Genomic DNA, 54,946 nt, shown 5'->3' with positions numbered 1-54,946 from the left:
GGTACAGCCGGGCCGCGCCGACGCCGCCCTGCTGGACGCGCAGCTTCTCGTACAGCTTCAGGAGGTCCGCCGGGACGGTGCCCGCGACGAGCTCGCGCTCCTTCTCCACGGACGCCTCCTCGGCGTCGAACTCGCCCTCGGCGGCGTCGCGGCGGGCGGTCGCGTCGTCCGTCTTGGCCTGGACGGCGGAGACCCGCTCGGTCAGCTCGGCGAGGCGCTCCTGCGCGGACTCGCGGCGCTCCATGACCTCGAGGACGATCTCCTCCAGGTCGCCCTGGCGCTTGGCGAGCGAGACGATCTCGCGCTGCAGGTTCTCCAGGTCCTTCGGGGAGGACACGGCGCCCGAGTCGAGGCGCTGCTGGTCGCGCGCGGCCCGCTGACGGACCTGGTCGACGTCCTGCTCGGCCTTGGTCTGCTCACGGCCGCAGTCGCTCTCCTCGGTCTGCGCGGCGACGAGCAGGTCACGCAGCTGGGTGAGGTCCTTGGTCAGCGACTCGATCTCGGCGTGCTCGGGGAGCGACCGGCGCTTGTGCGCGAGCTGCTGGAGGCGGACGTCGAGGGCCTGGACGTCGAGGAGGCGGATCTGGTCGGCGGGCGCGGCGTTCAGTTGGGGGCTCCAGGGGAGGTGTGGTGGGAGGACCAGGGGTCGGTGACCGTCTTCGAGACGTGGACGCGGAGGTCCCAGCCGTGACGGTCGGAAATCTCGTCGAGCTGGGCGGCCGCCTGCTCGCACCAGGGCCATTCGGTGGCCCAGTGGGCGGCGTCGACCAGGCCCAGAGGCGACTGCTGGGTCGCCTCCGAGACGGGGTGGTGGCGCAGGTCGGCGGTGAGGAAGGCGTCCACTCCGGCGGCCCGTACGGCGTCGAAGAGGCTGTCGCCGGAGCCGCCGCTGACGGCGACGCGGCGCACGGTCATGCCGGGATCGCCCGCGACCCGGATGCCCTGCGCGGTGGCGGGCAGCCGCTTCGCCGCGCGGGCGGCGAACTCGGCGAGGGTCTCGGGGTGGTCGAGCTCGCAGATCCGGCCGAGGTTGTTCTCGGGCACGAGGGGGCCGGTGACACGGAGGTCGAGTGCGCCGGCGAGGGCGTCGGAGACGCCGGGGTCGGCGGTGTCGGCATTGGTGTGCGCGACGTGGAGGGCGATGTCGTGCTTGATGAGGCCGTGCACGACGCGGCCCTTGAAGTGACCGGCCGCGACGGTCGTCGTCCCGCGCAGATAGAGCGGGTGGTGGGTGACGATCAGGTCGGCGCCGAGGGCGATCGCCTCGTCGGCGATCTCCTGGACGGGGTCGACGGCGAAGAGCACACGGGTGACCTCGGCGTCGGGGTCACCGCAGACGGTGCCGACGGCGTCCCACGACTCGGCCCGCTCTGGTGGCCAGAGGGCGTCGAGCGCGGCGATGACTTCAGACAGGCGGGGCACGAGGAAAGGCTACCTGTCCTCGGTGCCCCGCAGTCCGGCCCGGTGTCCGGGTGGGTGGAAGTCCGCTTGCGCTACTTCTTCACGAGGTAGCCGCGCAGGTCGTCGAGGACGCTGTTCGCCGCCGTCACGCCGAGGCCGAGGTACCAGGTCTCGTCCGGGACGTCCTTGGCCTGGCCGGCCTTGACGGCCTTGAGGTTCTTCCAGAGCGGGTTGGCCTGGGCGGTGTCCTTCTTGGTGGCCTTGGCCTCGCCGTACACGCCGGTGAAGATCCAGTCGCCGTCGGCCTCGTCGATCTTCTCCGGGCTGATCTCGGCCGCGAGGTCGTCGATCTGCTGGTTCTCGGGCCGCGGCAGGCCGGTGTCCTCCAGGATCGTGCCGATGAAGGACGCCTTCGCGTACAGGCGGATCTTGCCGGGGAGGTAGCGGACCATCGAGACGGTCGGCTTGTTCGTGCCGAGGTCCGTGCCGAGCTGCTTCGCCTTGGTCTCGTACGCGGCGAGCTTCTCCTTCGCCTCGGACGTCTTGTCGAGCGCGGCGGCGTTGAGGAGGTAGTTCTCCTTCCAGGTGAAGCCCGGACGGATGGAGAACACGGTCGGCGCGATCTTCGACAGCTCGTCGTACTTGTCCGCGGCGCGCAGCTGGCTGCCGAGGATCAGGTCGGGCTGGAGGTTGGCGATGGCCTCGAGGTTGAGGTTGTTGATCGTGCCGACGGACTTCGGGGTGCCGGCGTCCTTCTCGAGGTAGCCGGGGATGCCGTCGTCGCCTTCGGCGGGGGCGTAGCCGACGGGCTGGATGCCGAGGGAGACGACGTTGTCGAACTCGCCGACGTCGAGGACGACGACCCGCTTGGGGGCGGCCTTCAGCTCGGTCTTGCCGAGGGCGTGGGTGAGGGTGCGCGGGAACTGGCCGGCCTTGGCGTCCGTACCCATGGCCGCGGTCTTCGCGGCGGCGTCGCCGAAGTCCTTGCCGCCGGTGGCGACGTCCTTCTTCTTGGTCGTGTCCTCCTTCGCGGAGGCGTCGGATCCGTCGCCTCCTCCGCAGGCCGCGAGCGAGAGCGCGGCGGCGAGGGCGACGGCGGCGGCGGTGCCGCGACGGCGGAGGGACATGAGAAGGCTCCTGTACGTGTCCTGGCGGGGATACGGGCGCGACCGGCCGGAGCGTACGTCCGTCCGGGTGAACGGGCGGAGCCACAGGCTCCGTTTAGGTTCGCCTTACCTTACTCACCACCGGCAACTCCAGCACAACCGCCCCCCACCCCTCAGTCGAATCGCCGCACAGCCACCCTTATGTGTGAAGTGACCCTGCTCGTGTTGTTCGGCTGGAAGTGCGAAAACTAGCTTCGTGGCCGGAGGTGACGAGTCGATGACAGCGTGTGCCATCGAGACCACGGCCGAGGACGACGACCGCGACGGGGAGCGCCCCGGGGGCGCCGCCTGGCCGACGGGTTTCACGATCACGGCGAACGGCGCGTACGCGGCCAGGCTCGCGGGCGACGGGGACGCCCTGTACGTGGAGCGGTGGACCCTCGACGGCCCGGAGCCGTACGCCGTCCCGCTCCCCCTCGACCAGCCGGAGGAGCCCGGCACCCAGCTGCTGCCCCTCGCCGACGGCCGGGTCCTGGTGGCCCGCCGGGTGGACGGGCGGCGGAACACGTTCTCGCTGCTCTACCCCACGGGCCCGGCCACCGGGGAGCTGCGGCTCGGAGCCGTGGAGGCACCGGGCTCCGAGCACCTGGTGCTGCTGCCGCCCTCGCCGGACGGCATCTGCGCGTACGCGATGTGCGTGGGTCCCGACACGACCTCCCTGTGGCTGGTCGCGGGCGGCGCCTTCGGTCCCGAGCAGGTGGCGGAGGTCAAGGGCCGCTGTTCGGGCGGGGTGTGGCTCGACCGTACGGGCCGGATGCTCGCGCTCGACCGGCGGCTCGACGACCGGCCGGTGAAGGCGGTCGCCGTCGACCTGGAACGGGGCGGGGAGGTGACGCCGCTGCTGCAGATCACCGAGGACAGCAACGACCGGCTGCTCCTGGCGGATCCGGACAGCGGGCTGCTGCTGATCCGTTCCGACGCGCCGTCACCGGGGCACGACCGGCTGGGCTGGGGTGTGCTCGGGAGTCTGCTGCCGGTGCGGTTCCCGGAGTGTCTGCGGCTGGACGACGCGGCGGTGACGCCGTTCGCCGTGCAGCCGGGGCAGGTGCTGATGCCGGAGAGCTGCGCGGTGGCGCTGCGGATCGACGCGGCGGGCGGCAGTTGGGTGGGGACCTGGCAGCCTTCGGCCCGCCGGATGGGCCACTTGGCCGCACCCGTGGGGTGGCAGGCGGGGGCGGGCCTGTGGACGGCCGGGGGCGTGCTCCGGCTGCCGTACGCGACGGCCGGGGCGCCGTGCGGACTCGCGGACGTGGAGCTGCCGCCGGAGCCCGAACCGGGGCCCGGGGCGGCCCCCGGGACGATGGCGGCGGAGGACGTCGAGGAGCCCCGGGTGTGCCGTCCGGTGCCGTTGCAGCAGGCTCCGCTCACCGACGGGAAACCCGCTGGTTAGACTCTCGGGCTGCACAGCAGGACCGATGTCAACGGGGTGAGTTCGACCATGTCGGAAACCAGCACGACCGGGCAGGAGCCGAACGGCTCCGGCAAGCACCGCGGTGAGGCCGCGCCGACGGAGGACTCCGCGTCCTCCCCGCACGGCCGCCACCGCCGCGAGCCCGACGCGCACGGCCGCTGAGGCCGCTTCAGGTAGCGGTACGAGGTGAGGCGAAGGGCCCCGGGTCACCCCGGGGCCCTTCGCCTTCCCCACCATCCCCCTTCCGACCGGGCCGCACCCCGGCCGGTGGGCATGCGCCCGCCGAAGCCTCGTCGGGCCCGGTCTCAGCCCTTCTTCAGGCCGAGCACCTCCGACGCCGCGAACGTCTCGCCCGCCGGGCGGGCCGCGTAGTGCGGGGTCAGCAGGCCGTCGAGTTCCTCGTACGTGAACGCCTCCTTGGCCGTGTCGAACTTCGCCGCGACCTTGGGCCGGTCCACGATCGCGACCATCCCGCCGTGGACGACGAGCAGTTGGCCGTTGACCCCGGCCGCCGCCGGGGAGGCGAGGTAGCCGACGAGCGGCGCCACGTGCTCGGGGGACAGCGGGTCGAGGTCGCCCTCGGCCGTCGGCTCGGCGAAGCCGGCGAAGACGTCCTCCGTCATCCGGGTGCGCGCCCGCGGGCAGATGGCGTTGGCCGTCACCCCGTAGCGGGCGAGCGCGAGTGCCGACGAGGTGGTCAGGCCCACGATGCCGCCCTTGGCCGCCGCGTAGTTGGGCTGGCCGGCCGAACCCGCGAGGAAGGCCTCGGACGAGGTGTTGACGATCCGGCCGTACACGCCGGACTCCCCCGCCTTCGCGCGGGTCCTCCAGTGCACCGCCGCGAAGTGGGTGCTGTTGAAGTGGCCCTTGAGGTGGACCCGTATGACCGAGTCCCACTCCTCCTCGCTCATCGAGAAGACCATCCGGTCGCGCAGGATGCCCGCGTTGTTGACCAGGATGTCCAGCTTGCCGAACTCGGCGACGGCCAGGTCGATCAGGGACCGCGCCGTCTCGAAGTCGGCGATGTCGCCGAGGTGTGCGATCGCTGTGCCGCCCGTCGCCCTGATCTCGGCGGCGACCTCCTCGGCGGGTGCGGCGGAGGCCGCTCCCGAGCCGTCGCGGCCGGGCTGGCCGTAGTCGTTGACGACGACGGCCGCGCCGAGCCGGGCCAGTTCCAGGGCCTCGGCGCGGCCGAGCCCCCGGCCCGCGCCGGTGACGATCGCGCTCAGTCCCTCAAGAGGGAGTGACATGGGTCGGGGTCCTCTCAGATCTCGATGCAGGTACGGAGCGCGGCACCCGTCCGCATCTGTTCCAGGGCCTCGTTGATGCCGGCGAGCGGGACCCGGTGGGTGATGAGCGACTCCAGGTCGATGCGGCCGGCCCGCCAGAGCGCGATGGCCCGCTCGTAGGAGCGGAGGACGTCGCCGCCGCCGTACATGGAGGGCAGGATCCGCTTCTCGTCGAAGAACAGCTCGAACATGCTGATCTGGAGGTAGTCGTCGAGGGCGCCCGCGCCGACGACGCAGAGGGTGCCGCCGCGCCGGGTGTTCTCGTACGCGGTGCGGGCGGTGGCGGACTTGCCGACGACCTCGAAGACGTAGTCGAAGCCTTCGCCGGCGGTGATCCGCTGTTTGGCGTCGGCGAGCGCGTCCGGGGCGACGGCCTCGGTGGCGCCGAAGCGCAGCGCGGCCTCGCGGCGGGACTCGACGGGGTCGACGGCGATGATCTGGGCGGCGCCCTGGAGTTTGGCTCCCTGGATCGCGGAGATGCCGACGCCTCCGCAGCCGATGACGGCAACCGAGGAACCGGCCTCCACCTTGGCGGTGTTGATGGCCGCGCCGAGTCCGGTGGTGACGCCGCAGCCGATGAGGGCGGCGATGTCGAAGGGCACGTCGTCGGGGATGGGGACGGCGCAGCCCGCGTCGACGACGACCTCCTCGGTGAAGGTGCCGGTGCCGGCGAAGCCGAAGACGTCCCCGCCGGGGCGCTTGAAGTTGGGCGTTCCGGCGTTCATGAAGCCGGCCAGGCACAGCTGGGTCTGGCCGCGCTTGCAGGCGGGACAGCTGCCGCAGGCGGGCAGCCAGCAGAGCAGGACGCGCTGGCCCTGGGTGAGTCCGGTGACGCCGTCGCCGACGTCGAGGATCTCGCCCGCACCCTCGTGGCCGGGGATGAAGGGGGCGGGCTGCGGGAGGACGCCGCTCATCGCGGAGACGTCGGAGTGGCAGAGGCCGGTGGCCCGGACCCGGATCTTCACCTTGCCGGGGCCGAAGCCCACCGCCTCGACGTCGTCGACGACTTCGAGCTTGTCCTGGCCGATCTCGTGCAGTACGGCTGCGCGCATGGTGCGGCTCCCTCCGGGATGGGTCTACGAGTGCCGGGATGGGTCTAGGAGTGTTCGACGAGGGTGTCGGCGAGCACGGGCGCGTCGGCGCGCTCCACGGCCGTCACGGTCACCTGGACGCGGCCCTCGTCGGCCCACATCCGGATGCGCAGCGTCTCGCCGGGGAAGACGACCCCGGCGAATCGGGTGCGGTACGAGCGGACGCGGGCGACGTCTCCGCCGAGCATCGTGTCCACCACCGCCTTGAGGGTCATGCCGTACGTGCAGAGTCCGTGCAGGATCGGCCGGTCGAAGCCGGCGAGCGCGGCGAACTCGGGGTCGGCGTGGAGCGGGTTCCAGTCGCCGGAGAGCCGGTAGAGCAGCGCCTGGTCCTCGCGTACGGGCCGTTCGACGGTCTTGTCGGGGTCGCGGCCGGGGAGTTCGAGGCGCTCGGAGGGTCCGCGGTCGCCGCCCCAGCCGCCCTCTCCCCGTACGAAGATCTGCGCGTCGCTGGTCCACAGCGGGCCGTCGGCGTCGGCGACCTCGGAGCGCAGGACGAGGACGGCGGCCTTGCCCTTGTCGTACACGGCGGCGACCCGGGAGGTGGTGACGGCCCGGCCGGCCACGGGGACGGGGCGGTGGAGGGTGATCGACTGGCCGCCGTGCAGGACGGCGGCGAGGTCGATGTCGACGCCGGGGGCGGAGAGCCCGCCGACGACGCCCATTCCGGCGCCCGCGACGGTGGCGAAACTGGGCAGGACGTGGAGCCTGGATTCGAGGGTGTAGCGGAGCTCGTCGGGGTCGGTCGCCGGGGTGCCGGCGCCCAGTCCCAGGTGGTAGAGCTGGACGTCCTTGTGGTCCCAGGAGATCTCGGCGCTGCGGGGTTCGGCGGCGACGGCCTTGGCGGGGTCGATGGGCATCGGGCTGCTGCTCCTCGTGGCGGGGAAGACCTCGGCACGGCCGTCCGCACCGTCGGCCGCACCGAGGCCGTGCGGGGACCTTCCCGTACGCGGCCGTTCTAGAACGCGTTCTAGGTCGGTGATCCCCATGTATAGCCGAGGCGGGGAGAGTTGGGAACCCTCCCGACAGCCGTCACCTGACGGTACGTCAGAAGTGCCTCTCAGTACATTTGTCACGGCCAGGTCCGTACGTACGCGCCTGCCGGTGGGGCCGGCGGATTCGTAACGTCGTCCTCATGACAAAGGACCCCATGACAAGGGACACGGACGAACCGGCGGTCGCCTTTCACGACGTGACCAAGACCTTCGGCGCCGTCCGCGCCGCCGACGGGATCGACCTCACCGTCCGGCGCGGCGAGACGGTGGCCCTGCTCGGCCGCAACGGCGCCGGCAAGTCGACCGCCGTCAGCCTGCTCCTCGGCCTCGACGAGCCCGACAGCGGCCGGGTCGAGCTCTTCGGCGGCACACCGGACCGCGCGGTGGCCGCCGGCCGGATCGGCGCGATGCTTCAGGAGGGTCGAGCGGTCCCCCGCGTCACGGTCCACGAGCTGGTCTCCTTCGTCGCCCGGACCTACCCGGCGCCGATGCCGGTCGCGGAGGCGCTGGCGCTCGCCGGGCTCGGCGAGCTCGCGGGCCGCCGGGTCGACGGGCTCTCGGGCGGCCAGACACAGCGGGTCCGGTTCGCCGTCGCCTTGGTCGGGAACCCGGAGCTGATCGTCCTGGACGAACCGACGGCCGCGCTCGACGTCGAAGCGCGCCAGGAGTTCTGGCACTCGATGCGGGGCTACGCACGCCGGGGCAACACCGTGCTCTTCTCCACCCACTACCTGGAGGAGGCCGACGCGTACGCCGACCGGATCGTCGTCCTCGACTCCGGCCGGATCGTCGCCGCCGGTACGAGCGAGGAGCTCAAGCGGGCCGCCGGCGGAAACCTGGTCTCCTTCGACCTGGCGGGCGGCCCGACGGAGTGGCTCGGCCTGCTGCCCGGCGTCACCTCGTACGAGGTGAAGGGCGACCGTGCCCGGCTGCGTACCGGGGACTCCGACGGGACCGTACGGGCGCTGGCGGAGCGGGACGCGATCAGGCACCTCGAAGTCACCCCGGTCTCCCTGGACGACGCCTTCCTCGCCCTGACACAGAGCCCCCTCACCACCCTGGAGACGGTCCGATGATCACCGCGTACGTACGCCTGGAAGTGCGCAGGACCCTGCGCGACGCCGGATTCGTCATCTCGACGATCGGTGTGCCGGTGATGATGTACCTCCTCTTCACCAACCTCGGCGACGGGGACGACGGCGCGTACAAGAAGGCCGCGATGGTCGGGATGGCGGCGTACGGGGCGCTCGGCGCCGCACTCTCCCTCGGTACGGGCGTCGCCGAGGACAAGTCCACGGGCTGGCTGCGGCAGATGCGGATCACGCCCATGACGCCCCGACAGGTGGTGGTGGGGCGCGCCCTGACCGGTTCGGTCGTCGTACTGCCGGCCATCGCGGGGGTTCTGGTGGCGGGCGGTCTGGCCAACGGCGTGCGCATGGCCGCCTGGCAGTGGGGCGCCGTCGCCGTCACGCTCTGGCTGGGCTCGCTCCCCTTCAGCCTGCTCGGCCTCGGTAACGGCTACCGGCTCACGGCGCAGACGACGGGGGTCGTGAACGTCGCCTGCAGCCTGGGGCTCACGGTGGTGGGCGGACTGTGGTTCCCTGTCGTGCTCTTCCCCGACTGGCTCCGCACGGTCTCGGAGTTCACGCCGACGAACCGTTTCGCCGAGCTGGGCGTGGCGGTGACGGAGGGGACGGCGCCGGGGGCGGCGCCCCTGGCCGTACTGCTCGGGTGGGCGGCGCTCTTCGGCACATACGCGGCGGTCTCGTACCGTCGTTCGGCAAGGACGGTATGAGGGGGCGGCTGTGAGGAACATCCGGCGATTCTTCAAGGTGGTGCGCGATCAGCAGCAATGGGAGCGGGGCCCGAACGGGCTCAGCCTCCTCCCCTGGCTGCTGATGGGCCTGGGCGCGCTCTCCCACCTGCTCGGCGGCCAGGCCCCGAACCCGTGGATCGGCAGCCTCGGGCTGATCACCTTCAACACCCTCTACATCGCGATCGTCTTCCGCGCCTGCCACCCGCCCAGCCGGGAGACGCCGCTGACCTGGGGACTCCTCGCCGCACTCGGGGTGCTGACCTTCGCGCTCGCCATCGGTTACGGGAGGGAGTGGCTGCTGCTCTTCCCGCTCCTTGGCCTCGCGGTCGGGGCGGTGGTGCGGCACGGGAGGCTGCTTCGATGGGTCAGTCCCCCGCTGGTCGTGGCGGTGGGGGCGGTGACGTTCTGGCGGGACAGCTGGGACTCCATCGGCGTCGTGTACGGCACGTTCATGTCCGTGATGGTGACGGCGGCGATCCTCGCGCTCGACGAATCGGTCCGGCAACTCCGGGCGACCCGGGAGGAACTGGCCAGGGCGGCCGTCGAGAAGGAGCGGTTGCGGTTCTCCCGCGACCTGCACGACCTGCTCGGTCACACGCTCTCGGTGATCGTGGTGAAGTCGGAGGTCGTACGCCGGCTGGCACCGCGCGACCTCGACGCGGCCCTCGCCCAGGTGGCGGACATCGAGGCGGTGGGCCGGCAGGCGCTCACCGAGATCAGGGAGGCCGTCACCGGCTACCGCGAGGGCAGCCTCGCCACCGAGCTGGACCGGGCGCGCGACGCACTGTCCTCGGCCGGCATCGAGCCGGTCGTGCGCCGCTCGGGCCCGCTCCTCGAACCACAGACGGAGGCCCTGCTCAGCTGGGTGGTCCGGGAGTCCACGACGAACGCGGTACGGCACAGCGGCGCGTCCCGCTGCGTGATCGCCCTGGACGGCACCGCCGACCGGGTCCGCCTCACGGTCACCGACGACGGCGGGGGCCCGGTCGTCGTCCCGGACGCCACCCCGGGAAGCGGCCTGCGCGGCCTCCGTGAGCGGGTCGCGGCGGCGGGCGGCACCCTCGACTCGGGACCGGCTCCGCGGGGCGGGTTCCACGTCACCGCGGAGCTCCCCGCGGAGACCCCCGGCCCGCACGCCTGCGAGGACGACCGAGCGCACTGACCCGGCGTCCTGATGCCCATCGACATCGGGCCCGTGGGAAGCGGCGTGTTGCTCATGCGGTCACTCCGGGCGCGCGTACCACCGGGGGGAAGACGCGTGAAGACGGGCTCCGTTGTGGTGGGGTGGGATGCCGTGAGTCCTTCCGCGGCGCCGGCCCTTCGCGCGAGGCGGCGTGAAGGAATCGATCCGCTCTCGCCCGAACGGCGCACGACCCCTGTCCTGCGAGCCGTCCGTCCTACCCTTTGATGGTGACCGAGATGCCGCAGGACCACCGCCCGGGAAAGTCCGTGAGAGTCCTCCTCGCCGAGGACCAGGGGATGATGCGCGGGGCGCTGGCTCTGCTGCTCGGCATGGAGCACGACATGGAGGTCGTCGCGCAGGTCGGGCGGGGTGACGAGATCGTGGACGCGGCGCTGCTCGCGCGGCCCGACGTGGCGCTGCTCGACATCGAGCTGCCGGGCCGCTCGGGCCTGGACGCGGCGGCGGACCTGCGTACGGAGGCCCCGGACTGCCGGGTGCTCATCCTCACGACCTTCGGGCGGCCGGGCTATCTCCGTCGGGCGATGGAGGCGGGCGCGGCGGGCTTCCTGGTGAAGGACGGCCCCGTGGAGGAGCTGGCCGAGTCGATCCGTCGGGTCCTGCGCGGGGAGACGGTGATCGACCCGGCCCTCGCGGCGGCGGCGCTCGGCGCGGGACCGAACCCGCTGACGGCCCGCGAACGGGACGCCCTGGCGGCGGCGGTGGACGGTGCGACGATCGCCGACATCGCCGCGACCCTCCACCTGTCGGAGTCGACGGTCCGGAACTACCTGTCGTCGGCGATCGGCAAGACGGGCACGCGCAACCGCATGGAGGCGGTCAGGGCGGCCCGTCGGCAGGGGTGGCTGTAGCTCCCGGCGTCTAAAGGCCCGCGATCGCCGCCGCCCGCTGGGCCTCGAAGTTCTTCACGTACGCGTCGAAGACCGTGGCGTCCTCGTACTTGAGCAGCGTCTCGTCGTTGTACTTGAGCGCCGTCGTCGTGTAGGTGTGGCTGCCGGTGAAGACGATCTTCTTGTTCACGCCGCCGTAGTACGTGCCCTCGACCAGCAGGTACTTGGTGTGGGAGTCGGAGCCGCCGCGCTTGTCGTTGTCGAGCTGGTGCAGGGTGATGCGGCCCTTGCCCGTCACGGGCCTGGTCAGCCAGTTGGCCACCTGCCCCATGGGGGTGTCGTCGGCCGTCCAGTTGTCGAGCGACCGGTAGACGATCTCGATGTCGCACCCGGCTTCGGCGAGTTCCCACAGCTTCCTGGCCACCTCGGTGCGGGTGATGTGGCCCTGGGCGATGCGGATCTTCGTACGGCCGTCCGCGGTGCCGACGCCCGGGGAGTTCCCCGTGCAGGAGTCCGGGGTGCCGACCGGCGCCACCGTCGCGAGGATGTTGACGACCGTGTCGGTGCTCGACCGCGGGAAGAAGTAGATCTTCGCCTTGCCCGCCTGGGTGTCGTGCGCGTAGTCCGCGACCTGAGGCGTCTGCCCGACGGCGGCCGCCGCCAGGTCGTCGGAGTACCGGGTGTACGCGGCGAACAGCTCCGTGTTGCCGACGACCGTCAGCGCGTCGTTCCACCAGTCGTCGGTGTCCTGGCTCGTGAGGTTCCCGGAGCCCTGCACGACCACGTCGTCGACGAAGACGTCGCCCTTGCCCTTGGTACGGGAGAACAGGAAGAACTTGTTGTGGTTGACGTTGTCGTACGTGCCGTTCGGGTCCGCCGCCGTGGTGCCCGGGTCCAGCGCCAGGCAGGCCTCCTCCGGCTTGCAGGTCCGCACCCAGGAGTCGGGGCTGCCCGTGGGGTCCGCCAGCCGGGTCTTCAGGGTTTCGAGCCCGGTGGACTTGCTGTCCGCGTCGACGACGACCTGGACGGTGACGCCCCGCTTGTGGGCGTCGCCCAGCTTGTTGGCCAGGTACACGGACTGGAACAGGTACAGGGAGATCCGGATGGACGACCCCGCCTCCGCGCCGTCGACGAGCCCCGCCAGGTGGGAGAGGATCCGCCCCCTGGCGGAGGCGTCGGTGCTGTTCGGGTCGTTGAACACGGCGCCGGTGGTCACGGCCAGGACCGGTTCCGCCGAGGCCGACGGTGCGACGAGGAGGGACGCGCCGACGGCCAGCGCGGTCACGGAGGTTCTGAGTCTGTTCTTGATCGATATCACCCGGGCATTGTCACCCGCGGCCGGCCGCCGTCTTCGCCTGTTTGGGCAGCCACAGGAACATCAGCACCGCCGCCCCGATGAGGATCGCCGTCGCCGTGCGGAAGGCCGTCGCGTAGCCCGGGACCAGGGACGAGGGGTCCGCCGCGCCCGAGGTGACGGCGGGGGTGGCCGCCGCGGCGATCGTCGAGAGGACCGCGAGGCCCAGCGCGCCGCCCATCGTGCGGGAGGTGTTGACCAGGCCCGAGACGAGGCCCGCGTCGGACGGGGCGGCGCTGGAGGTGGCGAGGGCGGCCAGGGGTGTGGTGGCCAGGCCGAGGCCGGCCATCATCAGGATGCCGGGGCCCAGGATCGTCCCGAGGAAGGTGCCGTCGGCCGTGAGGGTCGACTGCCAGGCGAAGCCCGCCGCCCCGACGAGGGCGCCGAGGACGGCGAGGTTCCGGGCGCCGACCCTCGGCATCAGGTGCGGGGCCGCCTTGGAGCCGACGACGACGCTGAGGGAGCTGGGGACCAGGGCGAGGCCGGCCTGGAGCGGGGTGTACCCGAGGACGCTCTGCGCGTAGGTGGTCATGAAGAACCACATGCTGAAGGAGCTCGAACCGCAGAGCAGGATGGCCACGTTGGCCGCAGTCACCGTGCGCGTACGGAAGATCTTCAGCCGCATCAGCGGCTCCGCCGTGCGCGCCTCCACCGCGACGAAGACGCCGAGGAGCGCCAGCCCGCCGAAGAGTGTCATGAGGGTGGCCGGGGCCGTCCAGCCCGCCTCCTCGGTCTGGACGATGCCGTACGCGAGGGTGGCGAGCCCGGCGGTGACGAGGACGGCGCCGGGCAGGTCGAGGCGGCGGCCCGCGCCGGTGCGGAACTCCCGGAGCCAGAGCAGCCCGCCCGCGAGGACGAGGGCGCCGACGGGGACGTTGATGAGCAGGACCCAGCGCCAGGACAGCAGGTCGACGAGGAGGCCGCCGACGAAGCCGCCCGCCGCGCCGCCGGCCGCGCCGACCGCCGTCCAGGTGCCGATGGCCCGGGTGCGGGCGGCTCCGGCCGGGACGGCGCTGGTGACCAGGGTCAGCGTGGCGGGCGAGAGGACGGCCGCGCCGAGGCCCTGCACGGCGCGGGCGGTGACGAGTTGCCAGCCCTCCTGGGCGAGGCCGCCCGCGACGGAGGCGGCGGTGAAGAGCCCGAGACCGAGCAGGAACATCGCCTTCCGCCCGTAGAGGTCGCAGGCGCGTCCGCCGAGCAGCATGAAGCCGGCGAAGGCGATCGCGTAGGCGTTGAGCACCCATTGCAGACCGAGCGCCGAGAGTCCGAGGTCGGTCCGCATCGAGGGCAGCGCCACGTTGACGACGGAGACGTCGAGGACGACGAGGAACTGCCCGGCGCAGGCGGTCAGGACGACCGCCCAGGGGCGGGGCGGCGTACGGAGGGGGTCGGCGGCGGGTGTCGTCCGTACGGAGTCGGTCTGCGGCATGGATGTCATGGTCGCAGACCGCCCGCGACCCGTACATACGCCGAAGGTCCCGCCATCGGACTAGGGCCTCCGACCTACGGCTTGCGCAGCAGCGTCACCACCGCGGCCCCGCCGAGTCCGATGTTGTGCGCGAGCCCGACCCGCGCCCCCGTCACCTGGCGCGCCCCCGCCTCGCCCCGGAGCTGCCACACGAGTTCGGCGGTCTGCGCGAGGCCCGTGGCGCCCAGGGGGTGGCCCTTGGAGATGAGACCGCCGGAGGGGTTCACGACCCAGCGGCCGCCGTACGTGGTGGCGCCGGACTCGACGAGTTTGCCGGAGGCGCCCTCCTCGCACATGCCGAGCGCCTCGTAGGTGAGGAGTTCGTTGATGGAGAAGCAGTCGTGGAGTTCGATCACGTCGACGTCCTCGATGCCGAGCCCGGAACGCTCGTACACCTGCCGGGCGGCGGCCCGGGACATCGGGCGGCCGACGGCGTCGATGCAGGAGCCGGAGGCGAAGGACTCCTCGGTGTCGGTGGTCATCGCCTGCGCGGCGATCTCCACCGCCCGCCCCCGCAGTCCGTGTTCGTCGACGAAGCGCTCGGAGACGACGAGGGCGGCCGCCGCGCCGTCCGAGGTGGGCGAGCACTGGAGCTTGGTGAGCGGCCGGTGGACGGTCTTCGCGGCGAGGATCTCGTCGACGGTGTAGACGTCCTGGAACTGGGCGTTGGGGTTGTTCGCCGAGTGCTGGTGGTTCTTGGCGCCGACGGCCGCGAGCTGCACCTCGGTCGTCCCGTACCGCTCCATGTGCTCGCGGGCCGCGTTGCCGAAGATCTGGGCGGTGGGCGGGCTCGCCTCGAAGCCGTGGCCGGCGGCCATGATCCCGTAGTGCCGGGCGACGGGCGAGGTCGTGAAGTCCCCGGCGCCGGACCCGCCGCCGAGCGCGCCCCGGCTCATCTTCTCGAAGCCGAGGGCGAGGACGCAGTCGGCGATGCCGCCCTCGACGAACTGGCGGGCCGTCATGAGGGCGGTGGAGCCGGTGGCGCAGTTGTTGTTGAGGTTGTAGACGGGGATGCCGGAGAGCCCGAGTTCGTAGACGGCGCGCTGTCCGGCGGTGGAGGCCTGGAAGCAGTAGCCGACGGCGGCCTGCTCCACGCGCGCGTAGGGGACGCCCGCGTCGGCGAGGGCCGCGGTGCCGGCCTCCCGGACCATGTCCCAGTACTGCCAGTCGCGGGTCTCGGGCTTCTCGAACTTGGTCATCCCCACACCGACGACGTACGCCTTGGTGGTCATCTCGGTTCCCCCTCAGTCTCGCGGCAGGCCGAGCAGCCGCTCGGCGACGACATTGAGCTGTACCTGGGTGGTGCCGCCCGCGATGGTGAGGCAGCGGGACATGAGCAGTCCGTGGACGGCCCGTTCGCCGGGGCCCTCGCGCACGGCCCCTGCGGGGCCGAGGAGTTCGAGGGTGAGTTCGGCGAGCTTCTGCTGGTGGAGGGTCTGGACGAGCTTGCGGACGCTGGCGCCCGCGCCGGGTTCGAGCCCGGACACCTGGAGCAGGGTGGTGCGCAGACCGATGCACGCGAGCGCGTGCGCCTCGGCGAGCAGGGCCCCGATCCGTACGCGTACGGAGCTGTCGGCCCGGTCCGCCCGGGCGATGACGGCTTCGAGGCCGGTGTCGAAGGCGACCTGGTCGGCCATGTGGACGCGTTCGTTGCCGAGGGTGTTGCGGGCGACCCGCCAGCCGTCGTCGACCTCGCCGACGACGGCGTCGGCGGGGAGGATCGCGTCGTCGAACCAGACCTCGTTGAAGAGGGAGTCCCCGGTGATCTCCTTGAGCGGCCGTACGTCGATCCCGGGAGTGTTCCGCATGTCGACGAGGAAGTAGGTGAGGCCCTTGTGCTTGGGGGCGGTGGGGTTCGTCCGGGCGAGCAGGATGCCGTGGTGGGCCCACTGGGCGGCACTCGTCCACACCTTCTGGCCGTTGATCCGCCAGCGCCCGTCCTCGGTGCGTTCGGCGCGGGTCCGGAGGGAGGCGAGGTCGGAGCCGGCGCCGGGCTCGGAGAAGAGCTGGCACCAGAGGCGTTCGCCGCGCAGGGTCGGGCCGAGGTGTTCGGCCTGCTGGGCGGGGGTGCCGTGGGCGAGGAGGGACGGTACGACCCAGGTGGCGATGCCGAGTCCGGCGACGGTGATCCCGGCCTCGTCCAGTTCCCGCTGGACGGCGAGCTGCTGGAGGGGGCCGGCGCCGAGTCCGTACGGCTCCGGGAGGTGCGGGGCGGCGTAGCCGGTGGTGGCGAGGGCGCGCCGGGCGGCGGCGGGGTCGAGTCCGGTGGCGGCGGCGACGGCCTCCCGGGCGGCCGCGCGGTACGGATCGGCCTCGGGCGGCAGGTCGAGCCGGAGGCCGCGCCGGACGCCCGCGGCGGCGTGCCGGAGGGCGGCGAGCCGGTGCCGGTCGCCGGTGCCGAGGAGCTGGCGGGCGACGAGGGCCCGGCGGAGGAGCAGGTGGGCGTCGTGCTCCCAGGTGAAGCCGGTGCCGCCGAGGATCTGGATGCAGTCCTTGGCGCAGGTGTACGCGGTGTCGAGGGCGGTGGCGGCGGCGAGCGCGGCGGTGAGGGGCCGGGCGTCGTCGTCCCCCGCCCGGGCGGCGTCCCAGGTGAGGGCGCGGGCCTGTTCGAGCCGGACGAGCATGTCGGCGCAGAGGTGTTTGACGCCCTGGAACTGTCCGATGGGACGGCCGAACTGTTCCCGGGTACGGGCGTGTTCGGCGGCGGTCTCGACGGCGCGGGCGGCGGTGCCGCAGGCGTCGGCGGCGAAGAGGACGGCGGCGAGGTCGTGGACGAGCGGGGTGTCGAGGGCGAGTTCACGGGCGGCGGGGACGTGACTGGCCCGGGCGGTGATCTCGGCGGTGGGCCGGGTCGGGTCGGCGCTCTCGTGGGCGCGCACGGCGAGGCCGTCGGTGTCGACGGCGAGCCAGACGCTGCCGTCGGCGGTGGCGGCCCGCAGGAGCACGAGGTCGGCCTGTGCGCCGCCGAGGACGGGGGGTGCGGCGCCGTCGAGGAGATAGCCGCTCGCGGTGCGGACGGCGGTGAGGGTGCCGGTGTCACCGCTGCTGCCGGTGTCGGCATCGGGGCTGGTCGCGTCGAGGCCGCTGCCGGCAAGGGCGACGGCCCCGATGCGTTCCCCGCGCGCGAGGGCGGCGGCCAGCTCCCCCTGCCCGGCCCGGTGCAGGAGCTCGGCGGCGAGTACGGAGGGCAGGTGGGGCCCGGGCAGCAGGGCCCTGGCGGCCTCCTCCACGACGACGACGAGGTCCCCTAGGTCGCCGCCCCCTCCCCCGTACTCCTCGGGAAGGTGGAGCCCGAGGAGCCCCTGCTCGGCGGCGGCGTCCCAGTACGCCGGACGGACGGTGGCGGTGTCGGGGACGTCCAGGTGCTTGCGGACCTCCTCGGGAGGTACGGCGCGGGTGAGCCAGCCCCGGACGGATCGGGCGAGCTCCCGCTGTTCGTGCGTGATGGCGATGCCCATGCGCGGCAGACTAGAACACGTTCCATTCTGACGGAAGGTCAGATACGGGGTCGTGTGGTCCCGGGGCACGGCAGACCCCTCGGATTCCGGGGCTCCCGACGGGAAGCCCCTTGGTCAGGCAGCTGGTGGCGGCGCCTGGGCTCACCCGGCTCGGCGGAGCCCTGGTCGAGGTCCAGGACCACCTCCCGACCATCCGGGTCGAGGGAGGGCACCGCGCCGATCCGCATCCGCATCCGCCCGGGAGCACCACGCGCGCCGCGCGCGTCGTCCGTCGTCATGCCCGGGATCCCAGCACTCCGCACCGGCACCGGACGGGCGTTGTCAGTGGTGCCTGCCACGCTGTCGGCACAGCTGAGCGACCGAGCACGGAGAGAGCGAGCACGCCATGGGCACCTGGGACATCGGCCCCTTCGACAACGACACCGCAGCCGACTTCTCGTACCGGGTGGACGAGGCCCCGGCGGAGAAGAAGGCGGACGTGCTGCGCACGGCCTTCCGCGAGGTGATCGAGACCGGTGGCGACTACCTGGACTCGGACGTGGCAGTCGAGGCGATCGCCTCGGCGGCCCTGGTCGCGGCCCAGTGCCCGGCCGGTGACCCGGTCACCACCGCGTACGGCCCGAAGGACCCCCTGCCGCCCCTCCCGGACGGACTCCGCCCGCAGGCCGCGGCCTCCCTGGACCGGATCCTCACCGAGCCCTCCGAACTCCTCGAACTCTGGGAGGAGTCGGACGGCGAGGAGTGGAAGGAAGGGGTACGGAAACTGCGGGCGGTACTGGCGGGGGCGGATGCGGATGCGGACACCCTTACGGACGCCTGACGCCGGTCCGGGGCCCGACGCGGGCATCGACCTGTCCGCCCGTCAGGTCGGTGCTCGCGTCCACGCTCCGCTCGGGCCGCTCAGCTCATCGCTCACCCCATCGCGCGAGAGCACGTCAGGCGCCCGCGGCGCGACTACCCCTTGCGGGCCCTGTCCTTCTCGTCCTGCTTCAGCTGCTCCTCGATCCTCTTGCGGATCGCCTTCTTCTTGTTCGGCCCCAGTACGGTGCTGCTTTCGAGCGCATCACGACTGCTCTGATGCAGCGGGTGGGACGAGTGCCGGAACTCCTCATCCGTCGCCCTGGGTTCGGCCGTGGTGCTCTGGGAGCCGAAATAGAATCCCATGGCGTCGCGGATCATTCCCTGATCCTGCCCCCCGAAGGGGCCTCCCCACGTGGGATCGTTGACGGCCCCTTCGTTCTCGCGGGCCTGACCGAGAAATGCGCGTCCGTAGTTCGGACCGAAGACCGCCTCCAGCTTGCCGCCACGCTCCCAGCCCTTGGACGGGTACTCCTCCACCTTCGCATTGTGGTCGATCACACCCTCCGCGGCCATGGACCGGGACGGGGATATGTCGATGGACAGGGTCTTGATTCCCGCGAACGCGAACTGATCGGTGACTCCACTGCGCATTCCCACCGCGCCGAGGATGTTGAACTTCTTCTTGAGGAACCTCAGCAGTGCGAGCTGGGCGCGGCGGTCCCTCGCCTCGGGCCATTTCCAGTACTCGAGCAGGTGCGGCCCGTCGATGCCGCCCGGAGCCGGAAACCCGCCGATGGGGATCGGCTTCACCCCGGCGCCGAGCGCGGCATGCGTCTCGACCATGCTCTGGATCTGAGCCAGGCCCTCCCGGCCGGTGTCGAGCGCGGGGGCGTTGCCCTCCCCCGTATGACCACTGTCCCGGAAGTTCACGATGACGTACGGGACACCCTCCCGGAACCTGCTCAGTACGTGAGTGGGATTCCCGCACGCCGCCTCGAACGCCTGCTCGGTAACGGTGTCCGGGGCCGCGTACTGGTCGTAGAACCGTTCAAGCCTCTCCGCGCCGCCGTCGGCTCCGGCCCACGTTCCCTCGGTGAGCATGCCCTGCTTGAACTGCTCGGTGGCGAGATTCTCCCCACCGCCGTGATCGAGCCCGAGCCCTTCCCCCGAAGTCTTCTTGGTGTAGAAGATCCGACCGGGCCCCAGATCCGCGTTGAGCTGGAACATGCCCAACGCCTTCCGGTCGAGAGCCGCCTTCCTTCGGGGGCGCTCCGTCCTCTCGCGGTCGATCTCACTTCCGGCCCTTACCCTGATCGTTTCCGCAAGCCGGTCCCGCTCCGTCGCCACACGGGTCACCTCGCCCTGCTTGAACGCGTCGATCCTTGTCTTGTAGTCCGCCTTGACCGCCGCTTTGTCGGCGCCGGCTGCGCCCGCTCGTTGCCCCGCTTCGATTTGGAGGCGCTTCAGTTCGTCCTTGTACTCTTGTACCAAGCGTTGAGAATGCGGACTCGAACTCGCCGCCGCCCGCTCGGAATTACCCACCCTTTCAGCGATCCTCGCACTGTCCTCGACCTCGTCGAACTCATCCAACAGGCCGTACATGACAAGCTTGAGGTTCCTGTCGACGAGCATGGCGGCCCGGATGTGGTACATGTCGCCGGAGTGCCCCGCGGCTACGACGAGGGTGTTGTCCTTCGTGAGCCCATGCTGCTGCGCATCCGCCTTACTACGGAGTTCGATACCGAAAGACGGCGCGGCCACGGCCGTGCTCTCCTGCGTGGTCGTCACGGGGGGTGGCGCCATGGCGGACGACGATGTCTCCTCGATCACGCGCTGAACGGAACGCTGAGCCGGCGGCGACCGGACCTCGCTCCGCGGCGCGACGTCCCCCGCCGGAGCCGAGACCGACAGGGCACGTCGCGCGTTCGCCTCGGCTTCTCGCTCGAAGCGGTCGGACGGGTCGGAGACCTTCAGGCCGGAGCCGTTGTCGGTTCCGGCGACCGGCCCTTGGCGCTGTTGGATGACGTGGGTCAACTCGTGGGCGAGGGTGTGCCTGTCGGCACCCCCGTCGCCGATGACGACATGGTTGCCGGAGGTGTAGGCGCGGGCCCCGACCTCGGTCGCGGAGGCCTTCGCCGCGGCGTCCGTGTGGATCCGCACATCGGAGAAGTCCGCACCCAGGCGCGCCTCCATGTCGCTGCGGGTGCCCTCGTCCAGGGGGCGCCCGCCGGAGCGCAGCACATCGTGGACGGCGGAGCGCTGCACGGCGGGTGACTCCGCCTGGTGCCCGCAACCACTGCCGTGCTGATGCGGTTCGGGCGCGGCCCAGGGGTGACCGGCCTGACGGAGCATCTGGACGACCGCGGCGTTGCCGACCACGGCTTGCAGACCCGGCAGGCCCAACTGTTGTCCGGACAGTGACCGCTCGGGCGTGCGGGAGGAGGTACCGTCCCTGTCGGCCTCGGCGGCTTTGGCGTTCTCGTGATCGCGCACGGGGATCTCTCTGGTGGCGTGGGTTCGTCGGCTCCTTCTGGATACGCCGCCGGGAACCGCGGATGCCAGGTGCGTCCGGGCAGCATGAACTGACCGAACGGGCAAAACTCACCGGACGGGCCATTCAGGACGGTTCCCGCACTCCCCTAGCGGTGACGCCTGAGCATGAGGACGACGCTCGTCACGGTCGCGCCGACGGCGGTCACCGCGAGGACGAGGAGGCCCGGATTGACCCACCACGGGACGACCTCGATGCCGTGGCACACCAGACTCACGGGCAGCGCGCTGCTGGAGTCCGGGTAGTCCTTGATCCCCACGCCGAAGTAGCACGCGTCGTCCGGAAAGAGGAACGGCAGGTACGACAGCCCGTACACGTGCACCGCCCCGCCCGCGAGGTAGGCGAGCCCGGCGACCCAGGCGGCCTTCTTGGCGGGCGTGCGCGGGGAGCGGGGCGGATCGGGCTGGGGCAGTTCGTTGCCCCGGCGGGCCCGGACCAGTCCGACGTAGGTGATCCCCGCCCAGGCCGGCAGGCCGATGGCGAGGATCATCGTCCCTATGAGGGTCGTCATGATCAGCAGCCGCCGATACGCCCCTCGACGGCGGCCGTCACGAAGGCCGTGAAGGCGACGGGGGCGGCGCGGAAGGCGGGGCCTTCGGGGTTCTTGGAGTCGCGGACGGCGATGTGGGCGGTGAGGTCGGCGATCTCGATGCACTGACCGCCGGTGTCGCCGCTGTACGAGGACTTGCGCCGGCGCGCTCCCGTCAGGTTCTGGTTGCTCTCCATAGTGTTCCTCCATGACGCGGGTGATCAGCGTGGTCGAGTCCTCCACCGGCAGAGCGGCCGCTCGGAGGTGATCGTAACGGCGCGACCCCTCCCTGAACGCGGCTGAATCCACCGTCATATGCCCTTGGACGAAGTCCTCGGTGCAGACGCTCGCCAACGTGGTCCGGCACGTGCCCGGCCGGCGGTGCTCGGTCCTGATCCTGCGAGCCGTACGGGCTCCGGGGCGAGGTCACGGACGGGGTGCCCGGAGCCGTGTTCGCGAAGGCTGCGGATCCGTGGGACGAGGGCGGGCGGAGGCTGGTCCTGGTGGAGGCGGTGACGGATCGGTGGGGGGTCGACGAGCGGGCCGACGGGAAGACGGTGTGGTTCGAGTGCGACGCGTAGGGCACGATGGGCGCCCGTACCCGCGTACCCGCCAGTAGGAGTCACCATGTCCGTGCCCGAGCCCGAGATCCTTGCCGCCTTCGAGGCCGCGAAGGGCTTCATGCCCGTCGGGGAGGGCCTCGCGCTGTACGAGGCGGCGACCGAGGCGGCGAAGCTCGGGCTGCCGCTCCTGGAGGTCGGCACGTACTGCGGGCGCTCCACGATCCTGCTCGCCGACGTGGCCCGGCAGGCGGGAACGGTCGCCGTGACCGTGGACCACCACCGGGGCAGCGAGGAGCAGCAGCCGGGGTGGGAGTACCACGACGAGACCGTGGTCGACCCGGAGGTCGGGCTCATGGACACGCTGCCGACCTTCCGGCGGACGCTGCGCAGGGCGGGGCTCGAAGAGCACGTGATCGCCGTCGTCGGGCGGTCGCCGCAGGTCGCGAAGGTGTGGGGCGGACAGCTCGGGTTCGTGTTCGTCGACGGCGGGCACACCGACGAGCACGCCACCAACGACTACGAGGGCTGGGCCCCCAAGGTCGCCCCCGGGGGCCTGCTGGTCATCCACGACGTCTTCCCGAACCCGGAGGACGGCGGCCAGGCCCCGTACCGGATCTACCTCCGCGCGCTGGAGTCGGGGGACTTCGAGGAGGTCTCGGTCACGGACTCGCTGCGGGTCCTGCGCCGCCTGGGCTGACCGTCGTCCCGCGTCTCGCCTCCCGTCCCAGGAATGACGACGGGACGCTGTGCGGCCCTTCCGCCGTGTGCCCGCTCCTAGCGTGTACCGGGTCGGGTCATCACAGATCGGCGCCCCGGGCGGGGCGCGGAGGGGGCATTCATGAGAAGGCGATTCGCGACGGCGGCCACCGTGGGAGCGATGCTGGTCGGCGCCGTGGCGGCGACGGCCACACCCGCTCAGGCGTACGTGACGACGTCCTGGAAGTGCCGGAACATCGGCGCCGGCGACCTCTGCATCCGCAGTGTGCCCAACGGGTGGGACGCCAAGTACGCGAAGCGCAGCGGCAACGCCGTCCTCGTCGACTTCAACCTGGTCTGCGTGAACGGCACCAAGGCGGGCTGGTGGGGCTCCGACGGGGCGTTCTGGATCTCGGCGGGTGAGACGCGGACCTACACGTTCGGGATCGGCCGCGACTCCAACACGGCGTGCAACGTCCGGCTGTTCGACCGTAACAACGGCGGCTGGTGGGAGACCGAGGTCATCTACTGGGGCGAGTGACCTCCCGGCTCCTGGCGGCCCGACAGCCCGACGGCCGCCACCTCGGAAGGTGACAGCCGTCGGGTGAAGGCGCCTCGCGCGGGTCGGGTCAGAACCCCGAGGTCACGTACAGGCAGTTGGTGTAGCTGTAGCCCGATTCGATCTTCGCCTTGCTCGTCTTGGTGTCCCCGGCCGTGGACGTGCCGGTCGAGGCCCGCTTCTGGAGGAAGTGGTAGTCACCGGCGGGCAGCAGCAGGGTCGCCTTCGGGTACTTCGAGGACGGACCGGTGCAGGCCTTGATCTTCTTGCCCTGCGAGAAGATCGGGCCCGGGTACTTGGTGCAGGTCCCGCACGCCTTCAGGGTGACCTTGCCGGTCATCGGACCGGTGTAGAGCAGCTCGACCTCACCCGGGCCGTCGTTGCTGACCACCATCACCATCCGCGCGCCGCCGGGCACGTCGGCCGAGGGCAGCTTCTTGCCCGCCGCGGGCTCCTCGTCGGCGATCTCGGCGGCGATGGCGATGGAGCGGGCGTGCGCCGCGTCCGGGCTGCTGGGGTAGTCCTTGGCGTACTGGGTCATGGTCTTGATCGCGTCGTCGTACTCCTTGCTCTTGAACTGCGAGGTCCCGCAGGCGAAGTCGCCCCGCTGGACCGCGCCTGCGGCCTCCTTCGACGCGTCTTCGAGGGCGGGGTCCGTCATGTTCTCGACGGAGGAGTGGAGCGCGCGCAGCTCCTTCGTGGTCTCGCACGGAGTGGCGCCGCCGGTGAGGGCGGTCGTCCGGGTCTTGATCGCCGCGCGGACCGCCGGCTCGACACGGGTGGCCTGGGCCGACTTCGGGAAGGTGTCGTACAGCGCGTTGAGGCTCTCGCTGGCCGGCGGGTCGGCGGCCTCCACGCCGAGCGCGGCCGTCCCGCACTCGAAGAGGGACTCGGCCAGCGGCTCGTCGGTCTTGGCGGGCCGGACGCCGAGCAGCTCCTTGTCGACGGTGCCGTCGCCGGCGAGCCCGCGCAGGTGCTTGAGCGGCGCGACGGCCTCGCAGTACGCCTTCTTCGCGTACGGGCGGGAGACCGTCTCGTAATACGTGTCGAGGCGCGCGGGGACCAGCTTCCCGGCTCGCGAGCCCGCGTGCTTGGTGCCGAGCTCCTGGTAGGTGGCGAGCGCCTTGCGGTAGGTCGGCTCGGCCTTGTCGAAGGTCAGGCCGTCGTCGGCGGTCTCGACCAGCGCGTCCGCCGCCGAGAGGCGTTCGAGCAGGGCCTGCTCCTTCGCCTCGTCGCGGGCCGCCCCGTACGCGAGCGAGCCGCCCGCGGGCACGGCCAGCAGCACGAGGGCGAGCGGCAGCGCGAGGCGGCGGAAGGAGGCGCCGATGCTGAGGGTGGCGCGCAGCCCGCGCCTGGCGCCGTCGGCGGCGGCGAGCAGCAGGAAGGCGCCGTAGCCGACGAGAAGCCCGAGGGGCACGCCGTCGACGTCGGCGGGGAGCGCCATGACGAGGAGGGCGGCGGTGGCGATCCAGCAGATCGCGGCGCCGACCCAGTTGCGCAGGAGGACGTAACCGAGGCCCAGGCAGGAGAGGTTGAGCAGGCCGATCATGGCGGCCTGTGCGCCGTTCGCCTCGCCGGGCGGCTGCGCGGGCGGCTGCCCGCCGTCCCCGGGCGGCGGGCCGTACCCGGGCGGGCCGTACCCCGGCGGCCCGTAGCCGGGCGGCGGCGGAGGCGTCCCGGCACCGGCCCAGCCGGGCGCCGGGGCGGGACCCGCCGCGGGCACGGGGCCCTGAGCAGGACCGGGAGCGTGGCCGGACGCGGCGGGGCCGGGATCGGACCCGGCTGGCGCGCCGTGGGCGGCAGCCGCAGCGGCGGCGGGCGGCGGTCCGAAGCTCAGCGTGGGCGGCGACGCGACGGGCGCGGCGGGTGGTGCGGGTGGTGCGGGTGCGGCAGGCGCGGGTGGCGCCTCCCACGGTGCCGCGGGAGTCCTCGGGTCCGGCACCCGGCCGTCTCCGACGGGCGGCCGGTCAGACGGTTCCGGACGTACGCCAGACGGCTCGGGTCGTCTGTCGGACGGTTCCGGACGCGCGTCGGACGGTTCGGGACGTGCGTCGTTCGGTTCTTCCCCCACCACGGTTCCCCCTCGTGGGCCATGCGCGGTGACACCCCACCGTCGCCTCTTCTCACCTACCCTTCACGGTCTCCCCACACGCGTCCACCGTTCCGGGAAGCGGTGACCAACCTGCGACCTACCCCCTACGGGATTTCGTCTCATACAGGGCCTAGAGTCGCCAGGTGCCGTACGACCACCGGAAGACCACCCGCCGTACCCTCGCCCTCACCCTCGCCGCCGCGGGCTGCTGCGCCGTACTCGCCGGCTGCGCGACCTCGCAGGCCTCGCAGCAGGACAGCGGGAAGCAGCCGAGCCCGTCACTCGCCTCCGGCACCGCAGGCGACTCCGGCGGACAGCCGACCAGCTCCCCCGCGGCGACCGGGACCACCGCGGCGACAGGATCCCCTCCTCCGAGCCGGTCGAACCGCCCTCTCACCGGGCGGACCGTCGTCATCGACCCCGGCCACAACCCTGGCAATTTCCGGCATTCCTCGAAAATCAACCAGAAGGTGAATATCGGCACCACTCGTAAGGAGTGCGACACCACCGGCACCTCGACGAACGCCGGATACACCGAGGCCTCGTTCACCCTCGACGTCTCCCACCGACTGCGGGACCTCCTCACCGCGCGCGGTGCCGAGGTGGTCCTGACCCACGACGCCGACCGCCCCTGGGGCCCGTGCATCGACGAGCGGGCGAAGATCGGCAACGCGGCCCACGCCGACGCCGTCGTCTCCGTCCACGCGGACGGTTCCGCCGTCGGCAACCGCGGATTCCATGTGATCCTTCCCGCACGCGTGCGGGAAGGATCCGCCGACACCGCGAAGATCGTCACCCCGTCCCGGGAGCTGGGCGAGCGGATCGTGGACCGGTTCGCCCGTGCCACCGGAACGGCTCCCGCCAACTACCTTGGTTCCGGTACGGGGTTGGATGTCCGCGACGATCTCGGGGGACTCAATCTCTCAACCGTCCCCAAGGTCTTCGTCGAATGCGGCAATATGCGTGATCCGAAGGACGCACAGCTGCTCACGTCGGAGACGTGGCGGCAGAAGGCGGCCCAGGGGATCGCGGACGGCATCGCGACCTACCTCAAGGGGTAGAACCCGCGGGCGATAGATTCGCTCCGTACGATGGGGCAGCTCCGTGCCATCCCCCGTGCCATGACCTGAGCGCCACCCCGACGCGACGACCCGACGAAGGACTTCTTACGTGAATATCCGCTCCCTCACCCGAGGCGATGGCGTGCTGATCGGTGCAGCGGTGGTGCTGTTCATCGCCTCGTTCCTCGACATCAGCGGCTGCGACGCCGCCCCCGCGATCTGTGACCAGGTCCCGACCACGAACTCGTGGGAGATCTCCTACCTCGGCTGGGGCTCCTTCTTCCTCGGCATCGCCGGCGCGGCCCTCGTGATCACGTCCCGCAGCCTGCCGCAGCAGCGCAAGGTGGCCGGCTTCGAGCTCGGCCAGGTCGGTGCCGCGTTCACCGTCGCCGCCGCGTGGACCCTGCTGATGTGGATCTTCGAGTCGGAGAACTCCGGCGCGGGCCTGGTCCTCGGCCTGATCGCCTCCCTGGTCCTGGCCGGTGCCGCCGTGGCCGGCCCGATGGTCCCCGCCCTCCAGGCCCCGCTCGTCGGCGCGCCCAAGCCGCAGACCCCGCAGCCGTACGGCATGCAGCCCGGCCAGCCCGGCCCGCAGGGCGTTCCCGGCGGCTACGGCTACCCGGGTGCGCAGCAGCAGCCCTTCGGCGGACCGCAGGACCCCTCGCAGGGTGCGGGCCAGCCGTTCGGCGCGCAGGCCGCCGCCGCCCCGCAGCCGCAGGCCCCTCAGCAGCCCGAGCCGCAGGCCCAGGCTCAGGCCCCGCAGGCGCCCGCGGCCGCGGACTTCACGCCGTTCTGGTTCGCGGTCCCGGTCGGCCGTCCGCTGTACGCGGAGGACGGCTCCCAGGCGCCGATCGCCGAACTGGCCCCGGGTACCTGGTACCTGGCGGTCGAGCAGCGCGGTTCCACCCTGGTGGCCCAGACGCAGGACGGCCGTCGTGGCGTGCTGCAGGACACCACGGGCATCCAGCGCGGCTGACCCGTCGGACAGCTTCACGGCCCCTCGCCCGGAATCCCTTCCGGGCGGGGGGCCGTTGGCGTACAGTCCCCGCATCGCCTGAACTGACGGATCGTCAGAAAGGATGCGGGGCATGCGACTCGGACTCGCCCTCGGCTACTGGGGCCGCGGCCCCTCCGCCGCCCATCTCGACCTCGCCCGCGAGGCCGAGCGGCTCGGCTACGACTCCGTGTGGACGGCGGAGGCCTGGGGCTCCGACGCCTTCACCGCGCTGACCTGGATCGCCGCCCACACCAGCCGCATCAGGCTGGGCACCGCCGTCGCGCAGATGGCCGCCCGCGCCCCCACCACCACCGCGATGCACGCGCTCACCCTCGACCACCTCTCCGGCGGGCGGGTCATGCTGGGACTCGGCCTCTCGGGGCCGCAGGTCGTCGAGGGCTGGTACGGGCGCCCCTTCCCCCGCTCCCCGCTGACCGCGACCCGGGAGTACGTGGACGTGGTCCGCCAGGTCCTGCGCCGCGAGGCCCCCGTCCGGCTCGACGGGCGCCACCACTCCCACCCGTACACCGGCGCGGACGGCACCGGCCTCGGCAAGGCGCTCAAGCCGATCACCCACCCGCTCCGCGCCGACCTCCCGATCCTCCTCGGCGCCGAGGGACCGAAGAACATCGCGCAGACGCTCACGATCGCCGACGGCTGGCTGCCGCTGTACTGGACCCCCGACCGCTGGTCCGAGGTGTACGCCCTGCCCGACCGGCTCCCCGAGGGCTTCCTGGTCGCCCCCATGGTCCGCGCCCAGGTCTGCGAGGACGTGGCGGCCGGACTGCTGCCGGTCAAGGCGATGCTCGGCTTCTACATCGGCGGCATGGGGCACGCGGCCCGCAACTTCCACGCCGACCTGATGGGGCGGATGGGGTACGAGAAGGAGGCGAGGCGCGTCCAGGAGCTGTTCGCGGCCGGGCGGCGCGAGGAGGCCGTCCTCGCGGTGCCGGACGCCTTCGCGGACGAGATCTCGCTCGTCGGCCCCCGCGAGCGGATCGCCGAACGGCTCGACGCATGGCGGCGCGGCCCGGTGACGGACCTCCTGGTCACCGCACCGGACCCCGCGACGCTCCGCCTGCTGGCCGAACTCGACAGCTGAACGGACGGATCAGCCGCCGCTGAGCTGCGAGGCGCTGGGCACCTTCTCGACGACCTCGGCACCGGCGCTCTTTCCCGCGTCCTTGACGCTGTTGATGACGCTCTCGAAGGCGCCGACGTCCCCGTCTCCCACCTCGCCCTTGCGGAGCTTGGTCCCGAGCTCCTTGAGCGACTCGATGCCCGCCGTGAGCGGCGCGACCGCCTTCGAGAGCAGCGGGTCGCCCTTGGCGTTGTTCGCCGCCGCCTTGAGCCGGTTGTACGTGAACGCGCCCGCGAGGCCCGCCTTCACCAGGGCGAAGGTCCGGCCGTCCGCGCCCTTCTTGAACTTGCCCTCGCGGTACGGCTTCACGATCCACTGGTACGCGGCTCCCGCGGCCAGACCCGCGTTGGCCACGAACCGGGTCTTGGCGAGCTTCTGCTGCTCGAAGCTGCTCGAAGCCGTCGGGGTCGCGGCGCCGCTCGTACTCGCGTCGTCGTCACCGTTGCAGGCGGCGGTGGTCAGGAGCAGGGCGCAGGACAGCAGCAGGGCCACGACACCACGGGACACGGACCGGGGTATGGATCTGGGCACGACGGGACCTCCCTGGGGGTAGTGGCGTCAGCCTCTCCGCAGCCCCACCGGCCCGCCACCCGGACGGCTCCGAACGGGTCCCGGCCGTCCCCGGATGTCCCCGGCCGTCCCAGGGACACCGCCGACCCTGGCCTTCCCGTCCACGGGGATCCGAAGGTGATGCCCAGCAGCCCTTCCGGGCCTCCTCCTTCCTCATCCCCTGGAGCACCGCATGAACAAGGCCCTGGCAGCCCTCGCGGCCGCCGGCATCGCCGCCACCTCCCTGATCGCCGTCGCGCCCACGGCCTCGGCCGCCGGGTGCGTGACGAGCGGCATCTGGACGGGCTACCTAGAACCCGGCACGGTGGTCTACAAGGCCTCCGGCGGTTGCAGCGACCTGAACCTGACCTACGCCGACGCCAAGGACGACACCTCCGACTACTACGTCGGCTTCTACAAGAACGCCGCAGGGGAGTGGAGGGCCGGCTCGCGCGGCTACTTCGCCATCGACGACGGCCGGTACGGCACGGACACCTTCGTCCTGGTCTCCGACCTGACCCCCGGCCGGGCCTTCAGCGTCGGCGCCTTCAGTTACGGCGGCGACTACGTCGAGATCACCCACTGACACCGGCATGGGCCCGCCGCGCGACGCGGCGGGCCCACCGCCCTTCCCTCGTCACACCCCGAGCCTCACGGAGAGAGCACCCGACCATGCCTCGCGCCGCCCGCCGCCCACGCCGCCTCGGCGCCCTCGTCCTGTGTGCCGCCCTGGCCTCCCTCGTCGGCGCCTGCACGAGCACCCCGGACGCGGCCGGCCCGCAGGAGCGGCGGGCCTCCCCCGCGCCCGCGTCGGTGTCGGTGTCGGTGTCGTACGACATGCCGGCGGACGTCGCCTCCCTGGTGCTGCCGACCACGGGAGAGGGCACCCGTTGGACGCAGGGCCTGGACGCCTTCGGCAGGCTTGCCGCCGCGTGGGCGGTCGACGGCTGTGCGCGCCGGATCGGTGAGACCGTGCCGGACTCCCCTCCGCCGATGTTCACCCGGTACTCCGGTCTTCCCGACCTGGACTTCCTCGGGACGCACGGCTTCGGAGAGGGCGCCGCCGTCCCGGGCACGCCGCCCGTGACGCGCCCCACGACGGACCCGCCCACGGCACCGGGCCCCCGGCTTCAGCGGTGCCTCGCCGAGGGAAGGACCGTCGGACGGGAACTCACCCAGGTCTACGCCCGGTTGCACATGAGCTGGTTCGCGGAGATCGCACCGGTCGACCGCGCCCCCGAGGTCCGGCGGGCCTACGCCGGCCTCGGGCGTTGCCTTGCCGCACACGAGGTGAACACCCGCGACGAGGACGCCTTCTTCGCCCTCGTCGACCGGCGTCTGCAGGCCGCCGACGCCGCCGACGCCCGCAGGCTCGGGGCCGTCTACGCGACGTGCATGAAGCCCGTGGAGGCCGCGCGGGTGCCGCTCCGCGAGAAGGCGGCTGCGACGTTCCGGGCCTCGCACTCCGCCGAGATCGCGGCATTGCGCATCGAACTACCCAAGAAAATAAGGGAGTTGGAAAAGCGCTACCGCATCCGCATCTCCTTCCCCGAAGCCTGACCCGCCGTGCCGGACGGCTCGGTACGGGGCCCGCCGTCCCGCATCGCTCCCGCGGCGTCCCCGGGACGGCGGGAGGCCTGGCCGGACGACACCCCGCGCCCTGAGGGTGAAGGCGCACCCGGAAGCGGTCCGGATGCGTACGGGACCAGAAAGGGTCGCCTCACACCATGAGCAACAACACGGGCTTCCGCAGAAAGCTCGCGGCCGTCGCCACGTCCACCGCTCTGCTCTTCGGAGCCGGAATCGCCACCGCGAGCACGGCCTCGGCCGGCTACAACTGCCCCTCGGGCTACCACTGCGCCTTCCACCTGTACACCAAGGCCGGCGCCTCGCACCAGTACTTCACCAGCGACCCCGACTTCACCGACGACATCTTCGACGTCCACGGCGCCGACGGGTACTACGGCTACGGGTACGGAGACGTCGTGAACGACAAGGTGTCCGCGGCCAGCAACTCCAGCACCGCCGGATACGAGAGCCACTACTACCGCGACATCAACTACGGCGGCGGTCTGGCCTTCTGCGTCAATCCGGGCAGCTCCATCGGCGACTTCACCTACATGCCGCTCGACCAGCAGAACGTGGCCAGTTCACTCCTGCTGCGGGGCACCACGAGCGTCCACTGCTACTGATCCGCCCACCCGAGGGCGCGGCGGCACAGGAGTACGCCGCGCCCACACGCTCCCCACGTTCCGCGGAAAGACGTTCCGCAGAAAGGCAGCCACCGCCATGACCGGCCCCGGCCGTAGCGCCCTCGCTCTCGCCGTGATCCTCGGGGGCGGTGCGGCCGCCGTCGGCGGATGCGCCCTCGTCGCCCCGCCCGACGCCGCTCGGGTCCCGGCCGCCGCCACCGCGCCGCACGCGCTGCCTCCGGTGACCGAGCGCCTCTTCAGCTGGACCGATGTCGACTACCGCAGCACTGAGGCGCAGCGCCGGTACGCCGTCGCCTGCATGGCCGAACACGGCTTCCGGTACGCCCCACCGGCCCCGCCGCAGCCCGGCACGGGCACCGACCAGCGGCCGCAGCCCTTCGGGCAGGAATCCGCGGCGCCGTCGGCCGAGACCCCGCCGCCCGCCGAGAAGCCGCCCGTGCCCGGCGGCCCCGAGACCACGAAGGCGTACGGACTGGCTCTCTTCGGGGACGAGAAGAAGCGGGTGAGCGCCAAGGGCAGCGGCCGGATGAAGGTCTCCCGGCCGGGGAACGGCTGTCTCGCCGAGGCCGAGACCAAGGTCCTGGGCGACGGCCGGATGCGGTGGCTCCAGGTGCGGATCATGCTCTTCGAGGCTCAGGAACAGGCGCGGACGCACCTGGAGAAGGACCCGGAGTTCCGCGCCCTGAACGGCCGCTGGCGGGCGTGCATGAACGGGGCCGGGTTCCGCGACGCGACCGATCCCGCACGACTGCTCGCCTCACTGCGTACGGTGGGCGCCCGCCGCACCGACGCCTCGCTCGCCGCCGACCTGCGCTGCAAGGAATCGACCGGCTACCTGCCCACGGCATACGCGCGTCTCGCCGCCGTCCAACAGCGCTGGCTGGACGCCCGTCCGGACGTCGACCGCGACTGGAAGACCCTGCTGCGCCGCCAGGACGAGGCGACGCGCACGATTCCCGTACCGAAGGCGTAGGCCGTGTCCGGAAAGTCCCGCCCGGCCCGCGGGCGGACGGCGCTACTTTCCGGACACGACCTAGCCGCCGCAGCAGTCCGGTTCGAGCCCGGCCGGAAGCCGCTCGCCGCCGAAGACGGCGACGGTCGCCTCCTCGCCGCCGAGGGCCGCGACCGCGAGGAGGAGGGAGCCGGCGGTCCAGCTGGTCTGCTCCTCGGGCCACATGGCCTTGTCGCTGTCGGTGTCGCCCTCGAAGACGTATCCCGTCCAGTACATGCCGTTGTCGGCGCGCAGGTGCTGGATGTCCTGGAGGATCGTGAGGGCCCGGTCGGACTCCCCCATCGCCCAGAGGGCGAGGGCGAGTTCGCAGCTCTCGCCGCCGGTGACCCACGGGTTGGGGATCACGCAGCGCACGCCGAGGCCGGGCACGACGAACGTGTCCCAGTCGGCCTCGATACGGGTCTTCGCCTCGGGTCCGGTGACCGCGCCGCCGAGGACCGGGTAGTACCAGTCCATCGAGTAGCGGGACTTGTCGAGGAAGCGCTCGGGGTGCCGACGTATCGCGTGACCGAGGGCGCCGGCTGCCAACTCCCAGTCGGGCTGCGGCTCTTCACGGGTCTCGGCGATGGCGAGCGCGCAGCGGAGCGCCTGGTGGATCGAGGAACTGCCGGTGAGCAGGGCGTCGTTCACGGGGGTGCCGTCGGGCTCGCGCTTCCAGCCGATCTGACCGCCGGGCTGCTGGAGCCCGAGGACGAACTCGACGGCCGCGTAGACGGCGGGCCACATGCGGTCGAGGAAGGCGTCGTCGCCGGTGGACAGGTAGTGGTGCCAGACGCCGACCGCGATGTACGCGACGAAGTTGGACTCCAGGCTCCGGTCGGTGACCTGGTCGGGCTCGCCGTCGTGGTAGGCGGCGTACCAGGAGCCGTCGCTGTTCTGGTGGCGGGCGAGCCACTCGTAGGCGCGGGCGGCGGCGGCGTGCTCACCGGCCGCGTCCAGGGCCATGGCGGCCTCGGTGTGGTCCCACGGGTCGAGGTGGTGGCCGCGGAACCAGGGCAGGGCACCGTCCTCGCGCTGCACCGCGAGTATCCCGGTGACGGTCTCGGCGGCCTGCTCGGCCGTGAGCACCCCGGGCAGGACGAGGTGCTCGGCGATGCGCTCGGGGGAGGTCACTGGGTGTCGGCCTTGGGCAGGTGGGGCTTGGTCGCGTACGCCACGAAGCTCTTGCCGACGACCGGGTTGAGCAGCTGCTCGGCGACCCGGGTCAGGGCGGGCTTCTTCATGATGTCCCAGACCAGGAGCTTGTGGTACGCGCGGACCGGCAGCGCCTTGTCGTTGTCGACGCCGAAGGCGCACTTCAGCCACCAGTACGGCGAGTGCAGCGCGTGCGCGTGGTGGGTGCCGTACGGCTTGAGGCCGGCCTGCCGGATCTTGCCGAGGAGTTCGTCGGCCTTGTAGATGCGGATGTGACCGCCCTCGACCTCGTGGTACGCGTCGGAGAGCGTCCAGCAGATCTTCTCGGGGCCGTAGCGCGGGACGGTGATCGCGATCCGGCCGCCCGGCTTGAGGACGCGGACCATCTCGGCGAGGACACCCTTGTCGTCCGGGATGTGCTCCATGACCTCGGAGATGATGACGACGTCGAAGGACTCGTCGGGGAAGGGCAGGTTGAGGGCGTCGCCCTCCATCGCGGTGGCGGTCGCGCCCGCCGGGGCCTCCCCCGCCTCCTTCATGGCCGCGAACCACTTGGCGACCTCGCGGATCTCCTCGCCGTTCTGGTCGAGCGCCACGACCTGCGCACCGCGCCGGTAGCACTCGAAGGCATGCCGCCCCGCACCACAGCCCAGATCGAGCACACGGTCGCCGGGGGCGAGCGGGAAACGAGTGAAGTCGACGGTCAGCACGAGATCCTGCTTTCGCGGTTGGAGAGTCGGGGTGGGCGGTCGCCGCCCTGTGGTGGGCAGGCGTTCCGCAGGGCGCTGGGGGTCCCCCCTGCCCGAGCGAAGCCGAGAGCTTGGGGGAGGGTGGGCTCACCCCACCCACCGGGCCGCACTCGGCAACGGCGGCGAGGTGTCACCGGCGGGCTCCGACTCCCTGCCGGGCGACCGCCTCGCGGTACAGCTCGGCCGTGCCCTGGGCGGCCTTGGCCCAGGTGAACCGGGACAGCACCCGTTCCCGCCCGGCCGCGCCGAGCCGTGCCCGCAGGGCAGAGTCATCCAGCACCCGCCCGAGCGCCGCGGCCAGCGCCCCCGCATCCCCGGGCGGCACCGCAAGACACGTCTCGCCGTCGGCCCCCGCGACCTCGGGAATCGCCCCGCCGGTCGTGGCGACCAGCGGCGTCCCCGTGGCCATCGCCTCGGCCGCCGGCAGCGAGAACCCCTCGTACAGCGACGGCACGCAGGACACCTGCGCCGACCGCACCAGGTCGACGAGCTCCGCGTCGCTGATGCCCTTGACGAACTCGACGGCGCCGTCGAGCCCGTACCGCTCGATCGCGGCGGCGACGGGGCCGTCCTCGGCGCGCTTGCCGACGACGACGAGGTGCGCGTCGGGGTTCTCGGTGCGGAGCTTGGCGAGCGCCTCGATCAGGTGGATGAGGCCCTTGAGCGGGACGTCGGCGCTGGAGGTGGTGACGATCCGGCCGGGGATCTCGGCGACGGAGGGGTCGGGCGACCAGAGGTCGGTGTCGGCGCCGATGTGGACGACCCGGATGCGGTCGTCGCGTACGCCGAGGTGGTCGACGATCTCCTGCCGGGAGGTGCCGGAGACGGTGAGCACGGACGGCAGCCGGCGGGCGACGCGCTTCTGCATGCGGGTGAAGGCGTACCAGCGGCGGACGGACGCGCGGCGCTTCCAGTCGGCGGCGGCGTCGATCTCCAGCTGCCGGTCGACGGTGATGGGGTGGTGGATCGTGGTGACGAGCGGGGCGCCGATCGCGCGCGGCCCGCCGAGGAGCCCGTACCCGAGGGTCTGGTTGTCGTGGACGACGTCGAAGTCGCCGCGGCGGGCGGCGAGCATGCGCCGGGCCCGCAGGGAGAAGGTGAGGGGCTCGGGGAAGCCGCCGGTCCACATGGTGGCGACTTCGAGCGCGTCGATCCAGTCGCGGTACTCGTCCCGCTTCGGCGTCCGGAAGGGGTCCGGCGAGCGGTAGAGGTCGAGGCTGGCGATCTCGGTGAGCGTGAGGCCCGCAAGGCCCTCACCCTCGTCGAGGACGGGGTACGGCTGGGAGCCGATGACCTCGACGCTGTGCCCGAGGCGGGCGAGTTCGCGGGAGAGGTGCCGGACGTAGACGCCCTGACCGCCGCAGAAGGGGTTCCCCTTGTACGTGAGGAGAGCGATCCGCAACGGACCGTCACCGGCAGCGGTGACGCCCTGTCGGGGGCTTGCCTCTATGGCCTCAGCGGTCATGCGCGACCCCCTTCGAGCGTGAGTTTCGCCGGAGCGTAACCGCTCGCGCTAATCTAGAACAAGTTACAGACTTGATCGTTCTTGATCTCTGGCTTGATCTCCTTGATCCTTCAAGGAGGACAGAATCTACCGGCAGGTAGCTCCGTGGTGAGAGCCGGAACAGGTGATTCGCGCCACGGCGCCCACACCGCCATACTGTCGCTCCCCACCGCACGGAACGGGACCTCATGACCGCAGACAACAGAGCGGACCTCAGACCCGCGTCGCCGCCCCTCACGGAGCGCCAGGAGGCGCGGCGCCGCCGCATCCTGAACGCCAGCGCACAGCTCGCGGCGCGGGGCGGCTTCGACGCCGTGCAGATGCGGGAGGTCGCCGAGGCGGCCGGGGTGGCCCTGGGGACGCTGTACCGCTACTTCCCCTCCAAGATCCACCTGCTCGTGGCGACCATGCAGGACCAGCTCCAGCACATGCACACCACCCTGCGGAAGCGGCCGCCGGCGGGCGCCGACCCGGCGGAGCGGGTCGCGGAGACACTGATGCGGGCCTTCCGCGCGCTCCAGCGCGAACCGCAGCTCGCCGACGCGATGGTACGGGCGCTGACCTTCGCGGACCGCGGTGTGAGCCCCGAGGTCGACACGGTCTCACGGCTGACGACGGCGATCATCCTGGACGCGATGGGGGCGGAGCACCCGACGCCGGAGCAGCTCTCGGCGGTCCGGGTGATCGAGCACACCTGGCACTCGGCGCTGATCACCTGGCTGTCGGGGCGCGCCTCGATCGCCCAGGTGAAGATCGACATCGAGACGGTGTGCAGGCTGATCGACCTGACGGCGCCGAGGCCGACACCGTCGTAGGCGGGGCGCGGCGCAGTCGGGGTCGCGGTCACGCCGCAGTCGGGGTCGCGGTCGCGCCACAGTCGGGTTCGCGGTCGCGCCGCAGTCGCCGCTCGTGTCCCCGGCGGTCGACGTACCGGGGACGCGAGCGGCACCGGTCAGGAGGTCTTGGCCTTCGCGTTGGCCTCCGCGATGACGGCCGCGCACGCCGGGCTGCTGTCGACGGCGACGAACATCACCAGCTTCAGCGGGCCGGCGGAGTGGTTGCTGGCCTGGAGCTGCCAGCTGCTCTTCTTCAGGGACTTGATCGTCGAACCGGCCGCCCCGGAGCTCCGCTCCTCGTTCCAGCCGCCCTTGGTCAGGGTCGCGACCGTGTCCGTGTAGGACTTCGCCGGGTTCGTCGCCTTCTCGCCGTCGGCCGTCCAGCTGACCATGCAGTCCTTGGCCTCGGCCGGGATCTGCTCGCCCGAGGAGTCCTGCGTGAAGCCGGCCCCCGTCGCCGCGTCGGTGATCTCCTTGGTGACAGCGGTCCCGGTGAGCCGCTCGTCGCCGCCCGAACCGCCGGAGCCGCCCGTGGCGCTCGAACCCGCCGACGACGAGCCGCCCTTGGCCGTACCGCCGCCCTCGCTTCCGCAACCGGCGACCAGCAGAACCACTCCGGCGGCCGCGGCCACCCACTTCGCCTTGCGCACGACACTCCCAAAAAGGCATGTACGACGGCCTCTTGCCCCCGTTTTCAACGGCACAGTTTTGCACGTGGGAACGGGCGACGTGCGCAACCGCGCCATTCGTCAGGGCTGTTCGGCGTCCGGCCCGAACAGTGTCTCCCGCTCCCTCTTGCCGAACTTGGCCATGCACGCGTCCTCCGAAGCCTGCAGGGAGATCATCTCCAGGCTCATCGCCTGCTGCGCGCTGGTGTGACGGGCGTACAGCGTCCAGCCACGCTTCTTGAGCGTGACCCCGGTCAGGGTGCCCCCGTGCTCGTCGAGCTTCTCCACCTGACGGTTCCCCTCGGTCCACTTCTGGCCGACGAGGGCGGCTACCGCCTTCTTGAAGCCGTCGCGGGAGCCGTCGACGGGAGGTCCGACGTACTGCCACGCGGCAGTGCAGGCGGCGGCGCGCTCCGCGAGCCGCTCCCGCTCCGTGGACGGGGTGGGCCCCGGCGTGGAACCCGTGGGGGTCGGCCCGCCGAGCCCCGGAAGGTCGGACTTCGGCAGTCCCGACTTCTCCACGGCGGCGACGATCTCCGCGTGCGCCGTCTCACGGCCGAAGGCGGAGTCCCCGGCCCCCGCGCCGGTCCCGCACCCCGCCCCGAGGAGGAGCACCGCCGTCGCTCCCGCGACCGTCGCCCACCGTCTGTCCCGACCCCACATGCCTGCCCCGCTCCCTGCGCGTACGTACGTGTGCCGAGGGAGTGTCACACATGCGGTACGCGCAGGTCACAGCGGTTCCGGCCCGGAGGGCCCGGGGCGCGGCCGGGCCGTTCACTCCTCCGGGGGGAACACCGGCTCCCCGCTGTCCGCGACGGTGATGAGGATCGCCTCCACCGGGCACCCCTCGGCCGCCGCGAGCAGTGCCTCGCCCGCGTCCGACTCCGCCTCCGCCGGGTGGGACTGGCGGGCGGTGTCGAGGCGGAAGCCGTCCGGGGCGTGGTTGACGCACATGCCGGAGCCGATGCAGATGCTCCGGTCGACCTCGACGTGCCAGCGGTCGCCCATCACGCGCCGCCCTCGTAGCCGCCCGGCAGGTGGATCATCTTGTGCTCCAGGTACTCGCCGAAGCCCTCGGGGCCGAACTCCCGCCCCAGGCCGGAGTTCTTGTAGCCGCCGAAGGGGCCGAGCATGTCCAGGCTGAAGGTGTTGACGTTGAAGGTGCCGGTGCGCACACCCCGGGCGAAGTCGATGCCGTGCTCCACGTCCCCGGTCCAGACGCTGCCGCTGAGACCGAAGTCGGAGTCGTTCGCGATCCGGTGCGCCTCGGCCTCGTCCCCGTACGGCAGGAGGCAGATGACCGGGCCGAAGATCTCCTCGCGGGCGATCCGCATCGAGTTGTCGACGCCGCCGAAGAGGGTCGGCTCGACGTACCAGCCGCGGTCGAGCCCGGCGGGACGTCCGCCGCCGGAGAGGACCTTGGCGCCCTCCTCCTGGCCGATCCGGATGTAGTCGAGGGAGCGCTGCTGCTGGCGCCGGGCGACGAGCGGGCCGACCTGGGTGGCCGGGTCGAGCGGGTCGCCGACGACGAGCGCGCCGGCCGCCGCGGCGAAGGCCTCGGCGATCTCCTCGTACCGGGAGCGGGGGACGAGGATCCGGGTCTGGGCGACGCAGGCCTGGCCGTTGTTCATCCAGGCGGCCGGGACGATCCCGGCGACGGCGGTCGCGAGGTCGGCGTCGGGCAGGATCACGGCGGCCGACTTGCCGCCGAGTTCGAGGGTGACGCGGGTGAGGTTGCGGGCGGCGACCTCCATGACGCGTTTGCCGGCGGCGACCGATCCGGTGAAGGAGACCTTGTCGACGCCCGGGTGGCCGACGAGGTACTCGCTGACCTCGCGGTCGGCGGGCAGGATGCTGAGCACGCCCTCGGGCAGCCCGGCCTCGGTGGCGATGTCGGCGAGGATGTACGAGTCGAGGGGCGACTCCGGCGACGGCTTGAGGACCACCGTGCAGCCGGCCAGCAGCGCGGGTCCCAGCTTGGCGGCGGCGGTGAACTGCGGCACGTTCCACGGGACGACGGCCGCGACGACACCGACCGGCTCCCGCCGGACGAGCAGCGGCCCGAGGATGCCGCCGCGCCGCTCCTCGTACGTGAAGTCGCGGGCGACGGTGATCGCCGCGTCCCAGACCATCATCGCGCCGAGCGCCTGGGCGAGCACGGACCAGGAGTACGGGGAGCCGTTCTGCGCGCTGATGGAGCGGGCGATCTCCTCGTGCCGTACGGCGATCGCGTCCTTGATGCGGCTGACGACGGCGATCCGCTCCTCCACCGTCATCCGGGGCCAGGGCCCCTCGTCGAAGGCCCGGCGGGCGGCGGCCACGGCCCGGTCGACGTCGGCGGTGGAGGCATGCGGGACACGGCCGATGACCTCCTCGGTGTGCGGGGACACCACCTCGATGACGTCCTCGCCGAGCGGGTCGGTCAACTCCCCGCCGATGAACAGCTTTCCGTGCTCCACAAGCTCGGTCATGACCGCCGCCTTCTGAGGGGAGTTAATTCCTGACGATGTCTCAGAACTGATACCAGTTCTAGTTATGATGGGCAACGGTCGAGCACGCTCCGTACCGCCGCGGAGAACTTCCGTACCGCCGTGGAGAGATGAGGATCCATGCAGGGACCCATGCCCCAGGTGACCGAGCACGGCGGAGGGGTCTGGTCGCTCCGGGTGCCCATCCCCGACAACCCCCTCGGCCACACCCTGGTCCATGTCCTCGACACCGACCGCGGTCCGGTCCTCGTCGACACCGGCTGGGACGATCCCGCGTCCTGGGCCGAACTCACCGGCGGACTCGATGCGTTGGGGCTCTCCGTGCGGGAGGTCCACGGCGTGGTCATCACCCACCACCACCCGGACCACCACGGTCTCTCCGGCCGCGTCCGCGAGGAGTCCGGGGCCTGGATCGCCATGCACGCCGCCGACACCGCCGTCGTCCGCCGCACCCGCGAGGCCGAACCCGGCACCTGGCTCGACTACCTCGCCCGCAAGCTCGCCGCCGTCGGCGCCCCCGAGGACCACCTCGCCCCGCTGCGGGCCGCCCGCGACTCAGGCCGTATGCGCACCTTCCCCGGCCTGCGCTCCGCCCTCCCCGACCGGGAGATCGTCCCCGGCGAGCTCCTCGACCTGGCCGGACGGCGACTGCGCGCGATCTGGACCCCCGGCCACACCCCCGGCCACGTCTGCCTGCACCTGGAGGAGGAGCACCCCTCCCGGCTGCCCGGCCACGGGCGGCTCTTCTCCGGCGACCACCTGCTGCCCGGGATCACCCCGCACATCGGGCTGTACGAGGACCCCGACGACGCCACCGAGACCGACCCCCTCGGCGACTACCTCGACTCCCTCGAACGCATCGGCCGCCTCGGCGTCGCCGAGGTCCTCCCCGCCCACCAGCACGCCTTCGCCGATGCCGCCGGCCGGGTCGGTGAGCTCCTCGACCACCACGAGGAGCGGCTCACCGGACTCCTCGGCCTGCTCGCCGCCCCGCTCACCCCCTGGCAGCTCGCCGAGCGGATGGAGTGGAACCGCCCCTGGGAACAGATCCCCTACGGCTCCCGGAACATCGCCGTCAGCGAGGCCGAGGCCCACGTCCGCCGCCTGGTGAAACTGGGCCGCGCGGAGGCGGTGCCGGGGACGGAACCGGTGGAGTACGTGGCCGTGTGAGCCGTCACGCCTTGAAGAGGCGGATGACCGACGAGATCAGGACCACCGGAGAGACGCCGCCGCCGAGGATCATCACCGGCATCGCCACCCACCAGAGGTAGTGCCGGCCGCCGTCGTCCCCGTACTCGTAGCCGTTGTGCACGAACAGGAACCAGAGGAGGTGCAGGGTCAGCACCACGCACAGCGCGATCCAGTAGAGGGCGACACCGGCCGACCACAGCCGGACCCGGCCAGGTCGGACCGTCCGCAGCCGTCGCCGGTAGCCGTGGAGCCCGACCATCGCGGCGATGAGGAGCAGGGTCGCGGGGACCCGCCACCAGTCGTTCATCGCCCACAGATAGGGCCCCTGCTGCTGGTCGGAGAGCGAGGGGTGGTCCACGGCCCGGGTCATGAGGTCGGCCCCGCCCACCAGGAAGGCCACCATCGGCACCAGATAGAACAGCCCGAGGACCGGCCGCCCGAGCCCTGCGGTCAGCGCCCGCAGGGCGATCTCGCGCGGCAGCGACACCCCCGCGGGGGAGGTCGAGGCGGCCCGGGCGCGCGGTACGGCGCCGGAACCCCGGACCGGCTCCCGCGCGGGCAGGACGGCGGTGGGGGCGGGGGGCTCGGGCCGTGGGCGGGCCTCGGGATCCGGCAGGCCCCCGGGCGATCGACGGGGCGTCGGCGGCGGCGTGGGGGACGAGGGCGGGCTCTCCGGTGGAGCCGGTGCGGGCGGGTTCGACGACGGCAGTACGGCGGTGGTGGCGCCGGGGGCCGCGCCCGAGTCCGTCGGCGCGCCGCCCGCACCCGTTCCCGGCACCTGCGGGCCGCCCGCGCCGGGCTCCGGTCCGTCCTCCGCCTCCGCGTTGAGCAGCTCCTCCGCCTTCTGCGCGATGGCCGCGATCACCGGTGCCGGCAGCCATGTCCCCGCCTCCGCCCGGTGGGCGTCGGTGTCCGCGGCGGCCGCGAGTTCGGCCACCGCCGGACGGTCCTCGGGCCGCTTGGCCAGACAGCGCCGTACGAGCTCCCCGAAAGGCCCCTCCACACCGGCGAGGTCCGGCTCGTGATGCACCAGGCGGTAGAGGAGCTCAGCGACCGAGCCGCCCCCGAAGGGGCCGCGGCCGGTCGCCGCGAAGGCGAGGACCGCGCCCAGCGAGAAGACGTCCGCCGCGGGTCCGATCGTGCGCCCCTCCGCCTGCTCCGGCGACATGAACCCCGGCGACCCGACCACCAGTCCCGTCCCCGTCAGGGCCGTCTCGTCGGCCGAGCGCGCGATGCCGAAGTCGATGAGCAGGGGGCCGGACGGCGACAGCAGCACGTTGGACGGTTTGACGTCCCGGTGCACCAGGCCGGCGCCGTGCACCCCTTCGAGGGCGTGCGCGAGGCCGGAGAGCAGGCGCCACAGGGCCGGAGCGGGCAGCGGCCCGTGTCCGGTCACCGCCTCGGAGAGCGCCGGGCCGGGTACGTACGCGGTGGCCAGCCAGGGCACCTCCGCGTTCGGGTCGGCGTCCAGGACGGGCACGGTCCCCGCACCTTGTAAGGACTGGGCGGCCCGCACCTCGCGGGCGAAGCGCGTACGGAATCCGGGGTCTCCGGCGAGGGTGTCGTGCACCACCTTGAGGGCGACGGTCCGGCCGCCCCGCGACCGGCCGAGGTAGACCCGGCCCATGCCGCCCTCGCCCAGGCGGTAGAGCAGCCGGTAGGGACCGACCGCCCGTGGGTCGCGCTCGGTCAACGGCCGCATTCCGCACCCCCCTGAAGACGCTGTCCTCGTCATCGCGCGCGTGCGCCTGCGTACGCGAGCAGCCGTCAGGATGGCACAGCGGCCCCTCCCCCGGCAGCGCGCCCGCGAAGCCCGCGTCACAGGCCGTCCCACGCGCCCGCGCAGCCCGGTGTGAGGCGCCTCGCACCCGCCCGGCCGCGGGCCTACGGGCCGGTAGAGTGAGGGCGTCGTCATCATGCCCGTACGGGGGGAAGCCGGTGGGAATCCGGCACTGACCCGCAACCGTGAGCCGACTCCCCACCCGGGAGCGGCAAGTCGGAATGCCCCGCCCGGGACGTGACCGCCGGCACCGTCGAGGAATACGGAGCCGGAGCCTGGTGCCCCTGAGGCGTGCCGGTGCCCGGCCGCAGGAGAGGGCCCCATGAACACCGTCCGCCGCGGCGCCGCCGCGCTCGCAGCCGCCACCGTCCTGCTCGGCACCGGAGCGGCCGGGGCGGCCGTCGCCGCTCCCGCAGCGCCCTCGCCCTCGGCCGTCACGATCCCGCCCGGTCTGTACGGCACGAAGGACCCGACGTACGACGGTGTCTGGCGTCAGTCGCTCGCCTTCCTCGCCCAGCGCGCCACCGGCTTCCAGCCTTCCGACCAGGCCATCGGCTGGCTGCTCGACCAGCAGTGCGACGACGGCTCGTTCAGCTCGTACCGCGCGGACGCCAAGGCGCCCTGCGACGCCAAGACCATGCGGGACACCAACGCCACCGCCCTCGCCGTGCAGGCACTCCGCGCGGTCCGGAAGCAGTCCACCTTCCCGGAGAAGGTCGACAAGGCCGTCACGTCGGGCACCGACTGGCTGCGTACCGTGCAGAACAAGGACGGCGGCTGGGGCTACAGCGCCGGCGGCGCCAGCGATGCCAACTCCACCTCGGTCGTCGTCGGCGCGCTCGCCGCGACGGGTGTGCGGCCGGGCTCTTTCACCTCCGCCGAGGGCCGTACGCCCTACGACGCGCTCCTCACCTTCACGCTGCCCTGCTCGGACAAGGCCGGCGCGGGCGCCTTCGCCTACCAGCCCGACAAGACCGGCAAGCTGCTCGCGAACGCCGACGCCACCGCCGCGGCCACCCTCGCGGGACTCGGCAAGAGCGTCGTCGCCACCAAGGCCTCCCCCGAGCAGCCGCCGGTCTGCAACGACCTGTCGAAGCCGACGATCGAGCGGGCCGCGCTCAACGGCGCCTCCTACCTGGCGAAGGCCGTCGCCAAGACCGGCCACCTGGCCCTGCCCCCGATGCCGGGCGCCACCGACACGAGCGAGCAGCCCGACGTCGGCAACACCGCCGACGCCGTCGTCGCGCTCGCCGCGTCCGGCGCCGCGAAGGAGGCGAAGCCCGCCCTCGAGTGGCTGGAGAAGAACTCCGCCGCCTGGGCGAAGGAGGGCGGACCGGCCGCGTACGCGCAGCTGATCCTGGCCGCCCGCGCGACGGACACCGACCCGCGCGAGTTCGGCACGGCGGACCTGGTGGAGCAGCTCAACGCCACCGGCCCGGAGCCGAAGACCCCGGACACCTCCGCCTCCTCCACGAGTGACGACGAGGGCGGCCTGGGCTTCGACCTCTGGTGGATCATCGGCATCGGCATGGTCGTCGGCGTCGGCATCGGCTTCCTCGTGAGCGGCCGCAAGAAGTGACCGCCGCGAGACGGACGAGGCAGGCGAGGCGGAACCGTTCCCGTGTCGCGGGCGCGGCGGCCGGTGCGCTGCTGACGCTCACCACGGTCGCCGTCGCGGCGGCTCCGGCGCAGGCCGCCGGCTACCGCTACTGGTCGTTCTGGGAGAGCGACGGCGGAAAGCCCTGGGCGTACGCCACCCAGGGACCGGCGACCGCCCGCCCCGCCGACGGCGACGCGATCGGGTTCCGCTTCGCGATCAGCAACGGCACGAACGACACCTCCCTGCCGTCCGTCGCACCCGACTCCTCGGGGATCTGCGCGGGCGTGGAGAAGAAGGACGGCACGAAGCGGATCGCGGTCGTCGTCGACTTCGGCGGCCCCGCGGACGCGCCGCCCGGCGAGACCCCGCCGGAGAAGCTGATCAAGGTCGGCTGCGCGCAGGTCCGTGAGGAGGCGACGGGCGCGGAGGCGCTCGCCGCGGTGGCGAAGCCGCTGCGGTACGACAGCGCGGCCATGCTGTGCGGGATCGCCGGCTACCCCGCGCGGGGCTGCGGCGAACCGGTCGGCGAGCAGGCCCCGGCACCGGCCGCGCCGAGCGCGTCCGCGTCGGCCGGGGAAGGCGGCGGGGGCCCGTCCCTCGGCGTGCTCGTCGGCGGGGCGGCCGTCCTGGCCCTGGGCGGGGCGGCGATCTGGAAGGCCCGCCGTCGCGGATGAGCCCGGTATGAAGGTGGGTCCCGCCCTCCGCGCCCCCGTGGCGAGCCGGGCCAACGCCCTGCACGCCGGAGCCTGGTGGCTGTGGGCGCTCGGCCTGGCCGTGGCCGCCTCGCGAACCACCAACCCGCTCCTCCTCGGTCTGCTCGTCGGGGTCGCGGGCTATGTCGTGGCGGCCCGCCGCACGGACGCTCCCTGGGCGCGCTCGTACGGCGCGTTCGTGAAGCTCGGCCTGTTCGTCGTCTTCGTGCGCGTCGTCTTCTCCCTCCTGCTCGGCTCCCCGATCCCGGGGACGCACGAGCTGTTCACGCTGCCCGAGGTGCCGCTGCCCGACTGGGCTCAGGGGGTGCGGATCGGGGGGCGGGTGACGGCCGAGCAGCTGGTGTTCGCGGTGTACGACGGCGCCAAGCTGGCCACCCTGCTGATCTGCGTGGGCGCGGCGAACGCGCTCGCCAACCCGGCGCGACTCCTCAAGTCGCTGCCGGGCGCGCTGTACGAGGCCGGGGTCGCCGTCGTCGTGGCGATGACCTTCGCGCCGAACATGGTCGCGGACGTGGTCCGGCTGCGTACCGCCCGGCGCCTGCGCGGCCGCCCCACAGGAGGGGTGCGGGCTGTGCTCCAGATCGGCCTGCCGGTCCTTGAGGGCGCGCTCGAACGGTCGATCGCGGTCGCGGCCTCGATGGACGCGCGCGGGTACGGGCGGACGGCACAGGTCCCGGCCTCCGTACGGCGCACCACGAACGTCCTGACCCTGGGCGGACTGCTCGGGATCTGCGCCGGTTCGTACGGGCTGCTCGCGGCGGAGGGCGCGGGATACGGGCTGCCGCTGCTCGGCGCCGGGCTGCTCGCGGCCATGGCGGGGCTGCGGCTCGGCGGGCGCCGGACGGTCCGCACCCGGTACCGCCCGGACCGCTGGGGGCTCCGGGCCTGGCTGGTCGCGGGCTCCGGGGTGACGGTCGCGGTCCTGATGATCTGGGCGAACCAGTACGCGCCGGAGGCGCTGCACCCCGGGGTCGTCCCCCTGGAGATGCCGGAGCTGCCGCTCTGGCCGGCGGTGTCGGTCCTGGTGGGCCTGGTGCCGGCGTTCGTGGCCCCGGTCCCCGCCTCCGCCTCCTCCGCCGTCCCCGCTTCCGTCCCCGCCTCTGCCTCTACCTCTGCCCCTGCCGTCCCCGCCTCCGCGCCCCCGTCCGCGTCCGTCGTTCCGAAGGAGAACTCGTGATCCGCTTCGAGAACGTCTCGGTGACCTACGAGGAGGACGCCGAGCCCACCCTGAAGGCCCTGGACCTCACCGTCCCCGAGGGCGAGCTGGTACTGCTCGTCGGCCCCTCGGGCGTCGGCAAGTCGACCCTCCTCGGCGCGGTCTCCGGCCTCGTCCCCCACTTCACGGGCGGCACCCTGACCGGCCGGGTCACGGTCGACGGCCGCGACACCCGCACGCACCCGCCGCGCGAGCTCGCGGACCTGGTGGGCACGGTCGGACAGGACCCGTCCGCGCACTTCGTCACCGACACGGTCGAGGACGAGCTGGCGTACGGAATGGAATCCCTGGGCCTCGCGCCGGACGTCATGCGGCGCCGCGTCGAGGAGACCCTCGACCTGCTGGGCCTCGCGGAACTCCGCGACCGCCCGATCGCCACGCTCTCCGGCGGCCAGCGCCAGCGGGTGGCGATCGGCTCGGTCCTGACCCCGCACCCGAAGGTCCTGGTCCTGGACGAGCCGACGTCCGCACTCGACCCGTCGGCGGCGGAGGACGTCCTGGCGGTGCTGCAGCGACTGGTGCACGACCTGGGCACGACGGTGCTCCTCGCGGAGCACCGCCTGGAGCGGGTGGTGCAGTACGCGGACCAGGTGATGCTGCTGCCGGAGGGCGTGATGGGCGCCCCCGCCGAGATCATGGCCGTCTCGCCGGTGCATCCGCCGGTGGTGGGGCTGGGGAGGCTGGCGGGGTGGACCCCGCTGCCCCTTTCCGTGCGGGATGCGCGGCGGCGGGCGGGTGAGCTGAAGGCGCGGCTGGAGGGCCGAGTGCCTGGGGGCCCTGCGGGGATTCCCTCCGCGCACGCGGAGGATTCGGCCCCGCAGGCGATCGAGGCGCGGGGGGCCGGGGGCGGAGCCCCCGGTTTCGGGAAGGGGCGGGGTGGGGGACTCAAGCTCTTCAAGCGGCGCCGCGCCGAGCCCGCACCCGCACCCACCCCCCTCGCCCTCATCGAAGGCCTCGCCGTCCGCCGCGGCCGCGTGGAGGCCCTCCGCCGCATCGACCTGACCGTCACCGCCGGCGAGACGATCGCCCTCATGGGCCGCAACGGCGCCGGCAAGTCCACCCTTCTCTCCACCCTCGTCGGCATGATCGCCCCGACCTCCGGCACCGTCCGGGTCGCGGGCCTGACCCCGCACACCTCCAGCCCCCGCGCACTGATCCGCCAGGTCGGCCTGGTTCCGCAGGAGCCGCGGGACCTGCTGTACGCGGACACCGTCGCCGCCGAGTGCGCGGCGGCCGACGCCGACGCGGGCGCGGCGCCCGGGACCTGCCGGGCGCTGGTGTCCGAGCTGCTGCCGGGGGTCGCGGACGGTACGCACCCCCGGGACCTGTCCGAGGGGCAGCGGCTGACGCTCGCACTCGCCGTGGTGCTGTCCGGCCGCCCGCCCCTGCTCCTCCTGGACGAGCCGACCCGCGGCCTGGACTACGCCGCGAAGGCCCGGCTGGTCGCCCATCTCCGCACCCTCGCCGCCGACGGCCACGCGATCGTGCTCGCGACGCACGACGTGGAGCTGGCGGCCGAGCTGGCGCACCGGGTGGTGATCATCGCGGACGGCGAGGTGGTGGCGGACGGGCCGACGGCGGAGGTGGTCGTCTCCTCCCCCGCGTTCTCGCCGCAGGTGGCGAAGATCCTCGCCCCGCAGCCCTGGCTCACGGTCGAACAGGTGGAGGCGGCGCTGTGAGTACGGCGAGTTCCCGCCCGGTCCGGCTCGGTCCGCGTTCCGTCGCCGCGCTCGTCCTGGTCTCCTTCGTCGGGGTCATCGCGATCGGCTGGCCGCTCCTCGCCGACGCGGACTCGGCGGTCACCGACCACGCGGCCGACGCCCCCTGGCTCTTCGCCGCTCTGCTGCCGCTGTTGATCGCGGTGGTGGTCGCCACGATCGCCGACTGCGGGATGGACGCCAAGGCGGTGGCGATGCTGGGCGTGCTCGCGGCCGTCGGCGCGGCCCTGCGGCCGCTGGGGGCGGGGACGGCCGGTCTGGAGCCGATGTTCTTCCTGATGGTGCTGAGCGGCCGGGCCCTCGGCCCCGGCTTCGGCTTCGTCCTCGGCGCGGTCACCATGTTCGCGTCGGCCCTGCTCACGGGCGGGGTGGGGCCGTGGATGCCGACACAGATGCTGGCGATGGGCTGGTTCACGATGGGGGCCGGGCTGCTGCCGGGGCCGAGCCGGCTCCGGGGCCGGAGCGAGCTGCTGATGCTCTCCGTGTACGGCTTCCTGGCCGCCTTCGCGTACGGCACGGTCACCAATCTCTACGGCTGGGTGACGGTCGGTGGCGGGGAGAGCGCCGCGAGCTCCGGGGACGGGGGCATCTTCTTCCTGCCGGGCGCCCCCCTCCACGAGAACCTGGTCCGTTTCCTCGCCTTCGTCATCGCCACCTCCCTGGGCTGGGACCTGGGCCGGGCCGTTCTCACCGTCGTCCTCACCCTCACCATCGGCGGCACGCTCCTCAGGGCACTGCGGCGGGCCACGCGACGGGCGAACTTCGAGGCCCAGGTCACATTCGGGGCCCCTGAGAAGCCCTCCCCGGGTGAGGCGCCCCACAGGACCTACGTCACGTACGAGCCGGAATAGTAGTCGGGCGGTACCCTCCCAAACCGCCCACATCGGGGTATGACCTGCGCAAACGTCTCGTACCCACCCCCCGGGACGTTCCGCCCGGGTCCGAACCTTCCTCGTACAGGGGGTCGTTGCATCGGCGTTCCGGCCCTGGTTGTCTGGTGGACGTCGCCAGGCAGCCGGTGCTCACCACAGCGCCTCGGACGGCCGGTTCCCTCCAGTTCCCGGGTCCCCCGGGCTCTGGTTCCGGCTTGCCGAAATCGCCTGACGCAGCCCTTGTTCCCGAAGTTAGGTAGAAACCTTGATCCGCTCGATCACCACTCGTGTCGCTGCCCGCAAGAAGACCCTCGCCGGCACCGCAGCTGTCCTGCTTGCCGCCTCGGGCGCGGTGATCGGCACGACGGGCTCGGCTTCCGCCGCCAGCCCGCAGGACCTTGCTCGTAAGATCGTGCCTGCTTCGCAGTACGCGTCGTTCAGCAAGATCGTCGAGCACGAGTCGCACTGGAACCACACCGCGACGAACTCCTCCAGCGGCGCCTACGGCCTCGTCCAGGCCCTCCCGGCCTCGAAGATGTCCTCGGCCGGTTCCGACTGGAAGACGAACCCCGCCACCCAGATCAAGTGGGGTCTCAACTACATGAACGAGCGCTACGGCTCCCCGAACGCCGCCTGGGCGTTCTGGCAGGCCAACGGCTGGTACTAAGAGTCACCGCCGCACAGCGCACCCGCAAGGCCCCGCCTCCCTCCCAGGGAGGGCGGGGCCTGCGGCGTTTCCGAGGCCGGGCCCCTACAGCCGCTGGATGATCGTCCCGGTGGCCACCGCCCCGCCCGCACACATCGTGATCAGCGCGAACTCCTTGTCACCGCGCTCCAGCTCGTGCAGGGCGGTGGCGATCAGCCGCGCCCCGGTCGCCCCCACGGGGTGGCCGAGGGCGATGGCGCCGCCGTTGACGTTCACCTTCTCCAGGCCGTTCAAGTCCCGGTCGAATTCCTGCGCCCAGCTCAGCACCACCGACGCGAAGGCCTCGTTGATCTCGACGAGGTCGATGTCCCTGAGCGACATCCCGGCCTTGCCGAGGACGGCGCGGGTGGCGTCGATCGGTCCGTCGAGGTGGAAGTGCGGGTCGGCGCCGACCAGGGCCTGGGCGACGATCCGGGCACGGGGCTTCAGTTTGAGGGCGCGGGCCATCCGCTTGGAGGCCCACATGATCGCGGCGGCGCCGTCGGAGATCTGGGAGGAGTTCCCGGCGGTGTGGACGGCGGTCGGCATGACGGGCTTGAGGCGGGCGAGGCCCTCCATGGTGGTGTCGCGCAGGCCCTCGTCCCGGTCGACGAGCCGCCACATGCCCTGCCCGGCGGCCTGTTCCTCCTCCGTGGTGGGGACCTGGACGGCGAAGGTCTCGCGCTTGAAGCGCTCCTCGGCCCAGGCGTTCGCGGCCCGTTCCTGGGAGAGCAGTCCCAGGGAGTCGACGCGTTCGCGGGTGAGGCCGCGGTGGCGGGCGATGCGCTCCGCGGCCTCGAACTGGTTGGGCAGGTCGACGTTCCACTCGTCGGGGAAGGGCTTGCCGGGGCCGTGCTTGGATCCGGAGCCGAGCGGAACGCGGGACATGGCCTCGACACCGCAGCTGATGCCGATGTCGATGACGCCGGCGGCGACCATGTTGGCGACCATGTGGCTCGCCTGCTGCGAGGAGCCGCACTGGCAGTCGACGGTGGTGGCGGCCGTCTCGTAGGGGAGGCCCATGGTGAGCCAGGCGGTGCGGGCCGGATTCATGGACTGTTCGCCGGCGTGGGTGACCGTACCGCCGACGATCTGCTCGACGCAGTCGGCGTGGATGCCGGTGCGACCGAGGAGTTCGCGGTAGGTCTCGCCCAGGAGGTAGGCGGGGTGGAGGTTGGCGAGCGCGCCTCCGCGCTTGCCGATGGGGGTGCGTACGGCTTCGACGATGACGGGTTCCGCGGCCATGAGCTCGTCCTCTCCTCGACCGGACGGGGCGTCCCGGCAGCCCGTCGGTCGGCGTCACGTGGGAACTAGTACGCGTTCTAGTTCTGCATGCAGTCTTATGACTGCTACCGCGGGTACGCAAGGGTCCGGGAGGCAACAGTTCCCGTTCCGGCCCTTGCTACTTGTAGAACTCGTTACTAACTTTCCCGGCAACTTCTGATGGTCCATCAGATATGGAGAGTGTTGCCGATGGCCGCCTGCCCCCATCTCCCCGCAGGGCACCTTCCCGAGGGGTTCGACGCCACCGACCCCGATCTGCTCCGCGACCGCGTCCCCTTCCCGGAGTTCGCCCGGCTGCGGCAGACGGCACCCGTCTGGTGGTGTCCCCAGCCGCCCGGCATCACGGGCTTCGCGGACGGCGGGTACTGGGCCGTCACGCGCCACGCCGACGTCAAGTACGTCTCCACCCACCCCGAGCTGTTCTCCTCGAACGAGAACACGGCCGTCATCCGCTTCAACGAGCACATCACCCGGGACCAGATCGAGGTCCAGAAACTGATCATGCTCAACATGGACCCGCCCGAGCACACCCGGGTCCGCCAGATCGTCCAGCGCGGCTTCACCCCCCGAGCGATCCGGAACCTGGAGACCGCCCTGCGCGACCGCGCCCACTCCATCGTCGACGAGGCGAAACGCGGCGCGGACGCCGACGGCACCTTCGACTTCGTCACCCGGGTCGCCGTCGAACTCCCCCTCCAGGCCATCGCCGAACTCATCGGTGTCCCCCAGGAGGACCGTTCCCGGATCTTCGACTGGTCGAACAAGATGGTCGCGTACGACGACCCCGAGTACGCCATCACCGAGGAGATCGGCGCCGAGGCCGCCATGGAACTCATCGGCTACTCGATGAACATGGCCGCCGCCCGCAAGGAGTGCCCCGCCGCCGACATCGTCAGCCAGCTGGTCGCCGCAGAGGGGGAGGGCAACCTCTCCTCCGACGAGTTCGGCTTCTTCGTCCTGCTGCTCGCCGTCGCCGGCAACGAGACCACCCGCAACGCCATCAGCCACGGCATGCACGCCTTCCTCACCCACCCCGACCAGTGGGAACTCTTCAAACGGGAACGGCCGGCGACCGCCGCCGAGGAGATCGTGCGCTGGGCGACCCCCGTCGTCTCCTTCCAGCGGACCGCGACCCAGGACACCGAACTCGGCGGCCAGAAGATCGCCAAGGGCGACCGCGTCGGCCTCTTCTACTCCTCCGCCAACAACGACCCCGAGGTCTTCGCCGAACCCGAACGCTTCGACATCACCCGCGACCCCAATCCGCACCTCGGCTTCGGCGGCGGCGGACCCCACTTCTGCCTGGGCAAGTCCCTCGCCATCAAGGAGATCGAGCTGATCTTCAACGCGGTCGCGGACGCCCTGCCCGACCTGACCCTCGCCGGCGAACCCCGCCGGCTGCGGGCGGCCTGGCTGAACGGCGTGAAGGAACTCCGGGTCCGCTCCTCCGCCTGAACGCGTGCGGCGGGGTGGGGCGGAACCGGAACCTCCCCGGCGAATCGGAACCTCGTCGGGGAACCGGAAGGTCACCGGGGAACCGGAAGGTCACCGCGTACGTCCCACCCCGCATGCGGGGGACACACAGAATTCTGACCACCATCGTCGCGCTGCTCGCGCTCCAGCTCGGCTCGCTCGTCGCACCGGCGTACGCCTGCGGCTGCGGCGCCATGATCCCGACCAAGGACCAGCGCATCGGCGTCGACCGCGAGGAGTCGGCCGTCCGCTGGGACGGACACACCGAGACCGTCGTCATGCGCTTCAACGTGCACGGGAACGCCGACCACGCCGCCTGGATCATGCCCGTGCCCAGCCGCGCCGACGTCACCCTCGGCGACCCCGCGCTCTTCGACTCGCTCGCCCGGCTCACCGAGCCCGAGCAGCGCGAGCGCCACTACTTCTGGCCGCGCGAGGGCGACTGGCCGTTCGACGTCGACTACGGGGACGGGGTTGGGGCCCCGCCGCCCGGCGCGGGCACCGGCGTCGGCGTCGTCGGGCGCGAACGGCTCGGTCCCTTCGACGTCGCCCGGCTGACCGCCACCGATCCGAAGGCCCTCGGCGACTGGCTGCGCGCCAACGGCTTCGAGCTGCCCGAACGACTCACCGGCGCGCTTCAGCCGTACGTGGACCAGAAGTGGGAGTACGTCGCCGTCCGCCTCGCACCCCAGCAGAAGGACGCCGTCCTCCAGGGCGAGCTGACCCCGCTGCGGATCGGCTTCGCCTCCCCCGAACTCGTCTACCCCATGCGGCTGTCACGGCTCGCGAAGACCTCCCAGAGCCTCGGCCTCTACATCCTGGCCGAGCACCGGATGGAGCCCCGCTCCCCCATCGGCGGCGACGCCCCCGAGGTGACCTTCGCGGGCCGGATCGAGCCCGAGGGCCCCGTCATCGGACTCGCCGGGGAGCAGCCGGTCCAACTGACGGTCCTGGAGCAGGAGTTCCCCCACCCGGAGCGGATCGACGACGACCACCGCCTGCGCGCCGTCGCCGACACCCCGTACCGCCGGGTCGAGTACACCGACCGGCTGCTGACCGTGGGCGACGGAATCCCCGTCTGGATGCTCACGGTCGGCGGCGGTCTGCTGCTCACCGCCCTCGCGACGCTGCTTGCCGTACGGGTGACAAGGCGCCGCCCGGACACCGGCCCCGGTGTACGTTCGGTCACATGACGAACCCTCAGGCGAACCCCCGGTGGTCGGAAGTCGACCACTACTTCGGCGAGACGATCGCCCCGGCCGACGAGGCGCTCACCGCCGCGCTCGCCGACTCCGCGGCGGCCGGGCTGCCCGAGATCGCCGTCGCCCCCAACCAGGGCAAGCTGCTCCACCTGCTCGCCCGGATGCAGGGCGCGCGGACCGTCCTGGAGGTCGGCACCCTCGGCGGCTACAGCACGATCTGGCTGGCCCGCGCCCTGCCCGCCGACGGTCGGCTGATCACCCTCGAATACGACCCGAAGCACGCGGACGTCGCCCGCGCCAACATCGCCCGGGCCGGCCTGGACCAGATCGTCGAGGTCCGTACGGGCGCTGCGCTGGACAGCCTGCCGCAGCTGGAGGCGGAGGGCGCGGGCCCCTTCGACCTGGTCTTCATCGACGCCGACAAGGTCAACAACCCGCGTTACGTGGAGTGGGCCCTGAGGCTCTCCCGTCCCGGCACGGTGATCGTCGTCGACAACGTGGTGCGGGGTGGGAAGATCGCCACCCCGCACCCGGACGACCCGGCGGTCACCGGCACCCGTGAGCTGTTCGACGTGGTCGCCGCCGAACCCCGCCTGGAGGCGACCGCCCTCCAGACGGTCGGCACCAAGGGCTACGACGGCCTGCTGCTCGCCCGCGTGGTCGACTGAGGACCTGTCGGGGTCAGGAGGAGACGGTCGTCCAGTCGCCGCTCTGCGAGGCGGGCACCCACGCGTTCGTGTCACCGAAGTACGTGGCGAACGAGCAGGAACTGCTCTTGTAGAAGGAGACGTTCACCTCGCCCTTCCACCACCAGCCTCCGACCCAGGTGTCCCTGCCCGGAGTGTTGAAGCACCCCGACACCGCGTCGCCGTTCTGGTTGTAGCCCTGGACGCGGATGGAGTAGACGAGGCCGCTGCTGTCATGGAAGTGGATCTGCTGTCCGTTCGACGCGGCGAACGACTGCCCCGCGGAGCCCAGCACTCCGGTGAAGGCCAGGATGCCCGCTCCTGCGACGGTGGCGACCTTGTTGCGTACGTTCATTCCCGTGACTCCGTTCACGCTGGGGCGGTATCTCCAGCGGTGAACTTAGGCCCGCGCGGCCCGCGGTGGTGTGCGGGACGTGCAGGGTTTCTGTGCTCTGCGTGCCGCGGGGTGGTCCGGGACGACGCGCGATGCTCGGTAGGGGTGATCCCGTAGGCCTCGCGGAACGCCCGGCTGAACCCGGTGGCGCTGGCGAAGCCCCAGCGCGCCGCTATCGCCTGAACGGGCTGACCGCTCAGTTCTCCGCGTGCGAGGTCGGCGTGGGCGCGCTCCAGCCGGCTCTGGCGGATGCGTGCCGAGATGGTCAGGGGCTGGTCGTCGAAGAGGGTGTAGAGCCGCCGCAGGGACATGTTGTGCCGGTCGGCGATGGCCTGGGGCGTCAGGCCGGGGTCGCCGAGATTGTTCTCGATGAAGCGGTGGATCCGCTGCACCGTCTCCCGGGCACGGGCCTCGGCGGGCGCCTCACTGGGGTCACCGAGCTGCTGCGCGAGGAACACGGCGGCCAGGTCGAGGGCGATCGCCCCCATCGCGCGCAGCTCCTCCGGTC

Annotated in this window: 54 protein-coding genes and 1 riboswitch (2 of these 55 running past the window's edge); of the genes, 28 read left to right on the top strand and 26 right to left on the bottom strand. The window is 72.2% G+C overall.

Annotated elements, in window-relative coordinates; all coding sequences use genetic code 11:
* The 3 genes from OG259_RS29050 to OG259_RS29040 form a co-directional block, all read right to left on the bottom strand.
* On the bottom strand, positions 1–607 hold the 5' portion of the coding sequence (locus OG259_RS29050; protein ID WP_328947210.1) for a zinc ribbon domain-containing protein. It extends 137 nt beyond the left edge of the window; the window shows 607 of its 744 coding nt (coding positions 1–607); it begins with the start codon at positions 605–607; the stop codon falls past the left edge of the window.
* Entirely contained in the window at positions 604–1,422 is an 819-nt protein-coding gene (locus OG259_RS29045) for a Nif3-like dinuclear metal center hexameric protein (protein ID WP_328944935.1), read from the bottom strand. Before OG259_RS29045 ends, OG259_RS29050 begins: the two co-directional genes overlap by 4 nt.
* Positions 1,423–1,493: 71 nt before the next feature.
* Positions 1,494–2,528, bottom strand: a complete 1,035-nt coding sequence (locus tag OG259_RS29040; protein WP_328944934.1) for an ABC transporter substrate-binding protein — start codon at positions 2,526–2,528, stop codon at positions 1,494–1,496.
* Positions 2,529–2,784: 256 nt separating this feature from the next.
* Between OG259_RS29040 and OG259_RS29035 the strand changes: the two genes are divergently transcribed.
* Both OG259_RS29035 and OG259_RS29030 read left to right on the top strand, forming a co-directional pair.
* Complete coding sequence (locus OG259_RS29035; RefSeq protein ID WP_328944933.1) at positions 2,785–3,957, top strand: hypothetical protein; 1,173 nt, start codon at positions 2,785–2,787, stop codon at positions 3,955–3,957.
* Positions 3,958–4,005: 48 nt separating this feature from the next.
* Positions 4,006–4,140 (top strand): hypothetical protein, encoded by a 135-nt coding sequence (locus OG259_RS29030; RefSeq protein ID WP_328944932.1) that lies wholly within the window; start codon positions 4,006–4,008, stop codon positions 4,138–4,140.
* A 143-nt stretch (positions 4,141–4,283) separates the two neighbouring features.
* Here OG259_RS29030 and OG259_RS29025 read toward each other — a convergent pair whose 3' ends face one another.
* Genes OG259_RS29025 through OG259_RS29015 form a run of 3 tightly spaced genes read right to left on the bottom strand, consistent with a single transcriptional unit; the run spans position 4,284 to position 7,218 of the window.
* Positions 4,284–5,228: a 3-oxoacyl-ACP reductase gene (locus tag OG259_RS29025; RefSeq protein ID WP_328944931.1), complete on the bottom strand. Its 945-nt coding sequence runs from the start codon at positions 5,226–5,228 to the stop codon at positions 4,284–4,286.
* Between the two features lie 14 nt (positions 5,229–5,242).
* Positions 5,243–6,319: a Zn-dependent alcohol dehydrogenase gene (locus tag OG259_RS29020; RefSeq protein ID WP_328944930.1), complete on the bottom strand. Its 1,077-nt coding sequence runs from the start codon at positions 6,317–6,319 to the stop codon at positions 5,243–5,245.
* 44 nt (positions 6,320–6,363) lie between these two features.
* Positions 6,364–7,218, bottom strand: coding sequence for a MaoC/PaaZ C-terminal domain-containing protein (locus OG259_RS29015; protein WP_328944929.1), 855 nt, complete (start codon positions 7,216–7,218; stop codon positions 6,364–6,366).
* A gap of 275 nt (positions 7,219–7,493) precedes the next feature.
* Here OG259_RS29015 and OG259_RS29010 point away from each other — a divergent pair, with 275 nt between their 5' ends.
* From OG259_RS29010 to OG259_RS28995, 4 genes are all read left to right on the top strand, one after another.
* Positions 7,494–8,429 (top strand): ABC transporter ATP-binding protein, encoded by a 936-nt coding sequence (locus tag OG259_RS29010; protein WP_443052038.1) that lies wholly within the window; start codon positions 7,494–7,496, stop codon positions 8,427–8,429.
* A complete protein-coding gene (locus OG259_RS29005) occupies positions 8,426–9,148 on the top strand; it encodes an ABC transporter permease (RefSeq protein WP_443052037.1) in 723 nt (240 codons plus the stop codon). The genes OG259_RS29010 and OG259_RS29005 overlap by 4 nt, the downstream gene beginning before the upstream one ends.
* Positions 9,149–9,158: 10 nt before the next feature.
* Positions 9,159–10,331 carry a sensor histidine kinase gene (locus OG259_RS29000; protein ID WP_328944928.1) on the top strand — a complete coding sequence of 391 codons (1,173 nt, stop codon included), beginning with the start codon at positions 9,159–9,161 and terminating at the stop codon, positions 10,329–10,331.
* Positions 10,332–10,588: 257 nt separating this feature from the next.
* On the top strand, positions 10,589–11,221 hold the full coding sequence (locus tag OG259_RS28995; protein WP_328947207.1) for a response regulator transcription factor: 633 nt from the start codon (positions 10,589–10,591) through the stop codon (positions 11,219–11,221).
* Between the two features lie 10 nt (positions 11,222–11,231).
* Here the strand turns inward: OG259_RS28995 and OG259_RS28990 are convergent, their stop codons facing one another.
* From OG259_RS28990 to OG259_RS28975, 4 genes are all read right to left on the bottom strand, one after another.
* Positions 11,232–12,485 carry a phospholipase D-like domain-containing protein gene (locus OG259_RS28990; RefSeq protein ID WP_328944927.1) on the bottom strand — a complete coding sequence of 418 codons (1,254 nt, stop codon included), beginning with the start codon at positions 12,483–12,485 and terminating at the stop codon, positions 11,232–11,234.
* 43 nt (positions 12,486–12,528) lie between these two features.
* Entirely contained in the window at positions 12,529–13,983 is a 1,455-nt protein-coding gene (locus tag OG259_RS28985) for an MFS transporter (protein WP_328944926.1), read from the bottom strand.
* Positions 13,984–14,057: 74 nt separating this feature from the next.
* Positions 14,058–15,254, bottom strand: coding sequence for a lipid-transfer protein (locus tag OG259_RS28980; RefSeq protein WP_328944925.1), 1,197 nt, complete (start codon positions 15,252–15,254; stop codon positions 14,058–14,060).
* Between the two features lie 12 nt (positions 15,255–15,266).
* On the bottom strand, positions 15,267–17,480 hold the full coding sequence (locus tag OG259_RS28975; protein WP_328944924.1) for an acyl-CoA dehydrogenase: 2,214 nt from the start codon (positions 17,478–17,480) through the stop codon (positions 15,267–15,269).
* Positions 17,481–17,865: 385 nt separating this feature from the next.
* Here OG259_RS28975 and OG259_RS28970 point away from each other — a divergent pair, with 385 nt between their 5' ends.
* A complete protein-coding gene (locus OG259_RS28970; protein ID WP_328944923.1) occupies positions 17,866–18,300 on the top strand; it encodes a DUF4259 domain-containing protein in 435 nt (144 codons plus the stop codon).
* Positions 18,301–18,434: 134 nt separating this feature from the next.
* On the opposite strand, the gene OG259_RS28965 is transcribed toward OG259_RS28970, so the two are convergent.
* The 3 genes from OG259_RS28965 to OG259_RS28955 form a co-directional block, all read right to left on the bottom strand.
* On the bottom strand, positions 18,435–20,774 hold the full coding sequence (locus OG259_RS28965; RefSeq protein WP_443052036.1) for an eCIS core domain-containing protein: 2,340 nt from the start codon (positions 20,772–20,774) through the stop codon (positions 18,435–18,437).
* A 146-nt stretch (positions 20,775–20,920) separates the two neighbouring features.
* The gene (locus OG259_RS28960) at positions 20,921–21,343 is read right to left on the bottom strand and encodes a hypothetical protein (protein ID WP_328947342.1); all 423 of its coding nucleotides are present in this window, start codon (positions 21,341–21,343) and stop codon (positions 20,921–20,923) included.
* 2 nt (positions 21,344–21,345) lie between these two features.
* A complete protein-coding gene (locus OG259_RS28955; protein ID WP_328944922.1) occupies positions 21,346–21,558 on the bottom strand; it encodes a DUF397 domain-containing protein in 213 nt (70 codons plus the stop codon).
* A gap of 252 nt (positions 21,559–21,810) precedes the next feature.
* Between OG259_RS28955 and OG259_RS28945 the strand changes: the two genes are divergently transcribed.
* From OG259_RS28945 to OG259_RS28935, 3 genes are all read left to right on the top strand, one after another.
* Complete coding sequence (locus OG259_RS28945) at positions 21,811–21,942, top strand: hypothetical protein (protein WP_328944921.1); 132 nt, start codon at positions 21,811–21,813, stop codon at positions 21,940–21,942.
* Between the two features lie 46 nt (positions 21,943–21,988).
* Entirely contained in the window at positions 21,989–22,621 is a 633-nt protein-coding gene (locus tag OG259_RS28940; RefSeq protein ID WP_328944920.1) for a class I SAM-dependent methyltransferase, read from the top strand.
* Positions 22,622–22,762: 141 nt separating this feature from the next.
* Positions 22,763–23,161 carry a hypothetical protein gene (locus tag OG259_RS28935; RefSeq protein WP_328944919.1) on the top strand — a complete coding sequence of 133 codons (399 nt, stop codon included), beginning with the start codon at positions 22,763–22,765 and terminating at the stop codon, positions 23,159–23,161.
* 88 nt (positions 23,162–23,249) lie between these two features.
* On the opposite strand, the gene OG259_RS28930 is transcribed toward OG259_RS28935, so the two are convergent.
* The gene (locus tag OG259_RS28930) at positions 23,250–24,902 is read right to left on the bottom strand and encodes a hypothetical protein (protein WP_328944918.1); all 1,653 of its coding nucleotides are present in this window, start codon (positions 24,900–24,902) and stop codon (positions 23,250–23,252) included.
* A gap of 512 nt (positions 24,903–25,414) precedes the next feature.
* Here OG259_RS28930 and OG259_RS28925 point away from each other — a divergent pair.
* The 3 genes from OG259_RS28925 (at position 25,415) to OG259_RS28915 (ending at position 28,431) form a co-directional block, all read left to right on the top strand.
* The gene (locus OG259_RS28925) at positions 25,415–26,332 is read left to right on the top strand and encodes an N-acetylmuramoyl-L-alanine amidase (RefSeq protein WP_328944917.1); all 918 of its coding nucleotides are present in this window, start codon (positions 25,415–25,417) and stop codon (positions 26,330–26,332) included.
* A gap of 109 nt (positions 26,333–26,441) precedes the next feature.
* Complete coding sequence (locus OG259_RS28920) at positions 26,442–27,308, top strand: DUF5336 domain-containing protein (protein ID WP_328944916.1); 867 nt, start codon at positions 26,442–26,444, stop codon at positions 27,306–27,308.
* 112 nt (positions 27,309–27,420) lie between these two features.
* Complete coding sequence (locus tag OG259_RS28915; RefSeq protein WP_328944915.1) at positions 27,421–28,431, top strand: LLM class F420-dependent oxidoreductase; 1,011 nt, start codon at positions 27,421–27,423, stop codon at positions 28,429–28,431.
* Positions 28,432–28,440: 9 nt separating this feature from the next.
* Here the strand turns inward: OG259_RS28915 and OG259_RS28910 are convergent, their stop codons facing one another.
* Complete coding sequence (locus tag OG259_RS28910) at positions 28,441–29,001, bottom strand: hypothetical protein (protein ID WP_328944914.1); 561 nt, start codon at positions 28,999–29,001, stop codon at positions 28,441–28,443.
* Between the two features lie 211 nt (positions 29,002–29,212).
* On the opposite strand from OG259_RS28910, the gene OG259_RS28905 reads away from it, so the two are divergent.
* The 4 genes from OG259_RS28905 to OG259_RS28890 all read left to right on the top strand — a co-directional run bounded on the left by OG259_RS28905 (position 29,213) and on the right by OG259_RS28890 (position 32,205).
* Positions 29,213–29,605 (top strand): hypothetical protein, encoded by a 393-nt coding sequence (locus tag OG259_RS28905; RefSeq protein ID WP_328944913.1) that lies wholly within the window; start codon positions 29,213–29,215, stop codon positions 29,603–29,605.
* An 86-nt stretch (positions 29,606–29,691) separates the two neighbouring features.
* Positions 29,692–30,579 carry a hypothetical protein gene (locus OG259_RS28900; RefSeq protein ID WP_328944912.1) on the top strand — a complete coding sequence of 296 codons (888 nt, stop codon included), beginning with the start codon at positions 29,692–29,694 and terminating at the stop codon, positions 30,577–30,579.
* 167 nt (positions 30,580–30,746) lie between these two features.
* Positions 30,747–31,211: a peptidase inhibitor family I36 protein gene (locus OG259_RS28895; RefSeq protein WP_328944911.1), complete on the top strand. Its 465-nt coding sequence runs from the start codon at positions 30,747–30,749 to the stop codon at positions 31,209–31,211.
* Between the two features lie 97 nt (positions 31,212–31,308).
* Positions 31,309–32,205, top strand: coding sequence for a hypothetical protein (locus OG259_RS28890; RefSeq protein WP_328944910.1), 897 nt, complete (start codon positions 31,309–31,311; stop codon positions 32,203–32,205).
* Positions 32,206–32,265: 60 nt separating this feature from the next.
* Here OG259_RS28890 and OG259_RS28885 read toward each other — a convergent pair whose 3' ends face one another.
* The 3 genes from OG259_RS28885 to OG259_RS28875 form a co-directional block, all read right to left on the bottom strand.
* The gene (locus OG259_RS28885) at positions 32,266–33,357 is read right to left on the bottom strand and encodes a prenyltransferase (RefSeq protein ID WP_328944909.1); all 1,092 of its coding nucleotides are present in this window, start codon (positions 33,355–33,357) and stop codon (positions 32,266–32,268) included.
* Entirely contained in the window at positions 33,354–34,088 is a 735-nt protein-coding gene (locus OG259_RS28880) for a class I SAM-dependent methyltransferase (RefSeq protein ID WP_328944908.1), read from the bottom strand. The genes OG259_RS28885 and OG259_RS28880 overlap by 4 nt, the downstream gene beginning before the upstream one ends.
* A 169-nt stretch (positions 34,089–34,257) precedes the next feature.
* Positions 34,258–35,592: a glycosyltransferase family 4 protein gene (locus tag OG259_RS28875; protein WP_328944907.1), complete on the bottom strand. Its 1,335-nt coding sequence runs from the start codon at positions 35,590–35,592 to the stop codon at positions 34,258–34,260.
* A 227-nt stretch (positions 35,593–35,819) separates the two neighbouring features.
* Between OG259_RS28875 and OG259_RS28870 the strand changes: the two genes are divergently transcribed.
* Positions 35,820–36,446 carry a TetR family transcriptional regulator gene (locus tag OG259_RS28870; protein ID WP_328944906.1) on the top strand — a complete coding sequence of 209 codons (627 nt, stop codon included), beginning with the start codon at positions 35,820–35,822 and terminating at the stop codon, positions 36,444–36,446.
* A 137-nt stretch (positions 36,447–36,583) separates the two neighbouring features.
* On the opposite strand, the gene OG259_RS28865 is transcribed toward OG259_RS28870, so the two are convergent.
* From OG259_RS28865 to OG259_RS28850, 4 genes are all read right to left on the bottom strand, one after another.
* Entirely contained in the window at positions 36,584–37,117 is a 534-nt protein-coding gene (locus tag OG259_RS28865; protein ID WP_328944905.1) for a hypothetical protein, read from the bottom strand.
* A gap of 99 nt (positions 37,118–37,216) precedes the next feature.
* Positions 37,217–37,798, bottom strand: a complete 582-nt coding sequence (locus OG259_RS28860) for a hypothetical protein (protein ID WP_328944904.1) — start codon at positions 37,796–37,798, stop codon at positions 37,217–37,219.
* A 111-nt stretch (positions 37,799–37,909) separates the two neighbouring features.
* Positions 37,910–38,143 carry a ferredoxin gene (locus OG259_RS28855; protein WP_266891366.1) on the bottom strand — a complete coding sequence of 78 codons (234 nt, stop codon included), beginning with the start codon at positions 38,141–38,143 and terminating at the stop codon, positions 37,910–37,912.
* Positions 38,143–39,606, bottom strand: coding sequence for an aldehyde dehydrogenase (locus OG259_RS28850; RefSeq protein WP_328944903.1), 1,464 nt, complete (start codon positions 39,604–39,606; stop codon positions 38,143–38,145). Before OG259_RS28850 ends, OG259_RS28855 begins: the two co-directional genes overlap by 1 nt.
* Before the next feature lie 150 nt (positions 39,607–39,756).
* Between OG259_RS28850 and OG259_RS28845 the strand changes: the two genes are divergently transcribed.
* Positions 39,757–40,794 (top strand): MBL fold metallo-hydrolase, encoded by a 1,038-nt coding sequence (locus tag OG259_RS28845; protein WP_328944902.1) that lies wholly within the window; start codon positions 39,757–39,759, stop codon positions 40,792–40,794.
* A 4-nt stretch (positions 40,795–40,798) separates the two neighbouring features.
* On the opposite strand, the gene OG259_RS28840 is transcribed toward OG259_RS28845, so the two are convergent.
* Positions 40,799–42,517, bottom strand: coding sequence for a serine/threonine-protein kinase (locus OG259_RS28840; protein WP_328944901.1), 1,719 nt, complete (start codon positions 42,515–42,517; stop codon positions 40,799–40,801).
* 226 nt (positions 42,518–42,743) lie between these two features.
* Positions 42,744–42,822, top strand: a riboswitch (cobalamin riboswitch).
* Between the two features lie 95 nt (positions 42,823–42,917).
* On the opposite strand from OG259_RS28840, the gene OG259_RS28835 reads away from it, so the two are divergent.
* The 6 genes from OG259_RS28835 to OG259_RS28805 all read left to right on the top strand — a co-directional run bounded on the left by OG259_RS28835 (position 42,918) and on the right by OG259_RS28805 (position 49,381).
* Positions 42,918–44,174: a prenyltransferase/squalene oxidase repeat-containing protein gene (locus tag OG259_RS28835; RefSeq protein ID WP_328944900.1), complete on the top strand. Its 1,257-nt coding sequence runs from the start codon at positions 42,918–42,920 to the stop codon at positions 44,172–44,174.
* Positions 44,171–44,869, top strand: a complete 699-nt coding sequence (locus OG259_RS28830; RefSeq protein WP_443052035.1) for an SCO2322 family protein — start codon at positions 44,171–44,173, stop codon at positions 44,867–44,869. The genes OG259_RS28835 and OG259_RS28830 overlap by 4 nt, the downstream gene beginning before the upstream one ends.
* 7 nt (positions 44,870–44,876) lie before the next feature.
* On the top strand, positions 44,877–46,085 hold the full coding sequence (locus OG259_RS28820) for an energy-coupling factor transporter transmembrane component T (RefSeq protein WP_328944899.1): 1,209 nt from the start codon (positions 44,877–44,879) through the stop codon (positions 46,083–46,085).
* Positions 46,082–47,803: an ABC transporter ATP-binding protein gene (locus OG259_RS28815; protein WP_328944898.1), complete on the top strand. Its 1,722-nt coding sequence runs from the start codon at positions 46,082–46,084 to the stop codon at positions 47,801–47,803. The genes OG259_RS28820 and OG259_RS28815 overlap by 4 nt, the downstream gene beginning before the upstream one ends.
* Positions 47,800–48,693 carry an ECF transporter S component gene (locus OG259_RS28810; RefSeq protein WP_328944897.1) on the top strand — a complete coding sequence of 298 codons (894 nt, stop codon included), beginning with the start codon at positions 47,800–47,802 and terminating at the stop codon, positions 48,691–48,693. The genes OG259_RS28815 and OG259_RS28810 overlap by 4 nt, the downstream gene beginning before the upstream one ends.
* A 286-nt stretch (positions 48,694–48,979) precedes the next feature.
* A complete protein-coding gene (locus OG259_RS28805; protein ID WP_328944896.1) occupies positions 48,980–49,381 on the top strand; it encodes a transglycosylase SLT domain-containing protein in 402 nt (133 codons plus the stop codon).
* An 84-nt stretch (positions 49,382–49,465) separates the two neighbouring features.
* Here the strand turns inward: OG259_RS28805 and OG259_RS28800 are convergent, their stop codons facing one another.
* Positions 49,466–50,644 (bottom strand): steroid 3-ketoacyl-CoA thiolase, encoded by a 1,179-nt coding sequence (locus OG259_RS28800; RefSeq protein ID WP_328944895.1) that lies wholly within the window; start codon positions 50,642–50,644, stop codon positions 49,466–49,468.
* 228 nt (positions 50,645–50,872) lie between these two features.
* On the opposite strand from OG259_RS28800, the gene OG259_RS28795 reads away from it, so the two are divergent.
* From OG259_RS28795 to OG259_RS28785, 3 genes are all read left to right on the top strand, one after another.
* Positions 50,873–52,138, top strand: a complete 1,266-nt coding sequence (locus tag OG259_RS28795; protein WP_328944894.1) for a cytochrome P450 — start codon at positions 50,873–50,875, stop codon at positions 52,136–52,138.
* A 113-nt stretch (positions 52,139–52,251) separates the two neighbouring features.
* A complete protein-coding gene (locus tag OG259_RS28790; RefSeq protein WP_328944893.1) occupies positions 52,252–53,349 on the top strand; it encodes a DUF2330 domain-containing protein in 1,098 nt (365 codons plus the stop codon).
* Positions 53,346–54,026, top strand: coding sequence for an O-methyltransferase (locus tag OG259_RS28785; protein ID WP_328944892.1), 681 nt, complete (start codon positions 53,346–53,348; stop codon positions 54,024–54,026). Before OG259_RS28790 ends, OG259_RS28785 begins: the two co-directional genes overlap by 4 nt.
* Before the next feature lie 13 nt (positions 54,027–54,039).
* Here OG259_RS28785 and OG259_RS28780 read toward each other — a convergent pair whose 3' ends face one another.
* Positions 54,040–54,399 (bottom strand): hypothetical protein, encoded by a 360-nt coding sequence (locus OG259_RS28780; RefSeq protein WP_328944891.1) that lies wholly within the window; start codon positions 54,397–54,399, stop codon positions 54,040–54,042.
* 14 nt (positions 54,400–54,413) lie between these two features.
* A protein-coding gene (locus OG259_RS28775) for a helix-turn-helix domain-containing protein (RefSeq protein WP_328944890.1) crosses the window boundary here: on the bottom strand, positions 54,414–54,946 show its 3' portion. Its footprint extends 523 nt past the window's final position; only the last 533 of its 1,056 coding nucleotides appear in the window; its start codon lies beyond the right edge, outside the window — the gene reads right to left on this strand; it ends in the stop codon at positions 54,414–54,416.

The sequence above is a fragment of the Streptomyces sp. NBC_00250 genome, from assembly GCF_036192275.1.
In the GTDB taxonomy this organism is placed as follows: domain Bacteria; phylum Actinomycetota; class Actinomycetes; order Streptomycetales; family Streptomycetaceae; genus Streptomyces.
This window is presented reverse-complemented; position numbering and strand designations above follow the sequence as displayed.

What these genes read in the sequence shown, in the direction of transcription:
- OG259_RS29040 (WP_328944934.1), bottom strand. Translation starts at nt 2,528, where the DNA reads ATGTCCCTCCGCCGTCGCGGCACCGCCGCCGCCGTCGCCCTCGCCGCC.
- OG259_RS29035 (WP_328944933.1), top strand. Translation starts at nt 2,785, where the DNA reads ATGACAGCGTGTGCCATCGAGACCACGGCCGAGGACGACGACCGCGAC.
- OG259_RS29030 (WP_328944932.1), top strand. Translation starts at nt 4,006, where the DNA reads ATGTCGGAAACCAGCACGACCGGGCAGGAGCCGAACGGCTCCGGCAAG.
- OG259_RS29025 (WP_328944931.1), bottom strand. Translation starts at nt 5,228, where the DNA reads ATGTCACTCCCTCTTGAGGGACTGAGCGCGATCGTCACCGGCGCGGGC.
- OG259_RS29020 (WP_328944930.1), bottom strand. Translation starts at nt 6,319, where the DNA reads ATGCGCGCAGCCGTACTGCACGAGATCGGCCAGGACAAGCTCGAAGTC.
- OG259_RS29015 (WP_328944929.1), bottom strand. Translation starts at nt 7,218, where the DNA reads ATGCCCATCGACCCCGCCAAGGCCGTCGCCGCCGAACCCCGCAGCGCC.
- OG259_RS29010 (WP_443052038.1), top strand. Translation starts at nt 7,494, where the DNA reads ATGACAAAGGACCCCATGACAAGGGACACGGACGAACCGGCGGTCGCC.
- OG259_RS29005 (WP_443052037.1), top strand. Translation starts at nt 8,426, where the DNA reads ATGATCACCGCGTACGTACGCCTGGAAGTGCGCAGGACCCTGCGCGAC.
- OG259_RS28995 (WP_328947207.1), top strand. Translation starts at nt 10,589, where the DNA reads ATGCCGCAGGACCACCGCCCGGGAAAGTCCGTGAGAGTCCTCCTCGCC.
- OG259_RS28985 (WP_328944926.1), bottom strand. Translation starts at nt 13,983, where the DNA reads ATGCCGCAGACCGACTCCGTACGGACGACACCCGCCGCCGACCCCCTC.
- OG259_RS28980 (WP_328944925.1), bottom strand. Translation starts at nt 15,254, where the DNA reads ATGACCACCAAGGCGTACGTCGTCGGTGTGGGGATGACCAAGTTCGAG.
- OG259_RS28975 (WP_328944924.1), bottom strand. Translation starts at nt 17,480, where the DNA reads ATGGGCATCGCCATCACGCACGAACAGCGGGAGCTCGCCCGATCCGTC.
- OG259_RS28970 (WP_328944923.1), top strand. Translation starts at nt 17,866, where the DNA reads ATGGGCACCTGGGACATCGGCCCCTTCGACAACGACACCGCAGCCGAC.
- OG259_RS28960 (WP_328947342.1), bottom strand. Translation starts at nt 21,343, where the DNA reads ATGACGACCCTCATAGGGACGATGATCCTCGCCATCGGCCTGCCGGCC.
- OG259_RS28955 (WP_328944922.1), bottom strand. Translation starts at nt 21,558, where the DNA reads ATGGAGAGCAACCAGAACCTGACGGGAGCGCGCCGGCGCAAGTCCTCG.
- OG259_RS28940 (WP_328944920.1), top strand. Translation starts at nt 21,989, where the DNA reads ATGTCCGTGCCCGAGCCCGAGATCCTTGCCGCCTTCGAGGCCGCGAAG.
- OG259_RS28935 (WP_328944919.1), top strand. Translation starts at nt 22,763, where the DNA reads ATGAGAAGGCGATTCGCGACGGCGGCCACCGTGGGAGCGATGCTGGTC.
- OG259_RS28915 (WP_328944915.1), top strand. Translation starts at nt 27,421, where the DNA reads ATGCGACTCGGACTCGCCCTCGGCTACTGGGGCCGCGGCCCCTCCGCC.
- OG259_RS28905 (WP_328944913.1), top strand. Translation starts at nt 29,213, where the DNA reads ATGAACAAGGCCCTGGCAGCCCTCGCGGCCGCCGGCATCGCCGCCACC.
- OG259_RS28900 (WP_328944912.1), top strand. Translation starts at nt 29,692, where the DNA reads ATGCCTCGCGCCGCCCGCCGCCCACGCCGCCTCGGCGCCCTCGTCCTG.
- OG259_RS28895 (WP_328944911.1), top strand. Translation starts at nt 30,747, where the DNA reads ATGAGCAACAACACGGGCTTCCGCAGAAAGCTCGCGGCCGTCGCCACG.
- OG259_RS28890 (WP_328944910.1), top strand. Translation starts at nt 31,309, where the DNA reads ATGACCGGCCCCGGCCGTAGCGCCCTCGCTCTCGCCGTGATCCTCGGG.
- OG259_RS28875 (WP_328944907.1), bottom strand. Translation starts at nt 35,592, where the DNA reads ATGACCGCTGAGGCCATAGAGGCAAGCCCCCGACAGGGCGTCACCGCT.
- OG259_RS28870 (WP_328944906.1), top strand. Translation starts at nt 35,820, where the DNA reads ATGACCGCAGACAACAGAGCGGACCTCAGACCCGCGTCGCCGCCCCTC.
- OG259_RS28860 (WP_328944904.1), bottom strand. Translation starts at nt 37,798, where the DNA reads ATGTGGGGTCGGGACAGACGGTGGGCGACGGTCGCGGGAGCGACGGCG.
- OG259_RS28855 (WP_266891366.1), bottom strand. Translation starts at nt 38,143, where the DNA reads ATGGGCGACCGCTGGCACGTCGAGGTCGACCGGAGCATCTGCATCGGC.
- OG259_RS28850 (WP_328944903.1), bottom strand. Translation starts at nt 39,606, where the DNA reads ATGACCGAGCTTGTGGAGCACGGAAAGCTGTTCATCGGCGGGGAGTTG.
- OG259_RS28845 (WP_328944902.1), top strand. Translation starts at nt 39,757, where the DNA reads ATGCCCCAGGTGACCGAGCACGGCGGAGGGGTCTGGTCGCTCCGGGTG.
- OG259_RS28840 (WP_328944901.1), bottom strand. Translation starts at nt 42,517, where the DNA reads ATGCGGCCGTTGACCGAGCGCGACCCACGGGCGGTCGGTCCCTACCGG.
- OG259_RS28835 (WP_328944900.1), top strand. Translation starts at nt 42,918, where the DNA reads ATGAACACCGTCCGCCGCGGCGCCGCCGCGCTCGCAGCCGCCACCGTC.
- OG259_RS28820 (WP_328944899.1), top strand. Translation starts at nt 44,877, where the DNA reads ATGAAGGTGGGTCCCGCCCTCCGCGCCCCCGTGGCGAGCCGGGCCAAC.
- OG259_RS28800 (WP_328944895.1), bottom strand. Translation starts at nt 50,644, where the DNA reads ATGGCCGCGGAACCCGTCATCGTCGAAGCCGTACGCACCCCCATCGGC.
- OG259_RS28795 (WP_328944894.1), top strand. Translation starts at nt 50,873, where the DNA reads ATGGCCGCCTGCCCCCATCTCCCCGCAGGGCACCTTCCCGAGGGGTTC.
- OG259_RS28790 (WP_328944893.1), top strand. Translation starts at nt 52,252, where the DNA reads ATGCGGGGGACACACAGAATTCTGACCACCATCGTCGCGCTGCTCGCG.
- OG259_RS28785 (WP_328944892.1), top strand. Translation starts at nt 53,346, where the DNA reads ATGACGAACCCTCAGGCGAACCCCCGGTGGTCGGAAGTCGACCACTAC.
- OG259_RS28780 (WP_328944891.1), bottom strand. Translation starts at nt 54,399, where the DNA reads ATGAACGTACGCAACAAGGTCGCCACCGTCGCAGGAGCGGGCATCCTG.